The 57,181-nt window shown below is 70.4% G+C and carries 49 protein-coding genes and 1 pseudogene (1 of these 50 cut by a window edge); 29 read left to right on the forward strand and 21 right to left on the reverse strand.

What is annotated here, in order from left to right; genetic code table 11:
- Positions 1 to 138: 138 nt before the first annotated feature.
- On the forward strand, positions 139 to 486 hold the full coding sequence (locus ABZ801_RS37990) for a hypothetical protein (protein ID WP_360707841.1): 348 nt from the start codon (positions 139 to 141) through the stop codon (positions 484 to 486).
- 572 nt (positions 487 to 1,058) lie between these two features.
- Here the strand turns inward: ABZ801_RS37990 and ABZ801_RS37995 are convergent.
- From ABZ801_RS37995 to ABZ801_RS38005, 3 genes are all read right to left on the reverse strand, one after another.
- A complete protein-coding gene (locus ABZ801_RS37995) occupies positions 1,059 to 3,230 on the reverse strand; it encodes a hypothetical protein (protein ID WP_360707844.1) in 2,172 nt (723 codons plus the stop codon).
- 214 nt (positions 3,231 to 3,444) lie between these two features.
- Positions 3,445 to 4,500, reverse strand: coding sequence for a 2,3-butanediol dehydrogenase (locus ABZ801_RS38000; RefSeq protein ID WP_360707847.1), 1,056 nt, complete (start codon positions 4,498 to 4,500; stop codon positions 3,445 to 3,447).
- Positions 4,501 to 4,555: 55 nt separating this feature from the next.
- Positions 4,556 to 6,373: an NAD(P)/FAD-dependent oxidoreductase gene (locus ABZ801_RS38005; RefSeq protein ID WP_360707851.1), complete on the reverse strand. Its 1,818-nt coding sequence runs from the start codon at positions 6,371 to 6,373 to the stop codon at positions 4,556 to 4,558.
- Positions 6,374 to 6,616: 243 nt separating this feature from the next.
- Here ABZ801_RS38005 and ABZ801_RS38010 point away from each other — a divergent pair, with 243 nt between their 5' ends.
- The 4 genes from ABZ801_RS38010 to ABZ801_RS38025 all read left to right on the forward strand — a co-directional run bounded on the left by ABZ801_RS38010 (position 6,617) and on the right by ABZ801_RS38025 (position 11,275).
- Positions 6,617 to 7,924, forward strand: coding sequence for a GAF domain-containing protein (locus tag ABZ801_RS38010; RefSeq protein ID WP_360707855.1), 1,308 nt, complete (start codon positions 6,617 to 6,619; stop codon positions 7,922 to 7,924).
- 73 nt (positions 7,925 to 7,997) lie between these two features.
- The gene (locus ABZ801_RS38015) at positions 7,998 to 9,233 is read left to right on the forward strand and encodes a GAF domain-containing protein (RefSeq protein ID WP_360707858.1); all 1,236 of its coding nucleotides are present in this window, start codon (positions 7,998 to 8,000) and stop codon (positions 9,231 to 9,233) included.
- A 132-nt stretch (positions 9,234 to 9,365) separates the two neighbouring features.
- Positions 9,366 to 10,883, forward strand: a complete 1,518-nt coding sequence (gene adh, locus ABZ801_RS38020; protein ID WP_360707860.1) for an aldehyde dehydrogenase — start codon at positions 9,366 to 9,368, stop codon at positions 10,881 to 10,883.
- Positions 10,883 to 11,275 carry a DUF779 domain-containing protein gene (locus tag ABZ801_RS38025; RefSeq protein ID WP_360707863.1) on the forward strand — a complete coding sequence of 131 codons (393 nt, stop codon included), beginning with the start codon at positions 10,883 to 10,885 and terminating at the stop codon, positions 11,273 to 11,275. Before adh ends, ABZ801_RS38025 begins: the two co-directional genes overlap by 1 nt.
- A 114-nt stretch (positions 11,276 to 11,389) precedes the next feature.
- Here the strand turns inward: ABZ801_RS38025 and ABZ801_RS38030 are convergent, their stop codons facing one another.
- On the reverse strand, positions 11,390 to 12,232 hold the full coding sequence (locus ABZ801_RS38030; RefSeq protein WP_360707866.1) for a helix-turn-helix transcriptional regulator: 843 nt from the start codon (positions 12,230 to 12,232) through the stop codon (positions 11,390 to 11,392).
- A 124-nt stretch (positions 12,233 to 12,356) separates the two neighbouring features.
- Positions 12,357 to 13,604 (reverse strand): MFS transporter, encoded by a 1,248-nt coding sequence (locus ABZ801_RS38035; RefSeq protein ID WP_360707868.1) that lies wholly within the window; start codon positions 13,602 to 13,604, stop codon positions 12,357 to 12,359.
- A gap of 180 nt (positions 13,605 to 13,784) precedes the next feature.
- On the opposite strand from ABZ801_RS38035, the gene ABZ801_RS38040 reads away from it, so the two are divergent.
- Positions 13,785 to 16,850 (forward strand): BTAD domain-containing putative transcriptional regulator, encoded by a 3,066-nt coding sequence (locus tag ABZ801_RS38040; RefSeq protein ID WP_360707871.1) that lies wholly within the window; start codon positions 13,785 to 13,787, stop codon positions 16,848 to 16,850.
- Positions 16,851 to 17,050: 200 nt separating this feature from the next.
- On the opposite strand, the gene ABZ801_RS38045 is transcribed toward ABZ801_RS38040, so the two are convergent.
- The 4 genes from ABZ801_RS38045 to ABZ801_RS38060 form a co-directional block, all read right to left on the reverse strand.
- Positions 17,051 to 17,392, reverse strand: a complete 342-nt coding sequence (locus ABZ801_RS38045) for an MmcQ/YjbR family DNA-binding protein (protein ID WP_360707874.1) — start codon at positions 17,390 to 17,392, stop codon at positions 17,051 to 17,053.
- A gap of 81 nt (positions 17,393 to 17,473) precedes the next feature.
- Positions 17,474 to 18,259: an alpha/beta fold hydrolase gene (locus ABZ801_RS38050; protein ID WP_360707877.1), complete on the reverse strand. Its 786-nt coding sequence runs from the start codon at positions 18,257 to 18,259 to the stop codon at positions 17,474 to 17,476.
- 54 nt (positions 18,260 to 18,313) lie between these two features.
- On the reverse strand, positions 18,314 to 19,609 hold the full coding sequence (locus ABZ801_RS38055; RefSeq protein ID WP_360707880.1) for a serine hydrolase domain-containing protein: 1,296 nt from the start codon (positions 19,607 to 19,609) through the stop codon (positions 18,314 to 18,316).
- Positions 19,610 to 19,809: 200 nt separating this feature from the next.
- Positions 19,810 to 20,928: an RDD family protein gene (locus ABZ801_RS38060; RefSeq protein ID WP_360707883.1), complete on the reverse strand. Its 1,119-nt coding sequence runs from the start codon at positions 20,926 to 20,928 to the stop codon at positions 19,810 to 19,812.
- An 839-nt stretch (positions 20,929 to 21,767) separates the two neighbouring features.
- Here ABZ801_RS38060 and ABZ801_RS38065 point away from each other — a divergent pair.
- From ABZ801_RS38065 to ABZ801_RS38110, 10 genes are all read left to right on the forward strand, one after another.
- Complete coding sequence (locus ABZ801_RS38065) at positions 21,768 to 21,917, forward strand: hypothetical protein (protein WP_360707886.1); 150 nt, start codon at positions 21,768 to 21,770, stop codon at positions 21,915 to 21,917.
- A 205-nt stretch (positions 21,918 to 22,122) separates the two neighbouring features.
- Entirely contained in the window at positions 22,123 to 22,812 is a 690-nt protein-coding gene (locus tag ABZ801_RS38070; RefSeq protein WP_344955617.1) for a GntR family transcriptional regulator, read from the forward strand.
- Positions 22,809 to 23,621, forward strand: a complete 813-nt coding sequence (locus ABZ801_RS38075; protein ID WP_360707888.1) for a carbon-nitrogen family hydrolase — start codon at positions 22,809 to 22,811, stop codon at positions 23,619 to 23,621. The genes ABZ801_RS38070 and ABZ801_RS38075 overlap by 4 nt, the downstream gene beginning before the upstream one ends.
- On the forward strand, positions 23,618 to 24,301 hold the full coding sequence (locus tag ABZ801_RS38080; protein ID WP_360707891.1) for a DUF2848 family protein: 684 nt from the start codon (positions 23,618 to 23,620) through the stop codon (positions 24,299 to 24,301). Before ABZ801_RS38075 ends, ABZ801_RS38080 begins: the two co-directional genes overlap by 4 nt.
- Complete coding sequence (locus ABZ801_RS38085; RefSeq protein WP_360707894.1) at positions 24,301 to 25,755, forward strand: 4-hydroxyphenylacetate 3-hydroxylase N-terminal domain-containing protein; 1,455 nt, start codon at positions 24,301 to 24,303, stop codon at positions 25,753 to 25,755. Before ABZ801_RS38080 ends, ABZ801_RS38085 begins: the two co-directional genes overlap by 1 nt.
- A gap of 16 nt (positions 25,756 to 25,771) precedes the next feature.
- Positions 25,772 to 26,116, forward strand: coding sequence for a cupin domain-containing protein (locus ABZ801_RS38090; protein ID WP_344955610.1), 345 nt, complete (start codon positions 25,772 to 25,774; stop codon positions 26,114 to 26,116).
- Positions 26,117 to 26,132: 16 nt separating this feature from the next.
- Positions 26,133 to 26,666, forward strand: a complete 534-nt coding sequence (locus ABZ801_RS38095; protein ID WP_360707897.1) for a flavin reductase family protein — start codon at positions 26,133 to 26,135, stop codon at positions 26,664 to 26,666.
- A gap of 263 nt (positions 26,667 to 26,929) precedes the next feature.
- Complete coding sequence (locus tag ABZ801_RS38100) at positions 26,930 to 28,282, forward strand: MFS transporter (RefSeq protein ID WP_360707900.1); 1,353 nt, start codon at positions 26,930 to 26,932, stop codon at positions 28,280 to 28,282.
- Between the two features lie 113 nt (positions 28,283 to 28,395).
- Positions 28,396 to 30,126, forward strand: coding sequence for an amidohydrolase (locus ABZ801_RS38105; RefSeq protein WP_360707903.1), 1,731 nt, complete (start codon positions 28,396 to 28,398; stop codon positions 30,124 to 30,126).
- Between the two features lie 761 nt (positions 30,127 to 30,887).
- Positions 30,888 to 31,301: a hypothetical protein gene (locus ABZ801_RS38110; protein WP_360707906.1), complete on the forward strand. Its 414-nt coding sequence runs from the start codon at positions 30,888 to 30,890 to the stop codon at positions 31,299 to 31,301.
- 165 nt (positions 31,302 to 31,466) lie between these two features.
- On the opposite strand, the gene ABZ801_RS38115 is transcribed toward ABZ801_RS38110, so the two are convergent.
- Both ABZ801_RS38115 and ABZ801_RS38120 read right to left on the reverse strand, forming a co-directional pair.
- Positions 31,467 to 31,670 carry a DUF397 domain-containing protein gene (locus tag ABZ801_RS38115; protein WP_360707909.1) on the reverse strand — a complete coding sequence of 68 codons (204 nt, stop codon included), beginning with the start codon at positions 31,668 to 31,670 and terminating at the stop codon, positions 31,467 to 31,469.
- Positions 31,671 to 31,687: 17 nt separating this feature from the next.
- Positions 31,688 to 32,542, reverse strand: coding sequence for a helix-turn-helix transcriptional regulator (locus tag ABZ801_RS38120; protein ID WP_360707912.1), 855 nt, complete (start codon positions 32,540 to 32,542; stop codon positions 31,688 to 31,690).
- 918 nt (positions 32,543 to 33,460) lie between these two features.
- Here ABZ801_RS38120 and ABZ801_RS38125 point away from each other — a divergent pair.
- Both ABZ801_RS38125 and ABZ801_RS38130 read left to right on the forward strand, forming a co-directional pair.
- A complete protein-coding gene (locus tag ABZ801_RS38125) occupies positions 33,461 to 34,222 on the forward strand; it encodes an ATP-binding protein (protein WP_360707914.1) in 762 nt (253 codons plus the stop codon).
- Positions 34,223 to 34,385: 163 nt separating this feature from the next.
- Entirely contained in the window at positions 34,386 to 34,709 is a 324-nt protein-coding gene (locus ABZ801_RS38130; RefSeq protein WP_360707917.1) for a hypothetical protein, read from the forward strand.
- A gap of 43 nt (positions 34,710 to 34,752) precedes the next feature.
- Here ABZ801_RS38130 and ABZ801_RS38135 read toward each other — a convergent pair whose 3' ends face one another.
- The 3 genes from ABZ801_RS38135 to ABZ801_RS38145 form a co-directional block, all read right to left on the reverse strand.
- Positions 34,753 to 35,562 carry a hypothetical protein gene (locus ABZ801_RS38135; protein WP_360707920.1) on the reverse strand — a complete coding sequence of 270 codons (810 nt, stop codon included), beginning with the start codon at positions 35,560 to 35,562 and terminating at the stop codon, positions 34,753 to 34,755.
- Between the two features lie 386 nt (positions 35,563 to 35,948).
- Positions 35,949 to 36,938: a hypothetical protein gene (locus ABZ801_RS38140; protein WP_360707923.1), complete on the reverse strand. Its 990-nt coding sequence runs from the start codon at positions 36,936 to 36,938 to the stop codon at positions 35,949 to 35,951.
- A 128-nt stretch (positions 36,939 to 37,066) separates the two neighbouring features.
- Positions 37,067 to 38,245 (reverse strand): HNH endonuclease signature motif containing protein, encoded by a 1,179-nt coding sequence (locus ABZ801_RS38145; RefSeq protein WP_360707926.1) that lies wholly within the window; start codon positions 38,243 to 38,245, stop codon positions 37,067 to 37,069.
- A gap of 454 nt (positions 38,246 to 38,699) precedes the next feature.
- On the opposite strand from ABZ801_RS38145, the gene ABZ801_RS38150 reads away from it, so the two are divergent.
- From ABZ801_RS38150 to ABZ801_RS38160, 3 genes and pseudogenes are all read left to right on the forward strand, one after another.
- Positions 38,700 to 38,975: a carboxymuconolactone decarboxylase family protein gene (locus tag ABZ801_RS38150; RefSeq protein WP_360707929.1), complete on the forward strand. Its 276-nt coding sequence runs from the start codon at positions 38,700 to 38,702 to the stop codon at positions 38,973 to 38,975.
- A gap of 697 nt (positions 38,976 to 39,672) precedes the next feature.
- Positions 39,673 to 39,867: pseudogene (locus ABZ801_RS38155) on the forward strand (DUF1565 domain-containing protein); the annotation flags it as partial.
- A gap of 124 nt (positions 39,868 to 39,991) precedes the next feature.
- Positions 39,992 to 40,849: a right-handed parallel beta-helix repeat-containing protein gene (locus tag ABZ801_RS38160; protein WP_360707931.1), complete on the forward strand. Its 858-nt coding sequence runs from the start codon at positions 39,992 to 39,994 to the stop codon at positions 40,847 to 40,849.
- Positions 40,850 to 41,082: 233 nt separating this feature from the next.
- Here the strand turns inward: ABZ801_RS38160 and ABZ801_RS38165 are convergent, their stop codons facing one another.
- The 3 genes from ABZ801_RS38165 to ABZ801_RS38175 all read right to left on the reverse strand — a co-directional run bounded on the left by ABZ801_RS38165 (position 41,083) and on the right by ABZ801_RS38175 (position 44,789).
- Entirely contained in the window at positions 41,083 to 42,711 is a 1,629-nt protein-coding gene (locus ABZ801_RS38165) for a carboxylesterase family protein (RefSeq protein WP_360707934.1), read from the reverse strand.
- Positions 42,712 to 42,813: 102 nt separating this feature from the next.
- Complete coding sequence (locus ABZ801_RS38170) at positions 42,814 to 43,470, reverse strand: response regulator transcription factor (protein ID WP_360707936.1); 657 nt, start codon at positions 43,468 to 43,470, stop codon at positions 42,814 to 42,816.
- 8 nt (positions 43,471 to 43,478) lie between these two features.
- On the reverse strand, positions 43,479 to 44,789 hold the full coding sequence (locus tag ABZ801_RS38175; protein ID WP_360707939.1) for a histidine kinase: 1,311 nt from the start codon (positions 44,787 to 44,789) through the stop codon (positions 43,479 to 43,481).
- Between the two features lie 419 nt (positions 44,790 to 45,208).
- Between ABZ801_RS38175 and ABZ801_RS38180 the strand changes: the two genes are divergently transcribed.
- Both ABZ801_RS38180 and ABZ801_RS38185 read left to right on the forward strand, forming a co-directional pair.
- Positions 45,209 to 46,594 carry a hypothetical protein gene (locus ABZ801_RS38180; protein WP_360707942.1) on the forward strand — a complete coding sequence of 462 codons (1,386 nt, stop codon included), beginning with the start codon at positions 45,209 to 45,211 and terminating at the stop codon, positions 46,592 to 46,594.
- 126 nt (positions 46,595 to 46,720) lie between these two features.
- Positions 46,721 to 47,560, forward strand: coding sequence for an SAM-dependent methyltransferase (locus ABZ801_RS38185; RefSeq protein WP_360707945.1), 840 nt, complete (start codon positions 46,721 to 46,723; stop codon positions 47,558 to 47,560).
- A 94-nt stretch (positions 47,561 to 47,654) separates the two neighbouring features.
- Here ABZ801_RS38185 and ABZ801_RS38190 read toward each other — a convergent pair whose 3' ends face one another.
- Positions 47,655 to 48,233 carry a hypothetical protein gene (locus tag ABZ801_RS38190; protein WP_360707947.1) on the reverse strand — a complete coding sequence of 193 codons (579 nt, stop codon included), beginning with the start codon at positions 48,231 to 48,233 and terminating at the stop codon, positions 47,655 to 47,657.
- A 111-nt stretch (positions 48,234 to 48,344) separates the two neighbouring features.
- On the opposite strand from ABZ801_RS38190, the gene ABZ801_RS38195 reads away from it, so the two are divergent.
- Positions 48,345 to 49,238 (forward strand): hypothetical protein, encoded by an 894-nt coding sequence (locus tag ABZ801_RS38195; protein WP_360707949.1) that lies wholly within the window; start codon positions 48,345 to 48,347, stop codon positions 49,236 to 49,238.
- Positions 49,239 to 49,509: 271 nt separating this feature from the next.
- The gene (locus ABZ801_RS38200; protein ID WP_360707952.1) at positions 49,510 to 50,778 is read left to right on the forward strand and encodes a hypothetical protein; all 1,269 of its coding nucleotides are present in this window, start codon (positions 49,510 to 49,512) and stop codon (positions 50,776 to 50,778) included.
- Here ABZ801_RS38200 and ABZ801_RS38205 read toward each other — a convergent pair.
- Together ABZ801_RS38205 and ABZ801_RS38210 are read right to left on the reverse strand one after the other, a co-directional pair.
- Positions 50,775 to 52,058, reverse strand: coding sequence for a sialidase family protein (locus ABZ801_RS38205; protein ID WP_360707955.1), 1,284 nt, complete (start codon positions 52,056 to 52,058; stop codon positions 50,775 to 50,777). The two genes, ABZ801_RS38200 and ABZ801_RS38205, sit on opposite strands and share 4 nt — an antisense overlap.
- Positions 52,059 to 52,167: 109 nt before the next feature.
- Entirely contained in the window at positions 52,168 to 53,388 is a 1,221-nt protein-coding gene (locus ABZ801_RS38210; protein WP_360707958.1) for an NAD(P)/FAD-dependent oxidoreductase, read from the reverse strand.
- Positions 53,389 to 53,542: 154 nt separating this feature from the next.
- Here ABZ801_RS38210 and ABZ801_RS38215 point away from each other — a divergent pair, with 154 nt between their 5' ends.
- The 3 genes from ABZ801_RS38215 (at position 53,543) to ABZ801_RS38225 (ending at position 55,959) form a co-directional block, all read left to right on the forward strand.
- Positions 53,543 to 54,481, forward strand: a complete 939-nt coding sequence (locus ABZ801_RS38215; RefSeq protein ID WP_360707961.1) for a carbohydrate kinase — start codon at positions 53,543 to 53,545, stop codon at positions 54,479 to 54,481.
- 127 nt (positions 54,482 to 54,608) lie between these two features.
- Positions 54,609 to 55,130 (forward strand): MarR family transcriptional regulator, encoded by a 522-nt coding sequence (locus ABZ801_RS38220; RefSeq protein WP_360707964.1) that lies wholly within the window; start codon positions 54,609 to 54,611, stop codon positions 55,128 to 55,130.
- Positions 55,131 to 55,134: 4 nt separating this feature from the next.
- The gene (locus ABZ801_RS38225; RefSeq protein ID WP_360707967.1) at positions 55,135 to 55,959 is read left to right on the forward strand and encodes an EamA family transporter; all 825 of its coding nucleotides are present in this window, start codon (positions 55,135 to 55,137) and stop codon (positions 55,957 to 55,959) included.
- Here the strand turns inward: ABZ801_RS38225 and ABZ801_RS38230 are convergent.
- Positions 55,946 to 56,488, reverse strand: a complete 543-nt coding sequence (locus tag ABZ801_RS38230) for an HAD domain-containing protein (protein ID WP_360707970.1) — start codon at positions 56,486 to 56,488, stop codon at positions 55,946 to 55,948. The genes ABZ801_RS38225 and ABZ801_RS38230 overlap by 14 nt on opposite strands.
- Positions 56,489 to 56,589: 101 nt before the next feature.
- Between ABZ801_RS38230 and ABZ801_RS38235 the strand changes: the two genes are divergently transcribed.
- A protein-coding gene (locus ABZ801_RS38235; protein ID WP_360707972.1) for an alpha/beta fold hydrolase crosses the window boundary here: on the forward strand, positions 56,590 to 57,181 show its 5' portion. It continues 164 nt past the right edge of the window; 592 of the gene's 756 nt are visible here — the first part of the coding sequence; it begins with the start codon at positions 56,590 to 56,592; the stop codon falls past the right edge of the window.

Genomic DNA, 57,181 nt, shown 5'->3' on the forward strand with positions numbered 1-57,181 from the left:
CTGGAACAACTCCCATAGCTCGTCAGGAACCAGTCGCTCAGTGAAGCTCGCCACGCCTGATCAAACGAGTGATCGCCAATCAAGACACGGTCTAAGGACACACGTGAGGGCGAGCGCTTGAGCGGGCCGGGCTACCACGTGAGTGTCCTGCTGGCCAGCCAGGACTTCTGGGACGATCGCAGTGAGGAGACCGTCGAGGCGGCCGAGGAGGAGATCGACGCCGCTCTTCATGAGCTGGTGACCGCGTTGACGGCACGGTGGGGCAGGCCGGAATCGATTGATCTGGAACCTTATCTGTGGGGTGAGAGCCCGGCTCCGGAGCCGATGCAAACGCTCTGCGTTCTCAGCGGCGAGATGCTCGTCTGGCGGCGGCCGGATGCCGGCCGGTGGATTGCGCTCGCCGTTGGCCAGAACGATCCGGAGTTCCCCATTGAGTTGCTCGCGGCGGTCGGTGAGGCTCCGATTCCCTCCAGCAATGATCATTGACGCTCACAATTGATCCGCCGCGCGTGGTCCTCTGCAGTGGTGGCGACGTTTGATGTGCGTGCGGCGGTTTCGCGCCTTCGGGTGCCGTGGGTGCAGCAAGTAGGTGGCCGACAAGGGATCGGGGCGTCGTGCTCGGCCCTGGTGGTGCCGTGGCATGGGCTGACCGGCCTGGACTATGGCCGCCGCCCCGGTCTGCGACATTGCGCGCTGGAGAAGTAGCAGGTCGGCATCGGATGCGCGGCTCCAGCCGCTCGGCGGCGTATGGCGAGGGCCCGGCGGCCCTCCAAGTCACGTCGCTGCCCCCTGCCAGCGGAGATAGACGCACTGTGCGCTCCCTCGCATTGCCCGCGTATTGCGAGGCCTGGATCCGTGGGGCGACGCGGCCCCCAGCAATGACACCAAGCAGGATCATGCTGAGGAACAGGGAGGCGTGGCGGCGCCGGCCGGGGCGGCGGGGGCGACCGAGGGGTGCAGGTGGTTGATGCTGCGGTCGGGGGGCGGGGGCTCGGAGGCGCCCTGGGGGTCACCGGATTGCCGATGCCGAGACGTGGGCAGGGCGCCTCCGAGGTGGGTTAGATGGTGCGGGAGAGGTTTTCCCAGTGGACGGTCCAGTCCTTGGTGGGGAAGCCGGGGGCGTGGCGGTTAGGCGCGTTGTCCCAGCCTGCGCACATGAGGGCGACGGCGTAGAGGAGGCCGCCTGCGCCCGGGAAGTAGGGGGAGGGGACGCCTTCCTTGCCGCTCGCCGGTAGACCCTCGTCGGTGAAGCCGAACTTCGGGTGCAGGAGGAAGTCGACGGCGCGGGCGGGGTCGCCCAGGCGGGCGGCGTTCATCGCCAGGACGGGGAAGTCCCAGCTGTAGAGGTCGTCGACGGGCCAGCTCTCGTACACCTGGTGGGCTGTGGCTCGCATGGTGGGGACGTCGACGCCGTCGCCGGGGAGCATCGCGTAGGGGGCGATCGGGTCGGGGTGGTCGGTGGTGTGCTTGGTCCACATGTCCTGGACGCCCTCGTACAGCACGTACTTGCCGTCCTGTACCGGAAGGGGCGCCAGCCCGGCCAGGACCTCGTTCCAGCGGCGGTCGGGTGCCAGGCCGAGCCGCCGGCGCCATGCCGAGGCGGTTCGCAGGCCGAAGCGCCAGTACGACAGTTCCATCACCGGGTTCTTGGTGACGGCGGGGTCGCTCTGCTCGTTGGCGGGGATCACCGGGGGGCCGAGGACGTAGCGGCCGGTGGAGCGGTCGTGGAAGGCGTAGGAGGCGAGGAAGTCGGCGGTGGCGAACACGATGTCGCGCCACTTGTGCAGTGTGGCGCGGGTCGGGTGGGCGCGGTAGTCGAGTTCGGCGAAGAAGATCGGGTGCGGCATCTGCCAGAGCAGCAGCGCGTTCTGCAGGCCGGGCGAGTCGCGTCCCTCGGGAGCGGTCATCTTCGGCCAGCGGGCGCCGCGGAAGCCCTGTTGCTTGGCACGTTCCAGGGCGGACGGCAGGAAGCTCCGGTAGACGCCGAGGCTGCGGTCCAGCAGCGGCCAGCGGTTCCACAGCGCGTAGTGGGCGCCGTGCCACACCACCATCTCCATGTGGAACTTGCCGTACCAGCCGTTGTTGACCAGGCCGGACTCCTGCGGCGGGTACGCGCCGCTCTCGTTGACGGCCAGCGCGAACTGGCTGCGCACGATCCGGCGTTCCAGTTCCTCCCAGCGCGGGTCGCGGCTGCCGGACAGGTCGACGGCGCCGCCGGAACGCCAGAAGTCGGGCCACCGCGCGGCGGCGGCGCGGCTCACCGCGGCGGCGGGCGGGGCGCCGATGCGGGTGTCGTCCGGGGTGAACAGGCAGGACAGTTCCAGGCGTCGACCGCGTGCGCCGGTGAGGGTGTAGCGGTGCCGTCCGGGGGCGTCCCGCGTGAGCTTTCCGGCGGCGGCGTTCCAGGTCAGCGCCGCGTGGTAGGTGGTGTCGTCCATGCGGTGGGTGATGCGGGCCCGGGTCGCGCCCTGCGGCGTCAGCGTCGTCGTGTGGGCGTCCGGACGGTCCCAGAAGCCGACGAACGGCGCAGAGAACTTGCCCTGGCCCTTGGCGGTCGCATACGGGAAGTCGACGTAGACGGTGAGACGCCCCGTTTCGATGAGGGGTGAGTCGATCCGTACCGCAATGGCGTCCAGCGTGGGGTGGCAGGCGGTCTCGACGGTGACGGGTGCGCCGTCGAACGTGAACCGGCTGGTCAGGATGCCGGTCCACAGGTCGAGGCGCTGGTGGCGGTCGGTGAGGTCGTCTTCGGTGGCGTCGCGTCCGGTGGAGGTGCGCAGCGACAGGCCGATGCGTGCGAGGTTGATGCGGTGGGGGTTGCCCCGGAGCCAGTTGTAGAGGTCGGGGTGGCCGGCCTCGTCAGTCCAGTAGCGGACGGGACGGCCGTAGGTGTCCCAGGCCGTTCCCTTGTAGTCGTCCAGGTTCTGGCCTTCGGGCAGGGGATCCTCGTGCCAGCCCCATTGGGACATGGTGGCGAACGGCAGGAACGTCTGCAGTCCGGTGATGTCGGCGCCGAACGCGATGTCGCCGTTGCCGACCTGGAGGGGAAGCTCCGGGTCGCTGGCGGTGCGTTCGATGGCGTGCCGGTCGACGACGGCCTTGCGGTCGATGCGCCGGGAGGGCTGCCCGGACTTGGACGTCCGGTCGGCGTGCGCCGTGGCGGGGGCGGCGATCAGGGAGGCGGCGGTGCCGCCGACGGCTCCCCTCAGCACCGTTCTGCGCTGGATCAAGCGGAGCTCCTCGGGTGGCGGGGGCAGGGGCCGACGTCCGCGACCGTCAAGATCGACGGACGTTCTTGATCGCGAAAGTACCCGAGGTTTCGCCGCCGGTCAGCCCCCTGACCGGCGGCGAAACCCGCGCGAACCTAGCGACGCGCCCCGCGGCGAACCCGGCACCGGGGCATTGGCCGGGCCGACCGCGCCCGACACCCGAGGAGCCCGCGGCTCAGGGACGGACGAGAATCTTGACGTTCTCCTCCTTGTTGTCGATCAGCTCCCGGAAGCCCTTCTTGACGATGTCGTACAGGTCGATCCGTCCGGTGATGAACGGGTACGGATCGATCCGCCCGTTCGCGATCATCTCGATGGTGGCGGGGTGGTCGCCGGCGTAGGCGAGGCTGCCGATGACGGCGACCTCGCGGAACACCAGGTCGTTCATGGCGACCTGCGCCTCGTGCCCCCAGATGGCGACGTTCACGCAGGTGCCCCCGGCGCGGGTGGACAGCACGGCCGACCGCAGGACGGCGTCGGCCCCGGCGCACTCGAACGACACGTCGGCGCCGCGTCCCTTGGTCGACTCCAGCACCGCCTCCGTCGCGTTCACGCCGGACGGGTCGATCACCTCGTCGGCGCCGACCGCGGCGGCCTTGTTCTTGCGCGCGGCCGCGGGCTCGACGGCGATCACGTGCTCGACCCCGGCGGCGCGCAGCGCGGCGATGACGGCCAGGCCGATGGGGCCGGTTCCGAAGACGGCGGCGGTCTGCCCCGGGCGGGCGCCGGACAGCCGCACCGCGTGCCAGGCGACGGCCAGCGGCTCGACGAGCGCGCCCACGTCGGTGCCGAGGTCGCCGAGCGGATGAATCCATCGGCGTTCGGCCACCACGAAGCGGGAGAACCCGCCGCCGCGGCCGCACAGCCCGACGAATCCGAGGGATTGGCAGACGTTGTACCTGCCCTGCTCGCAGGGGTCGCAATGGCCGCAGACGATGTACGGTTCGACGGCCACGCGCTCGCCGGGATGCAGGTCGTCCACCCCGTCGCCCACTTCGCGGACCACTCCGGCGAACTCGTGCCCGAGTGTGACGGGCAGCGTCTCGCCGGTGAGCGGATGCGGCGCGCCGGCGGGCGGGACGAAGATCGGCCCTTCCAGGTATTCGTGCAGGTCGGTGCCGCAGATGCCGCACCACTCGACCTCCACGAGGACGGTCCCCGGCAGCGTCCGCGGCTCCGGAACGTCGTCGATGCGGATGTCGCCGGGCCCGTGGAAGCGGGCTGCCTTCATCGTTGATCCTCCTCGTTCGTGTTCGGCCTGGGGGTGAGATGAAGGGCCTGCGTGCTCAGGAGAGGTGGTGCACTTCCTGCAGGCCGTACACGGGGGTGGGGATCCCCTCGTACCTGGCCTTGAGCTGCAGCGCCAGGTAGAGGGAGTAGTGCCGGGACTGGTGCAGGTTGCCGCCGTGGAACCACAGCCCTTCCTGCTGGGTGGGCTTCCACATGTTGCGCTGCTCGCCCTCCCAGGGGCCCGGGTCCTTGGTGGTGCCCGAGCCCAGGCCCCAGCACTTGCCGACCTTGTCGGCCGTCTCCCGCCCGACGAGGTCGGCGACCCAGCCGTTCATCGAGCCGTATCCGGTGGCGTAGACGACCAGGTCGGCGGGCAGTTCGGTGCCGTCCTCCAGGACGACCGCGTCGCGCGTCAGGTGGGAGACCTGGCCGCGGGCGAGCTTGACGTCGCCGTTGATCACCAGGTCGGACGCGCCCACGTCGATGTAGTAGCCGGAGCCGCGGCGCAGGTACTTCATGAACAGGCCGGACCCGTCGTCGCCCCAGTCGTGGGCGAACCCGGCCTTCTCCAGGCGGTCGTAGAAGTCGGCGTCCCGCTCTCTGATCTTCTCGTACAGCGGGATCTGGAACCGGTGCATGATCCGGTACGGCAGGGACGCGAACACCATGTCGGCCTTGTCGGTGGTCATCCCGTTGCGGACGGCCTCCTCCGAGTACAGGGCGCCCAGGCCGATCTCCATCAGCGAGTCCGACCTGACGATGTGCGTGGACGAGCGCTGCACCATCGTCACGTCGGCGCCGTGCTCCCACAGGGCCGCGCAGATGTCGTGCGCCGAGTTGTTGGAGCCGATCACCACGGCCCGCTTGCCCGCGTAGGCGTCCGGGCCCGGATGCTGGGACGAGTGGTGCTGCTCCCCCTCGAACACGTCCATGCCGGGGAAGGACGGGACGTTCGGCTTGCCGGACATCCCTGTGGCGAACACCAGATGCCGTGGCGTGAGAACGATCGGCTCGCCGTTACGGTCGACGTGCACTCTCCACTGCTCGGTGTCGTCGTCCCAGGACGCGGAGGTGACGTTCGCCCTCGTCCAGTAGGGCACCTCCATCACCCGTACGTACATCTCCAGCCAGTCGGCGATCTTGTCCTTTGGGGCGAACACCGGCCAGTTGTCGGGGAACGGCAGGTAGGGCAGGTGGTCGTACCAGACGGGGTCGTGCAGGCACAGGCTCTTGTACCGCTTGCGCCAGGAGTCGCCGGGACGATCGTTGCGTTCCAGGACGAGCGCGGGCACGCCGAGCTGCCTCAACCGTGCGCCGAGCGCGATACCGCCCTGGCCGCCCCCGATGACCACGACGTACGGCTGCTCCTCGACGCCCAGCCGCGCCCTCTCCAGCGCGCGCTCCTGCCCCCACGACGTGCGGCCGCGGACCACACCGTGCCGGACACCCTTGGGACGACGCTCCCGCATCGGCTCCTCGTGCCCCTTGAGCTCGCGCAGGCTGGTGAGCAGCGTCCACGCCCCCTCGTCCGTCAGCCGCAGGTGGCCCATGCCGCGTCCGGTGGCGGTCTCGAACGCCAGCCACGCCTCGACGACGCCGTCCGCCTCCACCGGTTCCTCGGTGATCGTGAAGCCGGACGGGTCGGTGCCGTCCAGGCAGGCGGCCAGCATGCCGGCGACGCCGTCGCGCCCCTCCACGGTCTTGATGTTCCAGGTGAAGGCCACCAGGTCCCGCCAGTAGCTGTCGGGCGCGAACATCGCCGCGGCGCGGGCCACGTCGCGGGCGGCCAGGGCCGACTCGAAGCCGGCCAGCCAGGACCGCACCCGCGTCCGCGCGTCGATACCGGCGGTGGCGGCGGGCGTAGCGTTGCTCACCTGCGCCTTCCCTTCTCCGTGGTTTCTCCAGGGGGTCTCGGGATGTCTCCGGATGTCTCCGGGCACCGGGGATGGATGTCCGGACCCGTCCGGTCTCCGGTGGACGGTGTAACACCGATCACATTCCGCACGGAGCGCGGGCGACAAGGGTTGCAGCGGATTGCACGAATTGTGGCCAGGGTCACAATTTGCGTTTATGCTTCGGGAAATCTGGGGCAACGCACCGGCCTGGGAGGTGGGCCGGTGCCAGCCGTAACGCCCGACCTGGGAGGTGAGGTCGTGCGCGTGCACGGGGCCGTCCGTCCGGGGACCAGCCTGCCCGACTACGCCCGAGAGCTGGTCCGCACGCATCACGCCGTGATCGGCGGCGAGCGGGCCGCGCCGCCGGTGCGCCCGCGCGCCGTGGTGGCACGGTCGTGGTCGCGGGTCATGCGTCTGGGCCTGGACCCGGACGACAAGAACATCCGCGACCCGCTCAACGCCGACGAGCTGGCCCGGCGGCGGCACGGCTCGCCGCTCCGCGAGGTGATCGACGAGCTGGGCCAGCTGATCGGCTCGGTCGCCGACGCCTCGCACATGCTGCTGGTGGTGACCGACGCCGACGGGGTGATCCTGTGGCGGCACGGCTCCTCGGCCGTCCGCCGCCGCGCCGACGACCTGGGCTTCTGCGAGGGCACCACCTGGACCGAGGCCCGCGTCGGCACCAACGCGATCGGCACCGCGCTGGCCGAGGCGGCGCCGGTGGAGCTGTTCTCGGCCGAGCACTTCGAGCAGGCGCAGCATCCCTGGTACTGCTCCGCGTTCCCCGTCCACGACCCGCGCACCGCGGAGCTGCTGGGGATCATCGACGTCAGCGGTCCCGCGCTGACGTTGCATCCGGCCGTCGGCGCGCTGGTGAACACCGGCACCCGGCTGGCCGAGTCGCGGCTGTGGCAGCGTCACCAGCGGCGGCTGGAGCGGCTGCGCCAGTCGGCGGCGCCGCTGCTGGCCACGTCGTCCGAACCGCTCCTGCTGGTGGACGACCACGGCTGGGTCGCGCACAGCTCGGGCGTGGCCGCGACCGAACGCGTCGCGGTGCCGGCCGAGGGCCGCGCGCTCGCCGTCCCGGGGCTGGGGGTGTGCGTTCCCGAACGGCTTCCGGACGGCTGGCTCGTCCGCCCGTCCACCCGCGCCCGGCCCATGATGCTCGACCTCGACCTGGCGGACGCGCCCGTCCTGCAGGTGCGGTCCGGCGACGCGCGGTGGCGGTGCGCACTGACCACCCGGCACGCCGAGATCCTGCTCCTCCTGCACGCGGCCGGGCCGGACGGGCTGTCGGCGCAGGCGCTGAGCCGGGCGCTGTACGGGGACGCCGAACACGTCGTCACCGTGCGCGCGGAGGTGTCGCGCCTGCGCCGTTCGCTGGGCGCGTTCGTGGAATCCCAGCCGTACCGGCTGGCCAGGGGCGTCCGCATGGGCCTGCGGCAAGAGCTTTCGGCCTGCCGGTTCGTCCGGGAGTCCGCCACCCCCGGAATCCGGGCGCTCGCCGCCCGGCCCGGGGCCGAGCCGTGACGGTCATGGACCCGATGCACGACACGGTGTAACAATCGGGCCTGTCGGGCTTGTCCGGCCAGGAGGAATCCAGATGGCGGCACACGGTGCTCTGCGGGACCGGCGGACGCGGCTCGTCCGGGAATGGTCGCGGCTGGTGGCCGAGCGCGTTCCGCATGCCCGGACGCGCCACGACCCGGCGCTGCGCGAGGAGATCGCCGCGTCCTGGAACCGTTCGCGCGTCGTGGTCGACCCGCACCGCGACAGCGCACCGGCCGTGCCGGACGTGGCGGACCGCTGGCGGTCGTCACCGCTGGCGGGGCCGGTCGCCGAGATCGCCGGTGAGCTGCGCGCGATCGCCGACGAGGCCGGCTTCGTCGCCGCCGTCACCGACGCCGACGGCACCATCCTGTGGACCTACGGCGGCCGCGTCATGCGGCACCGCGCCGAACGGGTCAACTTCGCACCCGGCGGTCGCTGGGACGAGGCGGCGATGGGCACCAGCGCCCCCGCCCTCGCCCTTCGCGACCGCCGTCCCGCCACCGTCTTCTCCGCCGAGCACCTGGTCGAGGCGCTTCACGGCTGGGTGTGCTACGCGGCGCCGCTGCGCGCCCCCGGCGGACGGCTGCTGGGCGTCCTCGACCTGTCCAGCACCTGGGACCGCTCGCACCCCATGGTCATGCCGACCGTGCGCACGCTCGCCGCCAGCATCGAGGACCGGCTGGCCCGCCTGCCCGCCGCCGCGCTGCCGCCCGTCACCGCGCCGCGCGTCCGGTTGGACTGCCTGGGCGACGGTGTCCGGGCGCTGCGGGACGGCGCGCCCCTCCCCCTGCGCCCCCGCCAGCTGGAGATCCTCGCCCTCCTGGCGTTGGAGCCGGACGGCTTCAGCCCGGAACGCCTGCGCGAGGCCCTGTACGGCGACCGTCCGGTGACCATGACGTCGTTGAAGGCGCAGGTCTCGCACCTGAGGGCCGCGCTCGGCGGCGCGTTGGCCCAACGCCATTACGTCCTGACCGAGCCCATCGTCTGCGACGCGTCCGCCGTCCTGGACGCCCTCGCCTCCGGCGACACCACCACGGCGGTGCACCGCTACACCGGACCGCTCCTGCCCGACTCCGAGGCCCCCGGCATCGTGCGCTGGCGTGACTACCTGGAGGTCGCGGTACGCAAGGCGGTGCTGGCCTCGCCCGTCCCCGAGCACGCCCTCGCCTATGGCGAACGTCACCGCTACGACCTGGAGGTCCACCAGCACGCGCACAGGCTGCTGGCCCCGTCCGACGGCCGCCGCGGAATCACGGCCGCCCGCATCGAAGCCGCCCTACGCGACTGACGCCCAGCGGACGCGGCCGGCCGCCCCCGCACCCCGGCGGCACCCCGGCGCCCGCGGCAACCTTTCGGCAACCTTCCCGTCGCAGAGTGTCCTGCATCACATCGGTTCACACCGGGTGCGAGGAGGACATTCATGGTCTACGCCAAGCCGGGCGCCGAGGGCAGCGTCGTCGCGTTCGCCGACCACTACGACAACTTCATCGGCGGCGAGTGGGTGCCGCCCGTCGGGGGCGAGTACTTCGACAACCCGTCGCCCGTGGACGGTCAGGTGTTCACGCGGGTCGCGCGGTCCGGGGCCGCCGACATCGACAAGGCGCTGGACGCCGCGCACGCCGCCGCCGACAAGTGGGGCGCGACGTCCGTGGCCGAGCGGTCGCTGATCCTCAACCGGATCGCCGACCGCATCGAGGAGAACCTGGAGAAGCTGGCCGTCGCGGAGACCTGGGAGAACGGCAAGCCGGTCCGGGAGACCCTGGCCGCCGACCTGCCCCTGGCCGTGGACCACTTCCGCTACTTCGCCGGGGTGATCCGCGCCCAGGAGGGCGGCATCAGCCAGATCGACGAGGACACCGTCGCCTACCACTTCCACGAGCCGCTGGGCGTCGTCGGCCAGATCATCCCGTGGAACTTCCCGCTGCTGATGGCCACCTGGAAGCTGGCCCCCGCCCTGGCCGCCGGGAACTGCGTGGTGATCAAGCCGGCCGAGCAGACGCCCGCCAGCATCATGCTGCTCATCGAGCTGATCGCCGACCTGCTGCCGCCCGGTGTGGTGAACGTGGTGAACGGGTTCGGCGTGGAGGCGGGCAAGCCGCTGGCGTCCAGCCCCCGCATCGCCAAGATCGCCTTCACCGGGGAGACCACCACCGGCCGGCTGATCATGCAGTACGCGTCGCAGAACATCATCCCGGTGACGCTGGAGCTGGGCGGCAAGAGCCCCAACATCTTCCTGCCCGACGTGCTGGCCGCCGACGACGAGTTCCTCGACAAGGCCGTCGAGGGCTTCGTGATGTTCGCGCTCAACCAGGGCGAGGTGTGCACCTGCCCGTCCCGCGCCCTGATCGCCTCGTCCATCTACGACGAGTTCATGGCCCGCGCGCTGGCCCGCACCGAGGCGATCGTCGCCGGCAACCCGCTGGACCCGGCCACCATGATCGGAGCGCAGGCGTCCAACGACCAGTACGAGAAGATCCTGTCCTACATCGACATCGGCCGGAAGGAGGGCGCCCAGGTCCTGACCGGCGGCGGCCCCCGCACCGTGGACGGCCTGGAGGGCGGCTACTACATCGAGCCGACCGTCTTCAAGGGCACCAACGACATGCGGATCTTCCAGGAGGAGATCTTCGGGCCGGTGGTGTCGGTGACCACCTTCGACTCCGTCGACGAGGCCCTGAAGATCGCCAACGAGACCCTGTACGGCCTCGGCGCCGGCGTCTGGACCCGCGACGGCTCCACCGCCTACCGCATGGGCCGCGCCATCAAGGCCGGCCGCGTGTGGACCAACTGCTACCACGCCTACCCGGCGCACGCCGCGTTCGGCGGCTACAAGCAGTCCGGCATCGGCCGCGAGAACCACCGCGCCATGCTCGACCACTACCAGCAGACCAAGAACCTGCTGGTCAGCTACTCGGCGAAGCGCCTGGGCTTCTTCTGATGGTGGAACGCGTCCGGCTCACCGAATCCGCCGCGCGCGTGCTCGCCGGTCTCGTCGCCCGGCACGGGCCGGTGATGTTCCACCAGTCGGGCGGCTGCTGCGACGGCAGCTCCCCCATGTGCTATCCCCGGGACGAGTTCATGGTCGGCGCCTCCGACGTCCTCCTGGGGCACGTCGGTGACGACACGCCCTTCTGGATGAGCGCCGCCCAGTACGAGTACTGGAAGCACACCCACCTGACCGTGGACGTCGTCCCCGGCCGGGGCAGCGGGTTCTCCCTGGAGGCCCCCGAGGGAGTCCGCTTCCTCATCCGCTCCCGCCTCTTCACCGACGAGGAAGCGGAGGCCCTGGAGGCCGAACCTCCTCCCCCCACCGGGGCCACCATCGGGTAGGTCTCGTTCCCCCGGGCCTGGTCCCCCTGCCGGGCCAGGCCCGGGCCACCGGCGGATCGCCGTGCCCGCCGAGACGCGGTTCGTCGAACGCGCCCGCCGGGGGCGGCGAGTCGTTCAGTTCACGGTACGGGCAGCGAGGAGACCCTTGATGAACTCGCGGCTCTCCTCCGGGCAGAGGGCCGAGCCCTGCTCGATGTGGGTCCAGGTGTCGGTGAGATCGGCGTAGGCGAAGCCGATGCCGAGCATGCTGTGGCACAGGCTGATCCGGTCGCTGACACCGGGGAACTCCAGCACGTCGAACGAGTGGGCCCGGTCCTCGTAGAACGGTGCCGCGGAGGGGACGACCCGGACGCTGGCGTCCGGATCGGCGCCGAGAGCCAGCAGATGGCGAAGCTGCGGGACCATCACGTCGTCGGCGAGCCGCAGCGTCAGCGCCATCTCGTCCACGATCACGTCGAGGAAGCGGCGCCGCCCGCCCGGGCGGTAGGTCTGCCGGTTGCGCAGCATGTCCCAGTGGACGTCCGGGTCGGGCTCGCGGAACGACACGGACGCGATGAACCGGGCGTACGGCTCCGACTGCGCCAGTTCGGGGATCTGCTGGACGCCGTAGGTGCGGATGACCGACGCCTCCGACTCGGAGATGAGCGCGTCGCGCTCCTCCGCCTTCATCCCGTCCAGATGCGCCGCCAGCCATCCGGGTCCGCGCGGCCGCGACGCCAGGTCGATCATCAGGTCGGCGACCTCGGCCCCCCGGACCTCGTAGCGCTCCAGCAGCAGTTCGACCTCGCCGGGCGACGGTTCGAGGAACCCGGTCTCCACACGGACGAGCCAGTCGGAATGGCATCCGGCGCGGGCCGCGGCCTCGTCGTACGAGAGCTGGAGCAGTTCCCTCGTCCGCCGCAGGTACAGCCCGAGACGCCGGGCGTTGATGTTCGGGGCGCGATAGTCCGTGGGCATCCGAACCTCCCGCCGTCATCATCCCCGGAGGGACCGCGCGACGTGCCTCTTTCACGGAAGGCGACGCGAATCTAACGCTCTGGCATGTTCCCGCCGCACCATCAGGCGCCGCCTGCGCGCGGGGTCAGGAGGATGGACGGGGGTCGAAGCGGCTCGCCAATGGAACGATCACCAGGACGAGGACGGCCGCCACCAGGTAGCACGCCCAGTATCCGGACACCGGGGCCAGCGCGGCGACGAGCCCTGTGCCCGCCACGGCGCCCAGGTAGTTGAAGACGCCGACGCGCGCGACGGCGACGCCCTGTCCGACCGGGTCGTGACGGGCGGCGGCGGCGTACGCGCTGGGCGCGACCGAGCACAGCCCGAGGCCGGCGACCGCGAACCCGGCGATGGCGATCCACGGGTCCGGCGCGAGGACGACGGCGGCCAGGCCGAACGCGGCCAGCACGGCGCCCGCGCGGACGAGCCACGCCGCTCCCCGGCGGCGCACCACGAGGTCGGCGATCGCCCGTCCCGTGACCGTCGCGGTCGCGAAGGCCGTGATGGCCAACGGGGCGAGGGTGTCCGCGCCGCCCAGTTCGTCCCGCACGTACTTGACGGCGAATCCCGCGATCGCCCCCTCGGCGACGTACGCGCACCCCAGCGCCGCGCCGAGGACGAGCAGCGGCCGCCACGGCACCCCGACGACCGGGACGCCGCGACGCTCGCCCGCCGCGTCCCCGTCCGGCGCGAGCAGGCGCCGCACCGCCCGCGCCGCGCGTCGCTCCGCCGCCCGTGCGAGTGAGCGCTCCGCGTCCTTGCGCAGCGGCATCCGGACGGTCGCCACGGCGATCAGCAGGCCGATCGCCGCCGGTACCGCGAAGCCCGTCAGCAGCGACAGCTCGGCGCCGTTGGCGAAGGAGATCCACAGGGAGCCGACGATGCTCGCGCCGCTCCACACCGCGAAGAACCCGTTGACCAGTGACCGTCCGGCGTGCCGTTCGATCGCCACGGCCTGGGCGTTCATCGACGCCTCAACGACCCCCATCGCCACGCCGAACAGCGCGACGGACGCGACCAGCGCCCCCGTCCCGGGGACGGCGCCCAGCAGGACGACCGCCGCGAAGAAGATCGGCTGGGCGCACCGCAGGACGAGACCGGAGCCCGTCCGCCCGTTCAGCCCGGCCGCGAGCAGCCCGCCGGCGACCGCCAGCACCGGCACCAGCGCCACGAGCGCGTTGATCGCCTGGTCGCTCAGCCCGTGCGAGCGCTGGACGTGCGGGATGCGGGCCATCACGGCGGAGAACGCGAGCGCCTCGCCCGCGTAACACAGGTAGATCGCGCCCCGCACCCGCCGGATCGGCGGTGCGCCCACGAGCGCGCGTTCCGTCATCGTTCCGGGAGGGTCGTCCTCCGCCGAGGTTGAGCCGACCGCGCCGCGCATCGCGTCCGTCCCGCTCCTGACTCGTGGGTAAATCCGAGTCATGTTATACCTGGTAGCGGTGTAAGCGAGGAGTGCCGTGGTCGCTCACCGGCCGAACGGTCCGGGCCGGCTCAACGACGGAGGCGGCGGGTGAACACTGCCAGGCTGCGATTCGGCGTGCTCGGTCCGCTGCTCATCGAGGCGGACGGCGCCCCGGTGCGGCCGCCCCGCTCGCCCATCCTGCGGGGCCTGCTCGGCGTCCTGCTGGTCGCCGCCGGCCGTTCCGTGCCCGCCGACCGGCTCGTCGAACTGGTCTGGCGGGAGCGTCCCGACGAGGTGAACCCGGGGTCGGTCCAGGTGGCGATCTCCCGGCTGCGGCAGTGGCTGCGCAGGATCGATCCGACGCCCGACCCGTCCTGGAGCCTCGATCACGACGGCTCCGGCTACCGCCTCACGTTCGCGGACGAGCGATTCGGCCAGGCCGTCGACCTCGGCGGTTTCCGCGTTCTGGCGGCGCAGGCCCGGGCGGTCGGCGACGCCCGAGACCGTTCCGAGCTGCTGGAGGCGGCGCTCGCCCTGTGGCGCGGGCCGCTGCTGGCCGACCTACCGATTCTGGACGTGCAGGATCCGCTGTTGCGGTCGGTGACCGAGGAGGTCAACGCGGCGGCCGCGGACCTGGCGGCGGCGGCCGCCGCGGCGGGCCGCGCGGGCGCCGCGCTCGACCGTCTCGCCGCCCTCGCCGAGGCGCATCCGCTGGACGAACGGCTCGAAGCGGGCATGGTCGAACTGCTGGCGGCCGACGGACGCACCGCCGAGGCGCTCCGCCGCTACCAGACGTACCGGGAAAGCGTCGCCGAAGAGCTGGGCGTGGACCCGGGAGAACGCATGCAGGCCGCCTACCTGGCCGCGCTCGCCCAGGACGGCCGCACCCCCGAGGCCCTCGGCGTCTCCCGCGCGCCGCCGAGCGTGCCGGCGCAACTTCCGCCGCCCGTCCCCGACTTCACCGGCCGCGACGACCAGGTACGGGCACTGACCGGCCTGCTGACCGCCCGCGAGTACTCGCCGGTCACGGTGATCACCGGAATGGGCGGAGTCGGGAAGACCACGCTGGCCCTGCACGTCGCGCACCACCTGGCCGCGCGGTTCCCCGACGGACAGCTGTACGCCAGGCTGCGCCGCCCGGACGGCGCCTCGGTCGACCCGGCGGAGGTCCTCGGCGGTTTCCTGCGGGCGTTCGGCCTCGGCGGACAGGACGTCCCGCCGTCCCTGGACGACCGGTCCGCCCTGTTGCGGACGGTCCTCAACGGCCGCCGGGTGCTGATCCTGCTGGACGACGCGTCCGATGAGGGCGAGGTGCGTCCGCTGCTGCCCGGCACCCCCGGCTGCGCGGTCATGGTCACCAGCCGCGTCCCGCTCGCCGGCCTCGAAGGCGCAGGCCGGATCGACCTGGACGTCTTCGACCAGGAGCAGGCCGTCGCGCTGCTGGCCCGCATCATCGGACCCGAGCGCGTCGCCGCCGAACCGCGGGCCGCCGCCGACGTCGCCCGCCTGTGCGCGCACATGCCCCTCGCCGTCCGCATCGCCGGGACGCGCCTGGCCCGCAGGCGGCACCGCACGCTGGCCTGGCTGGCCGACCGCCTCGGCGACGCGCACCACCGCCTCGACGAGCTCACCGCGGGCGACCTGGCGGTCCGGGCGTCCTTTCGGCTCAGTTATCTGCGGCTGCCCGACGAGACACGCCGCCTGTTCCGCCTGCTCGGCCTCCTCGAAGCCCCCGACTTCGCCGAATGGGTCGCGGCGGCGCTGCTCGGCGGCTCCTACCGGGACGCCCAGACGCACCTGGAGGCCCTGGTCGACGCCCAGCTTCTCGTCGTGTCCGGAACCGACGCCAACGGCTGGACCCGGCACCGCTACCACGACCTCGTCCGCATCTACGCCCGCGAACGCGCCGTCGAAGAGGAAAGCGACGCCGCCCGGCTGGCAGCCGTGCAACGGGCGCTCGGCGCCTGGCTGGCGCTGGCCGAACGCGCCGCGGAAGGCGTCCCCGGCCCCTGCTACGCCCCCATCCACGGCAGCGCCCCCCGCCACGAACTCCCGGCCGACGTGGTCGACCAGCTGCTCGCCGACCCCATGGCCTGGTTCGACGCCGAACGGGCCGCGATGGCCGCGGCCGTCGAACACGCCTGCGCTCTGGGCTTGGACGAATACGCCTGGGACCTGGCCGCGTCGATGGAGAAGTACCTCGACGTCCGGAGCCTGGCGCAGGACTGGGTCCCCCTGCACGAGAAGGCCATGGCATTGTGCGCCGCCAAGGGCAACCGTCTCGGCGAGGCCGTCCTCCTCCGCGGCCTGAACGACATGACGACCTGGCTCTCCATGGAGCGCCCCGGCGACGCCATGGGCACCTCCTACGACGCGTCCACCCGCCTGTACCGCCTGTTCGCCGAGGTCGACGAACGACGCGGAATGGCCGACGCGCTGGTGGCCCAATGCTGGGGCCTGACGGCCCGCGGCGACTCCGAACTCGCCCTGGAAACGGCCCGCCGCGCCCTCCGCCTCGCCCAGGAGACCGACCACCTCGGCGGCGAGGCCCGCGCCCACCACATCATGGGCGTCGCCTACGGGGAAGGCCGTCCCGAACAGGCCGCCGAACATCTCGAACGCTGCCTGGAACTCGCCCGCCTCCACGGCAACCCCCGGTTCGAAGCCACGGCCATGCAGTTCCTCGGCGCCGCCTACTGCCTCACGGGCCGCATCGAGAACGGCCACGCCCTCCTCGTCGGCTCCCTGCGCATCTCGCACACGCTCAAAGACCACTACGCCGAGGCCTTCTCCCTGCTCTACCTCGCCAAGCTGTACGCCGCCCTCGGCGACGAACGCGCCCTCCCGACCGCAAACTCGGTCGTCTACCTCAGCCGCCGCCACAACCTGGAGCATCATCTCGCCGACGCCCTGACCGTCCTGGGCCAGTTGGACCTCACCGCCGGCCGGTACACCGCCGCCATCACCAACCTGGAGGAGTCCGTCCGCCTCTGGCGCGCCCGCGGCTGGCACTCCTTCCTGGCGTCCACGCTTCGCCTCCTAGGACAGGCCCACCGCGAGAACGGCGAGGAGGAGGCAGCCCGGAAGGCTTGGAGCGAGGCCCTGAACGTCTACGAACGCCTAGGGGACACGCCGGCGGCCACCGAAACGGCCGCCCTGCTCAACGAACGATGAACGCCGACCCCGCTTCGGCGTCCACCGTCCGCCCCCGCCCCGGGCCTGACCTGCATACTCGCAACGTTCCCTAGGCGACCGAGTACGTCCCCGTAGCACTCGACCACCGCCGACATCCCTCATCCTGCCAACCGGCCCTTACCAATCGCTTACCGAAACTCCCCCGCCTCCTTGCTGGAGGACCCGTCGCGTACGCGGCGTCACCCTCCCAGGTGCGCGGCGGCCACCCGCTTCGGCACGACCATCCGCCACGCCTCCGTGACGATCTCCGCGAGTTCTCCGGCATCCAGTTCGGCGAGCCGCGCCTGCACCCAGTTGAAACGCTCGTCAGAAGGCTCAGGCATCAGGAACTTCTCCGGGTCGGAGGCCACGAGCGCCGCCCGCTCCTCCCGGGGGAACGCGAACCCCATAACGGTCTCGTCCCGGGACAGCGCGACATAGACGATCCGCCCCACCCTGAACTTCACCCGATCCCGAATCAGGTGCTCAGTAGTCCGAGGCAGCTCCAAGGCCACTCGCCGCACATCCTCAACGGTCACCACGCCCACATTCCTTCCTCTACCGAAAACACCCGCCATCGGCGGGCTCGCCGACGTCCGCACGACCCCGTTGCCAACCTGCCGTCAGCAGGCGTTCTGGGCGAGCTCGGCGACGGCGGCGACGAGCTCTGGACCGTCCAGCAGCACCAGGTCGTTGTGGTCGGCGCCGGGCACCGCGACCACCCGTACCGGGCCCGCCGCCCGCCGGGCGACCTCGCGGCTCTGCTCAGGAGGGACGATCGAGTCGGCCGTCCCGTACACCACCACCGTGGGCGTCCGAATGGAGGCAACCTGTTCGGCCACCGGATAGCGGTCCTTCAGCAAGGCCCGTACCGGAAGGAATGGGTAGTGCGCCCGTCCGACGTCGGCCAGTTCCGTGAACGGCGACCGCAACAGCAGACCCGCCGGAGGATCGGTCACGGCCAGCCGGGTGACGACCGCCGCTCCCAGGCTTTCGCCGTAGTAAATCAGCCGCGTCCGCGGAACCTTCATATCCGCCGTGAGGTAACGATGCGCCGCGCGGATATCGCGGTACAGGCCCGTCTCGCTGGGGCTCCCCGGGTTACCTCCATAACCGCGGTAGTCGACCAGCAACACCGCCAGCCCACGAGCCGACAAAGCAGCCGCCAGCGAGGCACGCACCGCCCGGTTCCCCGCGTTCCCCGGCGCGACGAGCACGGTCGGAACGTCGGCGGCGTCCTCCGCGCCCTCCGCAGGGACGAACCAGGCGGCCAGCCGCAGACCGTCCTCCGTCCGGAAGGCGACCTCACGCGCACTCGGCAGCGTCACCCGCGGCAGCACCGGCGCCACGGGATCCGGGAAGTAGATCAGCCTCCGCTGAGCCGCCCACAGCAGGCCGCGAACCAGCACGCCCCCATTACACCGCGCGCTGCGCCCGGCAACCGGTGAGGGGCGCGTGCGGGCTCAGAAGTAGTTGCCGTACAGGTCGGTGGACGGCCAGGTCGTCACGGCGTTGGCCGCCTTGTGCAGAGCCAGGTCGATGTCGCCGTAGCTCTTCCCTGACGCGTCGTCGCGCTGGTTGAACAGCGCCGCCCAGGTCAGACCGTCGTAGCGGCGCACCAGAATCGTGTGGGTGCCCGGCAGGCTGCCGGTGTGCCAGGTGTTGCGCCCGCCGGTGACGTTCCGCACGCTCCAGCCGCAGCCGTACCACCACCCGTCGGGCTGCACTCCGATGCTGGGCTTGGCGAACGCCCGCCCGATGGACGTGCTGTTGAGCACCGAGTTCGCGGCGTCGAACAGGCCCGCGAAGCGGACCATGTCGACCGCGGTGCTCAGCCAGCCGCCGTGCGCGTCCATGTTCTCCAGGTTGAACCCGCCGTAGGGAGCCGGCACGGTCGCCCCGGTCGCGTTCATGACCGTGGAGACGTTGTACTGCGAGTAGTACGGGACCTCGCCCGCGGCCGCGTTGGCCTTGAGGCTGCGGCCGAGCTTCATCCGCTTGATGCCGCGCGGTCCGAGGATCTTGTTCTGGACGTACGTCTGGTAACCGGTCCCGCCGACCTTCTCGATGATCCGGCCGAGCAGCAGATAGCCGTAGTTGCTGTAGGCGTACTTGGTGCCCGGGTCGTGGTCCAGCCGCCGGCCGTTCATGTACTTCATGATGTTGGCCCGGCTCACCGGCAGCGGCACGCCCAGCGCGGACGAGATCGCGACGTCGCGCCGGTACATCGGGTCGAAGCTGACGTCCCGGTCCCAGCCGCCCAGGTGCTGCAGCAACCGCCAGACGGTGACGTTCTTGAGCCGGGGATCCAGCGTCTGGCCGCTCGGCGGCGTCAGCGCCAGCAGGTCCGTGACCCGGGCGCCGAGGTCGAGCTTGCCCTCCTGCGCCAGCCTGAGGATGGCCGCCGCGGTGACCGGCTTGCTCAGACTCGCGATACGGAACAACGACGTCGGCTGGGTCTTGAGCGTGGAACTGGTCGTCCACGTGTAGCCGCGCGCCAGCACCAGCTTGCCCTTGCGCACCACGGCCAGCTGCCCGCACGAGATGTTGCGGGCCTGCATGAAGCTCTTCATCGTCGAGTCGAAGCTGCCCAGCCCGGCGCCCCGCTGCCCGGTGACCTTCCACGTCTTGGCGGCCGCCGCCGACCTCGCCTGGACGGACTCCTCCGAGCACCCGCCCAGCAGCACCGCCCCGGACGCCCCCATGCCCGCCAGCCCGGCGGCCTTACCGAAGTCCCGCCGCGTCAGCCCCGCACCCATCCCAAACCCCCGCAAGATCGGTTATCGCGGAGCCAACCTACCGATCAACCCCACCACGGAGCACCAAAACCCCCACATCACCCCCACCCGACCAGCCGATCCACGGTCTCCCCCTCCACCTGCGCCCCCGACCGGTCGTACGTCCTCTTTGAGACACGCCTCGCCCAGGGCAGCCGCGCCTCCCGAAACACCGAAACGTCCTAGGAACCCCTGTACGGCTCGTCCGGCCCCGGCCGCTCCTCTTGTGGAGCAGGCGGAGCCGGCGGTGGGACGTACGGCGCCGGCGGCGCGTACTGCTGCCCGAAGGATCCCTGCGCCGGGTCGTAATACGGTTGCGGCGGCGGCAGGGCCGGGCTGGGGTCGGCAGCCTGGAGCGGCGGCGTCTCCCCACGCGCCCGCCCGGAACGGCGGTCGTGATAGGCCCCTTTGATCCGGCCGCCCAGCCGCTTGCCCATGCCCTGCACCTGCTGCGCACGCTCGGACTCCAGGACGCGCCGCACCTGCTCGGACTGTCCGAGGCGGGTGGTGTTCTCGCGGGCGACGTCCCGAGCGACCCGTCCGGCCGCCTGCGTGCCGTCCCATGCCCGTCCGGCGCCCTGCACCGCGGCGGCCACGGCACGCTGATACGTCCCGGCGCGGACGACGGCCGTCCCGGCCAGCCTGTCGGCCAGCGTCCGGCGGCGTCCGCCGAGCATCGCGGGCAGGCTGTTGGCGGCGAAGACCACGACGGCGAGCAGCCAGACGAGCAGCGCGACGAAGAACAGGCCCTCCAGAAGAACGATCCAGGCCAGGCAGTAGAGTCCCGTCCCGCCCGCGGTGGTCACCACGGCACGGCGGAACGCGCGCCCCTTGCCGGGTTTCCGCGCCTCCCCTGTGGCGGCCCGCACGCGGATGTCCATGACCGCCTTACCGAGCGTGCGCCCCGTCCAGGTCTGCGCCACGAACTGGTACAGCAACTCGACCAGGACGAGAAGGGCCAGAGCCTGATAGATGGCGCTGGTGAACGTCCCCCATACTCCGGCGCCGAAGTCAGTGGTGGCCTTCTGAACGTCCCCGCCCGAGAACAGCAGGCCACCGGTAGCCGCCAACGCCTTCTGCGGAAGATCCTCCGCCACGTAAGCGTGCAATCGCCCCCACGTCATCATGCCGAGCAGAACAGCGACGACGCACAGCAACGCGGTGTCAATCCCCCAGGCCACCAACCGCCGAAAACGCGGCGCGACACTACCCCCGCCCGGCTCGACTTCCGGCCCCGGCGGCCCGCTGAACGGCACGGGCAACGGCGGAGGCGGCGGGGGTGGCGGCGGATGACCATACACGAAGCGGGAGTGTAGAGACGCCCGCCCTCAACTGCTACGCCCTTCCTCCCGAAACCCCAATAGTCCGCGCCCCCCTCAAGCTCTGCCAGCGACGATCGGCCCACCGCGGCTACGGCTCAAGCATCACCGCCGGCACCCGGCTAACCGCCCCCTGCCAGGCACTCCACCCAAGCAACCGACGACTCTTGTCGAACCACAAACACGATCACAGCTCCCACACCAGCGCCCTCGTCCACGGCCGGGCTCGCGCAGAGAGTCGAAAAGAGGCCAGATGCGGCCATCCCACAACCCTCGATCAGAAAATGAGAGTCGCCACCGCATTCCCGGCGGGCGCCGCTGCGAAGCCATTCACCTGAAAGCGACACGGCTCAACCGCGTCCTCCAACTTCTGGATCACGCGTCGCGTACGAATTACCCGGACGCAGTCACAGCCAGCGCTTCAGCCACCTTGCGCCAACTGCCGATGCGGTCGGCCCATCCGGACGGCGGCTCACCACCGTTTCCGGGGTCACCGCCAAGGTCGTGCTCGAACGCGAGGTGCACAACCTGCGCGCCTTCGAACGCGAGTACCACAGCCGCCTGCCTGGAGGGACAGCTGCGCGACCTGGAGGCCGGCAGCACTGAGACCGGCGCGTTCCAGCCCGGCGCCCCCGCGCAGCCCGCCCCGGCCGCCACCGGCCCGCAGAGCACCCTCGCCCACGCCAGCCGCACCGGCGCCCCCGGCGCCTCCGCCCCCCACCGCCCCCTTCCCTCCGCCCGCCGACCATGGGCGCGTCCCTGCTCGGCAGCTCCACCCCACTGAAGATCGCCGCGGTGGAGTTGGTCCCCGCACGAAGGAGATGGAGACCTGGCGAGCCTGGCCGTTGGAGAGCGTGCACCCGCTGGGACCCCGAACGCGCGGTTCCGCCAGGGCCGCCCGGGCGCTCCCCTCCGAGCAGGCCGCGCTCAAGCTGCTCTACCTGGTCATCCGGCAGCCGCTGCGGGCGTGACTGGCACGGGCTGGAGGGCCGCGCTCAACGCGCTGGCGCCGCACCACGGTTACCGCATCGCTCTGAACTCCAAGCTGATCAGCGCCTCGCCCACCGACTCCCGGACAGTGCCCCGGAACTCAGTGTCCGAGCGCCGCACAGTGGTGGTGGGACGCGGTAAGTGACCTCTTGTCAGCCTTGTCGGCGTCATGTATACAAGCTTCCTATGAGCGGTCTACGAGATGACGGAGGGTCTGCTCAGGATGTGGCGTACCGGTGGCTCAAGCAGCACATCGCGCGTTCACCGCGGCATGTGGGCATGTTCCTGAGCGAGGCGGAGGTGGCACGGGAGACCGGCACGTCGCGGACTCCGGTGCGCGAGGCACTGCTGCGGCTGGAGGCCGAGGGCTTCCTGCAGATCGTGCCGAAGAAGGGCGTCTTTGTACCGCCGATCACGGACGACGAGGTTCGTGCGGTGATGCAGGCGCGCGAACTGGTCGAGGACTGGTGCGTCCGGCAGGTCACACCCGCGAGCACGGGCCTCATCAGCGAGTTGGAGTCGTTGCTGGCCGAACAGGAGCGGATGATCGGCGATCCGGTCACCTTCATTGAGCTGGACCGGGCGTTCCACCGGGCGATCGTGCGTCGGGCCGGCAATCCGGTGCTCGCCGAGTTCTACGAGTCGTTGCGGGAACGGCAGGTCCGGATGGGCCTGCACGCGGTGGCCAACGAGCACGACCGCGCCCGCGGCGTCCTCGATGAGCACGCCGCCATCGTCGCCGCGCTGCGGACCGGAGAGGCGACGGCCGCCGGTGCCGCGCTGACCGCGCATTTGTCCAGCACGATGGCGGCTCTGCACCTACCCGATGTCTCCGGTTGGAACGGTACAGAGCATTCCGTGGTGGGCCTGTCATGAGGGTCGCGCTGGTACAGGTGGCCAGTCCCCCGGAGGAGCCGCCGGCCGAGCGCCGGGAACGGGTGGCCGCGATGGTGGCCCAGGCTCGGGGCGCCGACCTGGTGGTGCTGCCGGAGCTGTGGGCGGCCGGATACTTCGCGTTCGACCGCTACACCGAGCGGTCCGAGACACTGGCCGGCCCGACGGTGACCGCTGCCCGCGAGTGGGCCAGAGAGCTGGACGCATACGTCCACGCGGGCAGCATCGTGGAACGGGATGACACCGGCCGGCTGTTCAACACCGCGGTGCTGATCGCGCCGGACGGCCAGATCGCGCACACCTATCGCAAGGTGCACGTGTTCGGGTACGCCTCGCGGGAAGCGGAGCTGCTGACACCCGGTGACACGCTGGACGTGTGCGCGACCCCGTTCGGGCCCGTGGGTGCCACCACGTGCTACGACCTGCGTTTTCCAGAGTTGTGGCGGGACCTGGTCGACCGGGGCGCGCAGACGGTGGTGGTGCCGGCCGCATGGCCGGAGGCACGGCGTGAGCACTGGCGCCTCTTCACCACCTGCCGTGCCGTCGAAGAGCAGGTGCTGCTGATCGCGTGCAACGCGGTCGGTGTCCAGCACGGTGGCGTCGTGCTCGGCGGGCACAGCCGCGTCGTCGACCCGTGGGGGACCGTCCTCGCCGAGGCGGGCACCGCGGAGGGCGTCACGTTCTGCGAGATCGACCCGGCCGTGGTCGGAAAGGTGCGCGCCGAGTTCCCGGTGCTGGCCGACCGCCGGTGGCCGCACGCCGGGCAGAGCCGAGAGGTGAGGAGATCATGACCGACCGTCCCGCGCCGGTGACCGTGCACGTCGCCGGTTCCGGCGAACGACTCACGGTCGTTCCGGACAAGCTGATCGTCGCGGGGTACACCGCGCGCGACGTGGCGGCCGTCGAGGCCCACATCACCGAGCTGGAGGCGATCGGGGTACCGCGTCCGCCGAGCGTGCCGGCCTTCTACGATCTCGACACCGCCCTGCTGACCACCGAGCCGGTGGTCGAGGTCGACGGCGCGTCGACCTCGGGGGAGGTGGAGCCGGTGATCATCCGCACGGGCGGGCGCTACTTCCTCGGTGTGGGGTCCGACCACACCGACCGTGAGCTGGAGCGCACGGGCGTCGCCGAGTCGAAGGCCGCCTGCCCGAAGCCGATCGGGAACACCGTCGTCGACCTCGGCCCCGACCTGGCCTCGCTGGACTGGGACGCGTTGGTCGCCGGCTGCACCGTGGACGAGGCGCCGTACCAGCACGGCAGCGTGTCCGTCCTGCGGCATCCCGCCGAGTTGCTGGAACAGATGAGCGACGTGGTCGGTGCCGTTCCGCCGAGCGTGGTCCTGTTCTGCGGCACGCTGCCGCTCCTCGGCGGGACCTTCGTCCATGGGACCCACTGGCAGATGCGCCTGGAACTGCCTGGAGGAGAAGCCCTGACCCACGTCTACGAGACCAAGCAGAGGAACTTGTGATGCGAACCGGATCCGATTACCTGACCTCCTTGAAGGACGCCCGCCGCGTCTATCTCGACGGTGAAGCCGTGCAGGATGTGGCCCACCATCCGGCGTTCGCGCCCATCGCGCGTACGATCGCCGAGCTGTTCGACATCGCCGCCGACCCGGCGTCCGGCCTGACCTGTACGGACCCCGACACCGGCGCGACCGTGAACCGCCTGTTCACGATCCCGCGCAGCCGAGCGGACCTGACCGCGTTCCGCGAGGCGGCCACCGCGTGGGCGCGCCACACGCACGGCTGGGTGGGGCGCAGCCCCGATCACGTCGGCGCGTTCCTGGCCGCGTTCGCGGCGCACCCGGAGGCCTTCGCCGGTGGCGATCACGACTTCGCCGCCAACGTCGCGGCGTACCAGCGGCGGATCGTCGAGGAGGACCTCTACGTGTCCTACGCGATCATCCCGCCGCAGGTCTCGCGGGCCACCACCGCGCACGCGTGGGACGGCGAACTGGTCCAGGCCGGTGTGGCCGAGGAGCGTCCGGACGGCATCGTCGTGCGCGGCGCGCAGATGCTGGCCACGGGCGGCGCGGTCGCCGACGAGATCTTCGTGTCGTGCATCAAGCCGTTGACGCCCGAGGACACCGACTTCGCGATCAGCTTCGCCGTGCCGGTCGCCGCCGAAGGGCTCAAGCTGTACTGCCGCCGCCCGTACGCGCCCGCGGCGACCAGCGGTTACGACTATCCGCTGACCACCCGATTCGACGAGACCGACGCCCTGCTGGTGTTCGACGACGTGTTCGTACCGTGGGAGCGGGTGTTCGTCTACCGGGACGTCGCCGGCCTGCGGCGGCAGTTCTTCGACACCGGCGCCCACGCGTTGGGCAACTGGCAGGCGCAGATCCGCTTCTCGGTCAAGCTGCAGTTCCTGGCCGGACTGGCCCGCAAGGTGGCCATGGTGAACGGCGTCGACAAGTTCCCCGGCGTGGTGGAGAAGCTCGGTGAGCTGGCCAGCCTGGTCTCCCTCGTCGAGTCCGCGGTGCTGGCCGCCGAATACACCGCCGCCCCCGACGAGCAGGGCCTGTGGCGCCCCGGCGCGCGAGCCCTCTACGGGGCGATGGGCCTGCAGTCCGAACTCTATCCCCGCGTCCTGGCGATCCTGCGGGACCTCGTCGGCGGCGGCGTCCTGCAGGTTCCGTCCAGCGTCGCCGACATGACGAACCCGGAGACCCGTGCCGACATCGACCGCTACATCTACAGCCCGAACGCCCCCGCCGAGGAACGCGTGAAGCTGTTCAAGCTCGCCTGGGACGCCATCGGCAGCGAGTTCGCCGGACGCCATCACCAGTACGAACTCTTCTACGCCGGCGCGCCGTTCGTCGTGAAGGGCTACGCCTTCCGCAACTACGGCTTCGACCAGCCCGTGGCCGCCGTCGAGTCCTTCCTCGCCGGCTACGACATCGCCGACCGCGCCTGACATCCGAGGGAGCACCATGAGCAAGCCCGAGCGGGAATTCTTCCCGGTCACCGACGTGGACTTCACCATCTGCCCGGGCGACGACCCGAAGATCCTCGAACGGATCCTCGCGGCGGACCCCGACACCGGCGTCGCCACCCGCATCCTGCGCTACGAGCCGGGAGCCGACTCCACCCCGATGGGCGTGCAGAAGCACGACTTCTGGGAGGAGGTCTACATCCTCGAAGGCTCCTTCACCGACCTCACCCTCGGCAAGACCTTCACCAAGGGCATGTACGCCTGCCGTCCGCCGGGCATGCCGCACGGCCCCTGGCGCACCGACGAAGGCGTGTTGACGTTCGAAGTGCGCTACCGCGCCTGATCACCCTGGAGGCCGCATGCCTTCCACCGACCTCGCCGCCGCGAACGCCGCCATCGACCCGCTGACCATGCGCCGCGCCATGGGGCGCTTCGCCACCGGCGTGGCCGTGGTCACCACCAGTGTCGACGGCACGCCGCACGGCATGACGGTCAACTCGCTGACCTCGGTCTCGCTCGACCCGCCTCTGTTGCTGGTGTGCCTGACCATCGGCGCGCGCAGCACCGACGCGGTCACCCGGGCCGGACGGTTCGCGGTCAGCATCCTCTCCGCCCGCCAGGAGCAACTCGCCCTGCGCTTCGCCCGGCGAGGGGAGGACCACTTCGCCGGGCTCGAAGTGACCTACGAGCGGCATGAGGTGCCGGTGATCCCGGACGCCTTCGCCCACCTGGAATGCGAGGTGGAACGGCACTTCGTCGCCGGCGACCACGTCGTCGTCATCGGACAGGTCCGCAGCATCTGCGAGCGCGAGGGCGAACCCCTCGGATTCCTCGCGGGCAGGTTCAGCGACATCGTCGACCGCGGACACGAACCCGTCCACTGGACCTTCTAGCCTCAGCACCCCCAGCCCCGTCCGTAGCCGACCAGGTCATGCCCCGCACCGCCGAGTGCCGTCCAGGCCACGAGCCGAGGCAGCCGAGGCGGCCACGCCCAAGGCCACCGGCCTAGGCCACCGACACGATCCGATCTCCCCCGGCCTCAGAGGCCCCGGCGGCTGCGCCCACAGCCGCCGGGGCCGACAGGTACCGATCCACGCTCTCCCACCCAGAGCCTCGTCTCCACCAACGCGCTCGGACTCGACCCCAGGAGGTCGACATGACCGACACCGCTGTCCAACCTAGCAAGCGCACGGCGCATACCAGCCTGCCGCTCATCGCCGGCTCCAGCCTCGCCGGCACCGCCGTGGAGTGGTACGACTTCTTCCTCTACGGCACCGCCTCCGCACTGGTGTTCAACCAGCTCTTCTTCCCCAAGGCCGATCCCCTGGTGGGCACGATGCTGGCGTTCGCGACCTACGCGGTCGGGTTCGTCGCCCGCCCCGTCGGCGCGGCCGTTCTCGGCCACTACGGCGACCGCAGGGGGCGGCGCGCCACCCTCATCGCCAGCCTGCTGCTGATGGGGGCCGCCACGTTCCTCATCGCGCTGCTCCCGCCGTACTCGGTACTCGGCGCGGCCGCCCCCGCCCTCCTGGTCCTGCTGCGGCTGGTCCAGGGATTCGCCCTGGGCGGCGAGTGGGGCGGCGCGGTCCTCCTGGTGTCCGAGCACGGTGACCGGACCCGCCGGGCGTTCTGGGCATCCTGGCCCAACGTCGGGCCGCCCCTGGGGAACCTCCTGGCGGCCGGCGTCCTGGCCCTGCTCGGCGCGGTCATGTCCGAGGACGCCTTCCTGGACTGGGGCTGGCGCATCGCCTTCGCGCTCTCCGCCCTGCTCGTGATCATCGGCCTGTGGCTGCGGCTGTACGTCGCCGAGACCCCGCTCTGGAAGCAGGCGGAGGCGGCCCAGTCCGGCGGGCCGCCGCGGCTGCCGGTCGGAGTGGTCGTCCGCCACCACTGGCGCCAGGTCGTGCTGGCCGCCGCCACCCGCTTCGGCGAGAACGCCGGCTTCTACATCTACTCCCTGCTGGTGATCACCTACGTCACCGAGATGCTCGACCTCGACAAGTCCATCGGGCTCACCGCGGTCATGATCGGCCAGGGCATCGCCGTGGTCACCATCCCGCTGTTCGCCGTCATGGCCGACCGCGTGGGACGCCGCCCCATCTACCTCGCCGCCTCCGTCGCCACCATCATCTGGGGCTTCGCCTTCTTCGCCCTGCTCGACACCAGGAACACCGGCGCCATCATCGCGGCCGTCGCCGGCGGACTGCTGATCTTCGCCGCCTTCAGCGCGGTCATCGGCGCCTTCTTCTCCGAACTCTTCCCCACCGAGATCCGCTACTCCGGCATCTCGCTGGCGTACAACCTCGCGTCCGTGCTCGCCGGCTCGCTGGCGCCCATCATCGCCGTCGCCCTCTACAGCCGGTTCGGCACCGGTTACGCCATCGGCGCCTACCTCGCCGCCATGGGCGCCATCTCCCTGGTCGCCACACTGATCGCCAAGGAGACGCGCACCATCGACCTGGCCAACGTCGACGTGCCGAACACGCCCGAGCCGTCGCGGCAGAGCTAGAAGGCCTCCTCGCCGAGGCGAACAGCTCCCGGCCCCCGCGCGCCCTCGTACATCAATCTCACGGCGCGCACTGCCGGCACACCACTCTCCCCCCGATGATCGAAAGGTGCGCCATGGTCAGAAAGTCCAGGTCACTCGTCCTGACGTCGGTACTCGCGAGCTCGTTGCTCGCCGGCGTCGGCGCCGCCACGGCAGGTGCCGCCGACGCTCCACCGTCCGCTTCGACCCGGGCGGCGGACATGGTCCTGCGGAACGGCCAGATCTATACGGTCGACAAGCGCAGGAGCTGGGCCCAGGCCGTCGCCGTCAAGAACGGCAAGATCGTGTACGTCGGCTCGAACCGAGGCGCCGCGGCGTTCACCGGCTCGAAGACCAAGGTGATCGACCTCCGCGGCAAGATGATGACGCCCGGCTTCGTCGACGGCCACAACCATGCCTACCTGATGGCCGAAAGCCTGTTCTGGCTGAGCCTGAACCCCCATGACACGGTGGCGAAGCGACAGGACGCGATCCGGAAGTGGCGCGCGCAGAACCCGGACGCCAAGCAGTTGCGGGGCGTCGGGTGGGACAGCGCCGCGAGCGACGCCAAGGCGGCCGGCGTGATGCCCAGGGAGCTTCTCGACGCGGTGGTGCCCGACATCCCCGTAGTGATCATCTCCAACGGGCACCACAGCCTGCTGGTCAACTCGAAGGCTCTCGAGCTCGCCGGCATCACCAAGGACACGAAGAACCCGCCCGGCGGCATCATCGAACGGGACGAAAAGACCGGTGAGCCCAACGGGATCGTCCACGAGTTCTCGGCACAGAACCTGATCATCAACGCCCTCCCGCAGCCGGACTTCACGGTGGACCAGTACCGGCAGACCATCGAGAAGTGGCAGCAGACCGCCGCCGCGGACGGCATCACCTCGACGTTCGTCCCGGTGCACTACCCGACGGTCAACCTCCTGAAGGCGTTCGAGGCGATGGACGACGCCGGCGAACTGACCGTCCGGTTCGATCTCGGACTCTGGGCCGACGAGAACCGGGGAACCGAGCAGGTCGACGACCTCGTCGCGCTGCGCGCCCAGTACCAGGGCGAGCGCTACAAGATCGACACCATCAAGATCTTCGCCGACGGGGTCGGCGCCGGTCAGCTGGTGTGGGACCAGCGGGTCCTGGAGCAGACCGTCGCCGCACTCGACAAGGAAGGATTCCGCGTCTACGTCCACGCCATCGGGAACCCGGAATTCTATCCGTCGAGCAATGCCCTGGACGCTTTCGAATACGCCGCCAAGAAGAACGGGAAGCGAGACTCCCGCCATGTCGTGACCCACGCCGACTGGGTGAAACAGGACGACGTGAAGAGGCTCCAACGACTCGGGGTGATTCCGGTTCCGCAGCCGCCGTGGTTCGGCAAGGACTGGTACGACGATGTGCCACGGAACAAGCTGAACAACCTCAACCGCTTCAAGAGCTACCTGACCGCCGGCATCCCGGTCGTCTCGTCGAGCGACTTCCCCTCGAGCGACACATTCGAACAGGACATGTACCCCCTCACCGGCATCGAGGTCGGCATGACCAGGCTGGACCCCACCACGACGCGCGAGGAGGACCTGGACCAAGCCGCCTGGCCGAAGGAGCGTGCGACCCTGCCCGAAATGATCACCAGCTACACCATCAACGGCGCGCACATGATCTTCGCGGAGAACGAACGAGGATCGATCGAGGTGGGCAAGAAGGCGGACCTCGTCGTGATCGAGCAGAACCTCTTCGCGACTCCGGTCACCCAGATAAGCGAAAAGAAGGTGGTGCTGACGCTGTTCGAGGGCAAGGAAACCTACCGCGGCCCGTCCTTCGGGTAGCAGGTACCAGCAACTGCGGTGGCGACTCCCTCAGCCGCCACCGCAGTTGCCACCAACGAACCCGAGCCGAATGAACAGGGCGGCGGAGGCACCCACGCGTCGCGTACCCCTCCGCCGCCCTACGGCCCCCACAGGCAGGGACGAACCTCAACCAAGGACAAGCAGCACCCAACCTGTCGCTTCCGCACCACCTCGCCAGCAGCCAGGCTGCAGCACACCGCTTGCCGCTACGCCCTCCCTCGCGAACCCTTCATAGCTCGCGCACTCCCCCGGCCGACTACCGCGCCGCCGCCCTGCAGCTCACGCATCCCCCGGCTGACCGCCCCCTGCCTAGACAGTCCACCCCGCGTCGAATCACAAACAAGCCTCACAGCAGCTCGTCCACAGCCGTGCTCGCGCAGAGGGCCGAAAGAGGCCAGATGCGGCCACCCGCACATCAGAGATCAAACTCGCCGCCGCACCCTCGGCAGACCAACCGCCAAGCCATTCGCGTGAAGGTCATAAGAACCGACGGGTCTTTCGAGTCGTGATCAGGCATCTCCCATCGGCGACCTCGACGCAGTCACTGCCGGTGTGACCATCTCGCCCTCGCGCCGTATGCCGACCACAACGTGAAACGTCGACGCTGGGATGGCGGCGCCTCTCCTTCAGACCGCTGCCGCGCTCGATTTGCGTCCCACAGCGACCGCAACCGGCCACCGGCGCCACCGCTACCGCGCGGGCGACTGAACAATCATGGGCGGCGACGAAAGGACCCGATCGTGGCCGATCCCCTCCGTCCTCCCCGTACCACCCTGCAGGTCCGGTACAACCCGCCCGTCGCATGGTTGTTCCTCGTCCTCGGCGTGGTCAACTTCGTGCTGGGGCTACTGGCCCCCGGACTTGTCAACCTGGTGCTCGGTGCGCTGTTCATCGTGCTCGGCGCACTCCTCCTGACCCGCACGTACTTCACCTACACCACGCACACCCGGACGTTGGAGGTGATCGCCCCGATCGGCACCCGCCGCTCCTTCCAGGGGACGAGCGACGACACCCTCATCGTGGATGGACGACGAATCGTCCTGGTCCAGGCAGACGGCAAGCGCAAGAAACTCCCAGTCAACCGCTGGATGTCCCGCCCCGACGAGTGGGACGCCGTCACCGAAGCAATCAGCCAGCCACCAAAGACGACCTGAGCCAGCCCGCATCAAGGAGATCACCACCCCCTGGCGCCACGCCCCCGACGAGACGGCCCACACCACGCAAACCGACTCCACATCGCGCCACCCCACGCCACCGCATCAACCACCTTGAGGGAGCGTGCGCCTTGCGACCGGCTACCGGTCACTCCACGCTCCCCTTCAGAGGTCAAGCGCCCCGCCGCGGGCCTGACGAACCAGCCCCTGCCAGGCACTCCGCGTCAGCACGAGATGAGGACCCTCCGGATCCTTCGAGTCCCGTACTGCGATCGCCTGGTGTGCGCCAGCTACCTCGACGCAGGCATTGGAACCCTCGCTGCGGCGGCTCTTGCGCCATCTGGCGCGGTAAAGGTCAGGTGCGGTCATCCGCGTCTCCTTCGCTGTCACAGCCGTTCAGCCGACTCGGTGATGAGCTCTACGGACTCGTCCGGGCCAAGCGCTATGGCACGTAGTTGGTTGAACGCCAGGTTATAGCGGTGAACGTCGCTTTCATCCTCTACATACAGACTGCCGGTCATGGTCTCCACGTAGACGACGTCCGCGTCGTACTTGCCAGGGAACTTCATGATCGAGAAGGTGCCCGAGAGAGCGGGATGGGCTTCGGGACGGGTGTGCAGTACCTGGATGGTGACGTTGGGTCGCTGCGCGACCTCGGCGACCTTCTCCAACTGGGCGCGCATGACTTCAGGACCGCCGATCATGCGGCTCAGCACGGATTCGTCAATGACCGTCCAGAGCGAGAAGGACTCGTCTCGGGTTAGGAGTTCCTGTCGGTTCATACGTACCTCGACACGGCGGGCGACCTCCTGCGGAGGTGCCAACGACATCAGTCCGCTGCGTATGACGCGTTCCGCGTACTCCGGCGTCTGCAGGAGCCCGTGGAAGACCATCGACTCGTAGCAGTCGAGGCCCGCAGCCTCAGCCTCCAGACTCAAGTAGTTGGTGAGTTCGGAAGACAGTGCGCCAGCGTACGTGTCCCACCACCCGGTCTCACGCGATGAACGAGCAAGGCTCAACAGACGTTCACGGCGCTCACCCTTGACGCCGTAGAGATCCAACAGCTCAGCGAGTTCCCCCGCCTTGATTCTTCGCTTGTGGGTCTCGATACGGCTGAGCATGCTGATCGACCAGCCCAGACGCTTGTTGACCTCGACGAGCGTCAATCCTGCGGCCTCCCTCGCCTTCTTGATCTCGGTGACGAGTCGGCGTTCGCGAATGTTCGGCGATCGCTCAGCCATCGATAGCTCCATCTGTCGGCCTGGATAGTCCACCCGCTACGGAGTGACATCAACCTAGCGCAGTACGTTGCCACACCTCTGAAAAATTTGCAGAGAAGACTTGCGTCGTCGTTGCACCCCTAGGACTATGAGTGAGCGTTGATGACGCACCGTACGCGCAAGGTCACAGATCCAGGACGACCGGAGCGCATTGAGGCCGACAGAAATCCGACAAATAGGCAGCCAGGGAGCAACGCGATGTATCCGCCCTCAGGGACAGCGGGACTTGGCCTAGAAGCGCTGACCTCTGACTAGGGCGGCCCCGGACGCGGTGCGGCATCACCGGCCGGGGCCTTGATCGAACTCTGGAGGTTCAATCCATGGGCAATCCTACGAAGAGCTGCGCCAGTCCGGCGGAGCCTGTCGCCACCCGCAGGATCTCGCGGCGCGCCGCGTCCTCGCGCGGAGGCGTCTCATGGGTGTCGTAGCGGCCGCGCCCCCATGGGGCGTGGCCGTCCTGGACCCTGACCAGGAAGTGGCCAAACTCCGGACTCGCTTCCCGGAAACCCCCATCTGGTACGGCGACTTCACGGGCGAATACTGGGCGCTGGCGCTTGACCGAAGCGGACGCCACCACCTCATCAGCGCGGAGCACCCAACCGAGCTGAGCCGCCAACTCGCCACCATGACTCGCGAAAGCGGCCGACCACCGTCCCTGCGACCGCAGCTCCCCACGCCTCGGCGCCAACCGCAATGGCGAAGCGCTCCGCCTCCGACTCACGCATACCGGCAGCAGACGGCACCGGCCTGCGGACGCCACGAGAAGCCACGCCGCCGTACGACGCTCCGGACGATGCTGCGCCGCCTACTTCCGCTGCCCAGCACCCACAACCTGCGGCCGGCGAGCGCCGTCGCGTTCTCCACGGGGAGACGCCCGCGATGACCGTCCCCCTCCACCACGCCCTGCAGGACGGGGGTGCCCGCGCCTGGCAGTTGCCCGTCGACGCCAGTTGCGCGGGGATGGCAAGGTCGCTGCTCACCTCCACGCTCGTCTCCGCCGGCCTGCCCGAAGACCTGATCGACGCGGCAGCCCTCGCCGTCAGCGAACTGGCGACCAACGCCCTCGTCCACGCCGCCTACGGAGGGTCGCCCCAGTCGCGAATGACCATGGAGTTGTGGACGTACGCGCGCATGTGCCCGAAGCCGCAACTGGTCGTATCAATCTTCGACGCCTGCCGACGATGGAAGAACGGCCGCAAGGACAGCGACGCGTTCGAGGAGCACGGCAACGGCCTCACGATCGTTTCCGCAGTGACGGAAGGCTGGGACGTCCACCTCACCCGCGCCCGCCTCGCCCCGTCACCGACACCGGGCAAGGCCGTCCACTGCGCGCTGGCCCTCCCGTCCAACTGGCTCAGGCCCTACGCGGCCGACGTCACCCCCGCTCAGGCGGCTCGCCGACTGGCCAACTTCCTCACAGCGCGCGGCATACCCCTCGATCTCAATGGCGGTCTCAACGGCGTCTACCTACTCCGCGTCCCACCGGACCTGAACGTGTGGATAGAGCCCCAAGCCTTCGCCTTCAAGCCAGGCGACGCCGACCGTATCCGCCGCCCGTTCTTCGACCTGGAGTCGGTCACCGAGTCCGTCCTGCACTACCACGAACAACACACGGCGGCCCGCGCACCAGGCCCGCGTTGAGCTCACCGGCCGTCCACGCCTCTCGCCGACAGCGCCGCACAACCAGCCCACTGCCGAGGGGTGCCCGGTCGCATTCTCATCCGACCGGGCACCCCTTCCGGCTCACCCCATAGAGACCCGCAACCGCGAATCCCCGACCACCACATCTCAGAACATGTTCGACATGCCCCGTACCGTCCACCACGTTGGCCTGCGCCTGGCCACCATCGATGCCGCCGAAGCATGGCGACGCGCCCGTAGCCACTTCAAGGAAAGCGGGGAGGAAGAGCCGTTGATCTCGATCCAACCCTTCCCCGAAGGCTTCCTGGCTCGCCACGTCCACACGGCTCTGCCCGCTCCCCCGGCCCTGCCCGAGCCGAGCACCGAACGCGTCCTGGTCGTCGATCGGATCACAGGCCAGCTGACGGTGTGGCCACTGATGCCCCTGACCACCACCAGCACGCAATACCGCCGGTTCAAGCGCGGCGAACCCATGACCTTCGAATGACACGGACGACGGCCACAAGGCCCTGCTCTTCCACCGCCTCAGATCACTTCACGGTGATGATCTCGTGCATGCCCTGGGCCGCGTGCATGCGACCCGTGCGGTAGTCGGTCATCCAGGTCACCAGCGCGTACGTGCCCGGACGCAGCGCAGCGGAGATGACGGTGGAACGGCCCGGCGACAGCGGCACCATCCCCACAGGACCGGCGACGAACGGGTACGGAGCCGCCGGCCCGCCCTCCATGGCGGCAAAGAAGGCGCCGACTTGCGCGCGGGTCGTCCCCTCGCGCACTGGCATGAAGATCGCCTCATTGAACTGACGGGAATGGTTGGTCACCCGCACCGCGGCGCCGGCCCGCAACTCTGCCGGGGCGCGGAAGCGGGGCCCGTCCACAGTCTGCACCTGCACGATCTCCGCCTCGGCGCGGGGCACGGCCGCACCACCGTGCCCGCCGACGACGCGCAGCTTGCGCACCTTGTCCGCCAAGCCGGGAGAGCCGACGTCCTTGAAGTCGATCAGGTAGTACGTGCCGGGCCGCAGCCTGGGAGTGAAGGTGACGGAAACATCGGGCAGCACCGCCGCGCCGCCGTACATCACCGCGTCACGCTCGACGGCCCGCGACCCGGCCATGGCCGCTTCGCGGTCGGTGTCGTCGTAGGCCTGTTCCAGATCCGCCAGGTAGCGCTGGAGCGACACCCCCTCCCGCAGCCCGATCAGCCCGATGTAGGCGCCGTCGGGATCGGTTGTGGTCACCCGGAACGACGTGGCGTCCTGCGGCACCACGGCCGGGGCCGTGAACCCACCGGGCGCGACAGTGATCGCGGAGAACCGAGCCTGCGGCACGGCGGCGTGCACAGTCCGAGCCTCCGCGACCGCGGTACCAGTGGCCAGCAGAGAGACAGTGAGAGCGGAAACAGTGAGGATTCGCATGAGCCGACCCTCTCCCGCCCATGATCACCCCGGCATCCGGCTCCGGCCGTAACCCTCCCCAGCACCCTTGCAACCCCAGATGTAGCCACAACACGACCACACGGGTACACCGTTGCGCCTCCAGCCCGCACATGCGACTTGCTCGGGCCCCCAACGCAGCAGTCGGCCGGGGTCCGCCCCTCAGAGCAGATGAGATTCAATGTGAGATCTCTGACCAGGCGATTACACGACCCCTGAGCTAGGGTATCCCCGCCGGATCGCCGCCGGCATTCCCCTCCAGAAGAATTCGTTTTGACGTTTTCGTCACGTGATCAATTGGAAGCATTGAGGCCGGGAACGCCGACGAAGGTCTTGCCGTCCCAGTAGGCGAGAGCAATTTCGAGCGACTCCAGCAGAGCACGCAAATCGTCATGGGGTTCCTCCGGCAAGAGCACCGCCAGCTGGGGTCCAGCGGGCTTGACGTGCCTGCTGTAGTCGAGCAGCTGACCGATCGCCATCCGCACCGCCTCCCGTGTGCTGGCGCCCTTTAGTTCATAGAGCACGTGCGCCTGCTCGTCGTACAGGTCGGTCAGCAGGGTGCTTGTCAGGCCCTTCACCTTGATCTGGAACCGCGCCAACTTGCGCCCTCTGGCGCCCATGAAGGCCTGGAACTTATCCGCCAGCTCAGCCTCACGCCGCTCCGCCACCGTTTTCGGGGCTGCTGACCGAGAGCTCTTGGTCTTCTTGTTTGTCTCAGGCTCCACGACCGCGCTGTTGGTCACCTCGGCCGCAACAGCGACCGCCTTCGTTTCCGGTGCCGGCGGGATCACGTCCTCGTTCCGCCGCTCAAACTCCTGCCCAACGGGCCGCAGGCGGAACACAATCACCCGCCGCATGATGCCCTTGTCGTTCAACGCCTCACGCATCACGTAGGGCTGGATGCTGTCTAGTTCGAACTGTCCGAGGTAGCGCTGACGCTTGGTGCCGCTGCCGGGAACCTTCCCCACCGCTTTAAACAGCCGCAGCGCCCGGCCATCGTCGACATGATGCAAGATCGCCCGGTTCCCTGTGCCGTGTCGCCCAACGAAGGTCTGATCACCCGGACCGTGCCCTGTGTACTCAAACACCGGTCCGTACTCGTCTTCCTCCGCCAACCACCCATCGTGGTACCCCAGGGCTTCCCCGACCTTTGGGTCCGTGAAGACCAGCACATTCGCCGTCGTAGCCGATGGACAAATCCCTCCCTGAGTACCTCCTCCGAACAGCACCTTGAGCTCTGCCCGAGTCTTGACCTGCCCGGGCACTATCTGCGCAGCCACCATGCCCGGCACTCTAAACCACAATGGACATAGGGTGCAGAAGCCTCATGCCGCCCAACCCAGTCAATCTGGCCAGCATGGAGTGCAGCCGAGGACCTGTCGCAGCACCCTGGCGGGCTAGAGGGTTCTGTTTAGCCGTTGGCAACGTGCGAAATCCAAGTGCTGTGGCGCGCTCGGGCCTCGATTCGGAGAAGTTCACGAAGCTGTCCGCTGGTCCGACCACGGGTCTTGATGGCGTGGCAGTTGGGGCAGAGGGCGATCATGTGTTCGGGGTGGTCGCGGCCCCAGTTGGCGCGGTCGTCGATGTGGTCGATCTCGAGGATGGGATCGCCGGAGTCGGTGACGTCGTCGGGTTGGCCGGTGCAGAGGGGGTTCTCGCAGCGGCCGTTGCTGCGGAGGAGGACTGCTCGCCGCGAGTCGTCGGATCTGACGGGCTGCGTGCGAGTGTTGCTTGTCGTGCGGTTGTGGTCGCCACGGGCTTCGGCGGCTTCGATCTTTCGGCAGAGGCGTAGGTACTCTTCGACGGGGCTTGGTGGCTGTGCTGGTGGACGGACGGGGCCTGTTGGCAGGAGACCGACGTCCTTGAGGAGTTGGTCGGGGCAGGGTCCGTCCCAGAAGCGATGGCCTAGCTCGTCGATGACGGCGGCGCGGGCTGTCTCGGAGGTGGCGACGAGTTCGTAGGCCCAGGTTGTGAGGCCGCCGTGGGGGTTGTGCGCTTCCATCCACTTGATCGGCTCGCCGCTTGCGGGAGGGATGTCGCCGGTGTGGCCGTGAAGCTCCCACAGCTCGGTGCGCGCCAAAGCCAGCCAGGGGAATTCCGGTCTTGGTCTTGAGCTCGCCCGACCGTATTCGCGGAGCAGGCCACGCAGTTCCGTGTGGCTGTTCTCCCAGGTCACCAAACGGGGGCGGCGGTGGGCGGCGCGGCCCAGGGCCCAGAGAAGGGTGAGGGGCTGGTGTCGGGCGGGGCCGTCCGGAGTGCCGGCGACGCGCAGCCCTTTCACGGCCGTGAGTAGTCGTTGATGCGGCGTGGAGGGTTGGTCCACGATCACCTCGAAGCCGAGCTTGGTGAGGAGGCGGCCGACGGTTTGCTGGCCGCCGGAGAAGTCGGCGGCCGCGAGGGGGTTGCCGGAGACGTGGCGGTACGCCACACCGACGATGGCCTTGGAGTCGTAGTACGTGCCGTTGTGGCGCAGCCAGTAGCTACGGGCGGGGTCGTAGCCGTACTGGTCGAGGAAGCGCTCCCGGCCCAGTCGGTCACATTCGGCGATGGCGTCCAGGACGGCCTCACGGGTGATCGCCGAGAGTCTCATGCGGGCGATGCTATGCCTGAGTTGGGACAATTTCTTCCGTTAGGTGGACTGTGTCGCTGGCGGCTTCGGCCCGGCCGGTCGCCCGGGCGGATGTCGCACGGCTCCCTAGAAGCGTTGATGCCGCCGACGTTCGGGGAGCTGCACTTGTGGACGCCTTGGATCGCTGTTGCCGTACATCGCAGACCTGGGCACCTGTCCTTTGCTTTCGCTGGGCACTGGGGCTTGGGCAGCGGGGCTGATGCCTGGCACGGGCGAGGTGGGAAGCGCGCGACGTTGGGTGCCGTACGGCGGCTTCCCGGTATCTGAGGTGCGTCATGGCTGTCTCTGCAGCAGCTCAGGAGGACATCTGGGTCTTTGGGTGGGGTCGTCACATCGAGTGGAGGTGATTCGTCAGGGAGAGGTGACAGTCGTTCGGTTGAGGCGGGCGGCTGCAGGAGACCTGAGGAGAGTGGCTGTGGTGACCCGGATGACGAATGCCGCCTACGTGCTGCCGGAGGCGATGAAGGGCGCCGGGAGTCTGTTGAAGGCGGTCGATCAGGGTGGGCTCTCGCAGGGGCTGCAGGAGATCGTGGGACTGCGGGCCAGCCAGATCAACGGGTGCAGTGCGTGCGTGCACGCACACGTGATCAACATGAGAAAGGCTGGCGAGAGCGAGGAGCGGATCGCGGCGGTGGTGGCGTGGCGGGAGGCGCCGTTCTTCAGCGACGCGGAGCGGGCGGCGCTGAAGTAGACGGAGGCCGCCACGCGGCTGGCGGACCGGTCGCATGAGTCCGTCCCGGACGAGCTGTGGGACGAGGTGGCCGACCACTTCGACGAGAAACAGTTGGCGGCGCTCATCCTGGTGATCGCGACGACGAACTTCTTCAACCGGATCAACACGACGATCAAGGAGCCCGCGGGCACGACCTGGGGCTGAGGTTCGGAGCGCTGCGACGCCGGGGCGCGCGTCCAGGGGTAGCACCGGCCTTGAGGGCTGTTTCTGGACGTGTCGCTCCGCTGCCAGGTCTTGGCATCTGTCGTCCAGCGGGGATGGGCGGGCTCGCCAAGGTCCACAGAAAGTGCGTCGTTGGGGTGTGGAGAACGTGTTCGGGCTCCACCGCTGGGCGGATCGACTGAAGAGGTCTGCGGCGGGTGGTTGCGCGGCGCTCGTACTTGCGAGTGAGGTTGCCGGTCCTTGGGCTGCGCAACATCTTCTGGAAAGCCGGCGCCTGTGGCGGGCCGCGGGTGGCTGCCGGGCCGCGGAGGGTCGGGGGCGGGGCGGCGGGCGGGTGGGGGTGGCTTGGGCTGCTTCCGGGGGCAGGTGGCGGGGGCGTGTGTGAATGGGTGTGAAAACGGGGCTTGTCTCTGGAAAGCGCTTTCCTTAGCCTGGGGCGCCCGTACCAAACGCGGAGAGGTGGAGCATGGCGTTTCTCCGGTGCGTCGGCGTGATGGGGTCGGTGCTCGCGGCGGCGGCGGTGGGGGTCGTCTCGGTGGGGGCGACGTCCGCGCAGGCGGCGAGTGAGTTGTATGTGGCGACCAATGGGAGTGACGGTAATCCGGGGACGCAGGCCCAGCCGTTGGCGACGATTCAGAAGGCGGTCGACCTGGCGCAGGCGGGGACGACCATCTACGTCCGGGGTGGGACGTACGCGCCCAGCGCCAACGTCCAGTTGAACAAGAACGGGTCGGCGAGTGCCCCGATCACGTTGACGGCCTACGGCAGTGAGCGGGTCGTCATCGACGGGGAGAACATGCCGTACACGCCTGGTGCGGTGGGGTCGAGCATTCCGCGGGGCGCAGCGGGGCGCGCTGCACATCGAGGGCCACTACTGGCGGGTCGTCGGGCTGGAGATCGTCCACGGGCCGTACGGGATCTTCGGGCTGGACGCCGGCAACAATGTGTTCGAGCGGCTCACGACCAGGGACAACTACGAGAGCGGGCTGCACCTGCAGGGCTCGTCCGGCAACAACCAGATCATCAACCTGGACAGTTACGGGAACCGGGATCCGCGCAAGAACGGGGAGAGCGCGGACGGCCTGGCCATCAAGGAGGGGTCGGGCACGGGGAACGTCGTGCGCGGCGCCAGGTTGTGGAACAACTCCGACGACGGGTTCGACGCGTGGGAGTTCCTGTCGCCGATCCGGATAGAAGGCAGTGTCGCGTACGGTAACGGGTTCAATCGGTGGAACCTGCCCGACTACACCGGTGACGGCAACGGGTTCAAGATGGGCGGCGGCGACCCGGATCCGGCGGCGAATCACATCGTCCGCAACAGCATGGCCTGGCAGAACGCCGTGGCCGGGTTCATCGACAACGGGAACCCGGGCTCTCTGACGATCGAGCGCAGCACGGCCTGGAAGAACCCCGGCAACGGCTTCGACTTCGCCGACTCGGACTCGACGCTGACGAGGAACCTGTCGGCGAGCAACGGCACGGCCGTTTCGCTGGGGTCGAACTCGGGCGGCAGCGGCAACTCGTGGAACCTGGGCGGCACCTGGAACGACGCGTCGTTGGTGAGCACGGACGCCTCGGTCATCACCGGGCCGCGGAATGCGGACGGGTCGATTCGGTCCTCGGAGTTCCTGCGTCCCAAGAACGGGGCGGACCTGGGGGCGCGGCTCTGAACTCGGCGGACGCCGTGGTCGGCCAAACGGTGCGGTGTTCGTTGATCGCCGGGCTGGGCCGCCGGGTGGGAGTAGCCGGCGGCCCGGCCCGGCACGCCAGGCGGAGGGCTGAGCGCGGCCGAGGTACGCCTACGACGTGGCGTGGGAGCACTGCCTCAGATGCCTGCTCAGGGCGCCACGCATCGTGCGGTCACGGCGGCGTGGGCGTCACCAGAGCGCGGCCTGGAGGGGTGTCAGGGCAGGTCGAACGGGGGGAAGGTGTAGCCGTTCCAGAGGGCTCGTTCGTTGCCGCGTGGGTCGTTCGCGATGGTCGACGAGGTGTTCCACATCATCGTCGCGCGTTGTGGTGCTCGGTACGCGGGCCAGTACGGGCGGGCGGACGCCTGGCTGCGGTGGGGGGCGTGTCCCTTGTTCGGGGTGCCGGTGCGAGCGAAGGTCGTCCAGGCGTCGAGCATCTGATCGGAGAGTGTGGTGAGGCGGGCGCGGTCGGCGGCGAAGCCTTCGGCGCCGCCGAGGATGCCGTTGAAGCGGAACGTGCCGAACATGAAGGGCAGTTCGATCGTGTGCACGGCTCCGAAGCCGGACGGGGGACGCCAGCCGAACTCGTAGACGTAGGTGGGGCGCCACCGGCTCTGGGCCTCGGCCAGGCGGAGGGCGGGGACGCGCATTCCCTGGTCGGTGAACATCGCGAGGGAGGCGTCGAGCGGGGAGCGTCCCCTGCGGTAGACGGACGTCATCTGTTCGCGGCGCGCGGCGAGTTCGCGGGGGAAGAAGACGTCTTGGTACTGGGCGGCGATCGCGCGCATGGCGTCGGGGCCCAGCTGGCCGAAGAAGTTCATTTCGTCCTGGGTGGTGCCGAGCAGGATGTCGACGCGGCGGGCGTTGCCGGCGGCGACGCGCTCGGTCACCGGGCCGCGGACGAGCGTGCCGTCGACGTACGGGCCGAAGTGCAGGGCGCCGAGGACGCCTGGTGAGGCGGTTTCGATCGTCTTCTCCTGCATCTCGAGGAGCCGGGCGACCGGCATGCGTCGCAGCTCCTCGATGGATTTGACGGGGAGGGTCGCGGCCATCCGGCGCTTGTACGCGGCGGACTGGACGAGCGCGCCGCTGCCGCTCTGGAGGACGACGCGGCGGAACAGCCGCTCGGGGTGGGCGGTGGCGAGCATGGCGCTGAGGGAGAACGCGCCCGCCGATTCGCCGACGGCGGTGATGTTCGCGGGGTCGCCGCCGAAGTCGGCCACGTGGTCGCGCACCCAGGTCAGGGCGGCGATCTGGTCGCGCAGGCCGTTGTTGCCGGAGCCGCGGTAGGAGGGGTCGAGGTCGCCCAGTTCCGTCCAGCCGAGCATGCCGAGCCGGTAGTTGAGGGAGACGACGACCGCGTCGCCGCGGGTGGCGAGCTGCGAGCCGTCGTAGCGGGGCTCGTTGGCGGTGCCGAAACGGGCGGCGCCGCCGTGGACGAACACGATGACGGGCCGTTTGCGCTGGTCGGGACGCGGCGTCCACACGTTGAGGTAGAGGCAGTCCTCGTCGGTGTAGACGGAGCGGTCGTCCGGATAGTCCTCGGAGAGGCCGTCGCGGTCCTGCGGGCAGACGGCCTTGTCGTTGGTGGCCTGGAGCGTCTTTCCGCGCCAGGAGGCGACCGGCTGGGGTGGGCGGAAGCGGCGGTCTCCGGTCGGCGGTGCCGCGTAGGGGATTCCGCGGAAGACGCAGAGGCCGTTGCGGGCGGCGCCGCTGATCTTGCCGAGGGTCGTCGTCGTCTCGCATGACGCGTGACTCGACGCGGCGACGGACGTTGCCGACGCCGAGCATGCGGACGTCAGCAGCAGGGCGGCGGCCGCTGCGAGTGCGGCGGTTTTTCGCATGAGCAGTCTCCTGTGTTCGAAGGCTGCTGCGAGGTTCGGGCTTCGGGGTGCTCGGCCGGATCGCCGGGAAGGGCGATGTGCGTCTCCCTCGCGTGAGGGAGATCAGGCGTCGCCGGGGACCACGAGGCCGGACTCGTAGGCGAAGACGACGGCTTGTGCGCGGTCGCGCAGGCCCAGCTTGGTCAGCACGTTGCTCACGTGGGTCTTGACGGTGTGCTCGCTGACCACCAGTTCCGCGGCGATCTCGGCGTTGGAGCGGCCCCTCGCCAGTTGCCGGAGGGTGTCGACTTCTCGTTCGGTCAGCTCGGCCAGGCGGCGGCTCAGCCCGGGGCGGGCGCGGCCCCGGCCGACCAGGTCGGCGATCAGCCGGCGGGTGATGCTCGGGGCCAGCAGCGACTCGCCCCCGGCCACCTGCCGGACGGCGCGCACCAGGTCGTCGCGCCGCACGTCCTTGAGGAGGAAGCCGCTGGCTCCCGCGCGCAGCGCCTCGTACACGTACTCGTCGACGTCGTACATGGTCAGCACCAGAACCTTGGCGGTGGTGCGGCGGCACACCTCGGCGGTGGCCTCGACGCCGTCCACGCCGGGCATGCGGATGTCCATGAGCACCAGGTCGGGTTCCAGTTCGACGGCCTTGGCGATCGCCTCGGCGCCGTCGGCGGCCTCGCCGACCACGGTGATGTCGTCGTGCGCGTTGAGGATCATGGCGAAGCCGCCGCGGAAGAGGTCCTGGTCGTCGGCGATGAGTACGCGGAGCATGTCGGCCTTCATCCGATCGGCAGTCTTGCGGTGACGACGAAACCCGGTCGTCCTCGGCGCACGTCCAGGGTGCCGCCGCAGGCCGCCACCCGTTCGCGCATTCCGATGATGCCGTGTCCCTCGCGGGGTTCCTCGTCGGCGCCTGGGCCGTCGTCGGTCACGGTGAGCTCCAGAACGGTGGGCGACCAGCTGAGCCGTACGCGCACGGATTGCGCGCCGGAGTGCCGGATGGTGTTGGTGAGCGCCTCTTGGACGATGCGGTACGCGGCGACGCCCACGTCGGACGGGACCTTCGAGGGCTCGCCGAGCGTTTCCAGTTCGGCGTCCAGGCCCGCCCGGCGGGCGTTGGTGATCAGGGACGGAATACCGTCCAGCCCGGGCATCACGGCGGCGCGCTGGGTTCTGGCGGAGGTCGCGTGCTGCGTGGTGGCCGGCGCCGTGCGCGGGGACGTAGCGGAGGACGTTCGTTGCGTGGTCGGGGCAGGCTGCTGCGCCAGTGCCGGTCCGGATGCGGCCCGGGCAGGTGGGACGGGCGGCTTGCCTTCGGGGTTGCCGCGCAGGGAGCCGAGGATGAGGCGGAGCTGGGCGATGGCGTCGCGTCCTGTCTCCGCGATGGCCTCGAACGCCGCCTCGGCCTGCGCCGGGCGGTCGCGGACGACCAGCGGCCCGGCTTCGGCCTGTACGACCATGAGCCCGACCGAGTGGGTGAGGATGTCGTGCATGTCGCGGGCGATGCGGGTGCGTTCGCGTTCCACGGCGGCGGCGCGTTCCTCGACGAGGCGGCGTTCCCGCTCACGTTCGGCGAGCCGTGCCGCGCGTTCGGCCGCCTCCGCCGAGCGTTTTGCGGCCTCGGCGGAGCGCCTGGCGCGTCGGCCCAGCCCGAGCGCGTACGCGGCGACGACCGCGGTGACCAGGTAGCGGGACGTCTCCAGGTTCTCGTGCGGGACGACGAGTGACACCACCACGCCGATGACGAGGGCGGCGGTGCTGACCGCGCGCGGCACCAGGGGCATCGTGCGGGCCGCGAACGTGAAGACGCAGACCAGGACCCCGTACGGCAGGAGCAGCAGAGGCGGGTCGGGCAGCACCTTGTAGGTGAGCGCGAGCGTCATCATCGCGCCCCCCACCACGGCGCCCACGGCGAACATCGCCCTGTTCCGCCACAGCACCGGCACGGACGTGAGGACCGCCAGCGTCACCACCCACCACGGCTGCACGTGCGGGACGAACGCGGGCGTGACCGTCAGCAGGATGACGACGGCCCCCACGGCGGCATCGGTCCGGGACACGCTTAGGCCCAGCGGCACACGCAAGCCCATCGTCTACCCACCTTTCTCGAGATTCGCACAGCCGCCGCCATGAGCCCCTCAGGGCGCATACACCACCGCACCTGTTCGCACGTCTCTGGGACGTCCCACGCCTGTGAGGACACTGGCCGGCGCGTACGCCCCTGCATGCGAAGCCAGAGGCTCTCCGGGGTTCGGGGAGTGGGGTGCGGGTATCGCCGCGGTGTACGGCGCCATCCTGCAGGAGGGCGCCGCATCCGGGAAGGGCTGGAGCGCACGGGCGCCTCCCCTGGTCGACGAAGCGTTGCCAGCGTAGGCGTCCGGTACGCGGGGGCACTTCGCTCGTGTGAGGGATCCGGGATCCCCCGGGCGGACGAGCAAGCGCCCCGGATTTCGATCTTCTTTATGTCGTCCCTTCTTGGATGGGCGTCGACGACGCCGAAGGGAGCGGAATGACATCCGAAGGGATCGGACGGCGTGACGCCCTGCGGGCCTCGCTGGCGGGCGCGGCCGGCGCCGCGGCGGGGGCCGCGGCGCTCGGGGGCCCGCGGAGCGCGGCGGCGGCCGAGAGGACGGCGCGGCCGCCGCGTGGAGCGTACGCGCACAACGTGGAGGCGGTCGGCTACAGCGATCTGGACCATCGGCCCGCGTTCAAGATGGCGATCCGGGAGGTGAAGGGGCGCTGGTACCTCTACACCGGGCATTTCTGGCACAGCGGGTGGAGTGTCGTGGACGTCACCGACCCGCGTCGCCCGGAGGTCGTGGCGTTCGTCCCGGGGCCGGCCGACACCTGGACGCTCCAGGTGGACCTGCACGGCGACACGATGGTGACCGCGCTGGAGAAGGTCTTCCCGAACTTCGGCGGCGACCCGTCGGCCGACTTCGAGGACGGGCTCTACATCTGGGACATCGAGGATCCCGTCCGGCCGCGCCGCCTCAGCCACTACCGCACCGGGGGGACGGGCACGCACCGCAACCTGTATCCGGGCGGACGCTACGTCCACCTGGCCGCCGGGCTGGAGGGCTTCACCGGCAACATCTACGTCATCCTCGACATCGCCGACCGGTCGCGTCCACGCGAGGTGGGGCGCTGGTGGGTGCCGGGGCAGAAGGACGGCGAGCCCAAGGAGAAGACGACCGAACGTCCGCACTCGCACGGGTTCTGTTGCGGCACTGCCGGTGACGTCTCCCTGCACGGCCCGGCGTACCCGGTGGGGAACCACGTCTACCTGCCCTATGGCGGGGCGGGGCTGGTGGTGCTGGACATCTCCGATGTGTCTCGTCCCCGGCGCGTAGGGGGGCTCAGTTTCAGTCCGCCGTTCCATTCGCGGTTCGGTGTGCACGGCGTCCTGCCGTTGCCGGGACGCGGGATCGCGTTCGCCAACTCCGAGGACGTGTCGTACGGGAAGGGGCCCGCGCCGCACGCGTCCATCATCGACATCTCCGACCCGGCCGAGCCCTGGCTGCTGTCGACGTTCCCCTCGCCGGTGCCGCCGGACGACGCCCCCTACGACGACTTCGCCACGCGGGGCGGCTGGAGCGGTCCGCACAACATCAACCACCACCAGCACCATCCCGACGTGCAGCGGCAGGGCGACCTGTTCTACATCGCGCACTTCAACGCGGGGCTGCGTGTGTACGACGTGTCGAACGTGCGGCTGCCGCGCGAGGTCGGCTACTTCGTCCCACCGGAGCCGACACGCCGGTACGGCCCCATGCCCGAGGGCGACCTGGTCCTGCAGACCGAGGACGTCGTCGTGGACCGCCGTGGCTACATCTACATCTCCGACAAGAACCAGGGGCTGTGGATCCTGCGCTACACCGGTCCGCGGGTCTGACCTCGGCAGGGCGTCCCGGGTGATGGCGCGGCCGATGGTGGACGATCTTCGGTTTGCCCTTCTCCGCCACTTCGGCCCCGAATTACGGTGACTGTCGAGGGTTGTCACGGAGTCCGAAAGGTCGTCATGACCGACAACAGCACGTCGTCGTCCAGGTCCGCCGCTCCCATCGACATCACGCGGCCCCACCAGGCCCGGCTGTGGAACCACTGGCTCGGCGGAAAGGACAACTACCCGGTCGACCGCGAGGTCGGCGACAAGATCATGGAGGTGTATCCGGAGATCGCCGACGTCGCCCGGCAGTCGCGTGCCTTCCTGGTCCGGGTGGTGCACTTCATGACCGGCCAGGGCATCCGGCAGTTCCTCGACATCGGCACCGGGCTTCCGGCGGTCGACAACACCCACGAGGTGGCCCAGCGGGACGCCCCCGAGAGCCGGGTCGTGTACGTCGACAACGACCCGCTCGTCGTGGCGCACGCCCGCGCGCTGCTGACCAGCGTCCCGGAGGGCGAGTGCGCCTACCTGGAGGCCGACATCCGCAGTCCCGAGACGATCATCGAGCAGGCGGGGGCCGTTCTCGACTTCACCAAGCCGATCGGGTTGCTGCTGCTCGGCATCGTCGGCAACGTGCCCGACGAGGACGACCCCCGGGGCGTCGTGCGGCGCCTGGTCGACGCGTTGCCGTCCGGCAGCTACGTGTCCGTCAACGACGGCACCAACGTGCTGGGCGTCGACGAGTGGACGCCCGCCGAGGCCACCGCCCGCGGCGAGGCGCTGCGGCTGTGCGCCGAGGCCGGGACGGTGCCGTACCACGCCCGGACGCCCGAGTTCATCGAGTCCCTGTTCGAGGGCCTGGAACTGGTGGAACCGGGCGTCGTCTCCACGCCACTGTGGCGTCCCGACTTCCCCCAGATCGAGAACCTCCAGCCGATCGACTCGTTCGGCGGCGTGGCCCGGAAGCCCTGACCGCCCGAGGGGGCGAACGACCCGTCCGCAGCACGTACACGGCCTCGGCCGGCCGGTCGGCCCGCACCCGGCCGCCGAGGCCCGTTCACGAGCGTCAGCGCCAGGCGGGGTTGTCGCTGACCCGGAAGGTGTTGCACAGCGATTCGTACTCATCACCCTCTGGGCCGAGCAGCACGAAGTCCGGTGCCGTGGCCGTCACAGCCGCGTGCAACGCCGCAAGCAGCGCCCCCACCGGGATTCGGCCGAGCCCCAAGGTCGCGCGCAGCCGGGCCTGCCGCTCCTCGATATCGGGGGTGTCCTCAACGAGTTCCGGTTCGCAGCGCAGGGCGGCCGAGCGCATCTCCTCCAACCGCCCGCCCGCCGAGAACTTCAGGCAGTCCCGCCAGAACGGCGCACCGACGATCAACTCCATGGCGGCCGTCAGGTCCGCCGCGATCAGGCCGGCCTGACCTTCGGACGTGGCGTACAGGACCGGACGGCGGCCGCCCTCTCCACACAGGAAGTAGGAGCCTCCCGCGCCGTCGCCGGCGATGACGTCGAGCTTCGCGCCCGAGGCCAACCGCACCGGCTCGACGGGAGCGGTGCGCGACACGTCGAACTCGAACACCCCCGCCAGGAGATCGACGGCCGCCGGATCGCTTCGCAGGCGTTTCAGCATCGATTCGTCGGACACGGCGCGCACCATACCGGCACGTCCGCCCGGCCCGGCTCACGAGCCCATCGCATGCAGACGGTGACCGTTTCCTACAAGATCTCGCGGCCTCGGCCAGAGCATGCTGTTGGCATGACCATCGATGTTTCCGCGGCCGGCGCGTTCATGGCCACGCATGCGCGTGTCCTGGACCGCCGCCGTTTCGACTTGCTGACGTCCGAGACCGGCGATCCCGCCCCCGTGCTCGCCGCCCTCGACGGGTACCGGAACGCGGACGGCGGCTACGGGTGGGGGCTGGAGCCGGACCTGCGTGCGCCCGAGAGCCAGCCCGGGGCGGCGCTGCACGCCTTCGAGGTGTTCGAGGACATCGCTCCAGCCACGGCTCCGCAGGCCGGCGCGTTGTGCGACTGGCTGGAGGCGGTCACGCTGCCGGACGGGGGCCTGCCGTTCGTTCTGCCGCTGTCCACCACCGCCGGTACGGCGCCCTGGTGGGCGGGCGCCGATCCCACGGTGTCCTCGTTGCAGATCACGTCGGTGACCGCTGCCGCCGCCCACCGCGTCGCCGTCCACGATCCGGCCGTGGCCGGGCACCCGTGGCTGGAGCGCGCCACCCGCTACTGCCTGGACACGATTTCGTCCCTTGACGAGACGCCCCACGCGTACGTGCTGGCGTTCGTCGTCCGTTTCCTGGACGCGGTGCACGACACGCACCCGCAGCAGGCCGCCGAACTCCTTGACCGCATGCGGCGGCACATTCCCGAGGACGGACGAATGCACGTCGAAGGCGGCACCGAGGAGGAGACCCTCCACCCGCTGGATTTCACGCCGCTGCCCGACCGTCCGGCACGCGCGCTGTTCGCCCCGGACGTCATCGCCGCCGACCTGGACCGTCTCGCCTCGCTCCAGCAGGAGGACGGCGGCTGGATCGTCGACTACGCCCAGATCTCGCCCGCGGGCGTCCTGGACTGGCGGGGCCACACCACCGTCCGCGCCCTCGACATCCTCCACCGCAACGGCCGCCTCTGACCTGCCCCGCGACGGACGCGCCCGACCGGCCGGAGCACACCTTCGCCGTAACGGCGACGACGGTCGTCGCTCCACCGGTGCGGCCGGGCGTGACGTGACCTATCGTCCTGCGGCATCGCTCTTCACAGCGGACAGCAGCCGGTGACGCCTCTCCGGGCGCGACGGTCGTGTGCGGCGGCGGTCGCCCGATCGGCCGCGACGGTCGGCTCTGGGCGGCCTGCGATGGCGGTTTCTGATCGGTGGCGGCGGGGCGGCGCCTAGGCTGGGCGGGATGGACGTGTTGCCGTGTGGACATGTCGCCTATGCCGGTGAGCGACGGCTCTGTCGGCACCTGGTGGGCGAGCGGGCCGACGACCACGACAAGGTCTGGGTGCTGCGCGGTGTCGGGGTGGAGTACGACCTGTGCTGCGCGGACTGCGGGCAGGCCGACGGGCGGCCGGAACTGATCGTCGCCTGCGAGGGCTGCGTCGACAGGGCCGACGACGACGCGGTGGTCGCGGTGGTCGGGGAGCCGGAGGTGCGCCGCCGTCCCGAGCCGGTCGACGGGTCGGTGGACGTGCGGCGGCTGCCGTTCGCTCCGCTGGACGTCGCGCCGGTCGCCGACCGCGCCGGGGAATGGCTGCTGCTCGACGGCTCACGGCTGGTGCGGTGGAACGCCGGCACCGGCGAGGTCATCGGCACCTGCGACGTCCGGCTGCCGGACATGGATTCCCGGCGGACCCCGCGCGACGCCCCCCGGTATCGGCTGCACGCCTCGCCCGACGGGGATTACGCGGCGGTCGTGGTGGACTTCGGGCGCTACGGCACGGTCGTCGAAACGTCCACGGGACGCACCCCCATGCGCTTGGACCGCGGCCACTACCACGTGGAGCAGACCCCGTTCCCGGCCGCGTTCACGCGCGTCGACGGCCAGATCCTCCTGGCGCACGGGTCGGCGTGGAACCGGGTGGACCTGTCCGACCCCGCCACCGGTGAGAACGTCACCCCGCGCGAGTTCGAGCCCCCCGGCAAGAAGCGCACACCGCACTACCTCGACTACTTCTACGGCACGCTGTGCCCGTCCCCAGACGGCAGGTGGATGGCGTCGGACGGCTGGGTCTGGGCTCCCGTGGGCCTGCCGCGCCTGTGGGACGCGCACGCATGGCGTCACGAGAACGTCTACGAGTCCGAGGACGGGGCGTCGGTCCGCGACCTGCGCCTGGTGCCGTACAACTGGAACGTCCCGATGTGCTGGCTGGACGAGTCGCGTTTCGCGATCAGCGGCATCGGCCGCGACGACCAGGCGATGATCCCCGGCGTGGAGATCTTCTCCGCCGAGTCCGGCACGCGCATCGCGCGGTTCGCCGGGCCGGAGGGGCTCCTGCACGCCGACGGCCGCCGCCTGTACTCGTCCGCCCCGGACGGCCTGCGGATCTGGGACCACAAGACCGGGGAGCTCACCGGTGAGGTCCCCGGTTTCGTCCCGACGCATCACCATCCGGCCGACAACCGCCTGGCCGAACTCGACGCCGACCTACTCCGCCTCTGGCGAGCGGGTTAGCCGCCGTTGAGGATCCAGGAGAGGTTGAACTTGCGGAAGATGATCGAGCGGTAGGACGTGCCGTTGCTGGAGGTGTCGAGGTTGCTCTCGACCAGTGCGGCGATGCGGTAGTCGGAGGTCTTGGCCATGCTGGAGTAGCCGCCCTCGGTGCCGGCCCCGGCGGGCAGCGGGCCGTCGCTGAGGGGGCGGCTGACGGGCCAGGTGCGGGCGTTGTCATAGCTGATGCGCACGCGCATCTTGTCCGCGCGCTGCACGGTGCTGGCCGGGTTGAGGAAGACGGTGCGGGCCGGGGCGTCGTTGTTGTACTGCAGCACCGACGCCTCGCACTTGGGGTCGAGCAGGGTGTCGTCGGGGGCGAAGGCGGAGAACGTGCCGGTGGCGCTGCCGCGTGACACCCAGCGGCGCTTGGCGGTCTCCCAGGTGGACGTGGTGGGACGGTCGTTGCGGTAGAGGGTGCCATCGGCGAGCTGGGCGATGGTGGCCTCGCCGGTCTGTTCGCCGAGTTTCTGCACCCGCCAGGTCTGGCCGTGGTCGGTGCTGACGATGTTGCGGTGCTGGGCGGGGACGACCAGGTGGCCCTCGCTGGTGTAGACGCCGTTGCCGGGCCCCATCGCGTCCCACGCCCATTCGGCGCCGTTGGCCTTCTTCTTCGGGGTGAGCGTCTCGGTCATGTCGGTGGGGGTGGACGTGCCGTCCAGGCCCTTGAACGACAGGCCGTCGTCGGTGCTGCGCATCAGGTAGGTGCGGCGGTCGCCCCACTTGGTGATCGGTGTGGTGGTGGTGCCGGTGTCGGGGTCGTAGCCGCCGGTCTGGCTGTAGCCCGCCGGGTTCCACGACATGAACATCCAGATCGTGCCGGTCTGCATGTCGACGACCGGGGTGGGGTTGCCCCAGGTTCCCTGCCCCGCGCCGACGACCTCCTTCAGGCCCGACCACGACGCGCCGTTGTCGGTGCTGCGCTTGTAGACGAGGTTGATGTTGCCCCAGTCCTTGTTGCTGGACGCGCGTCCCTCGGCGAACGCCAGCAGCGTGCCGGCCTTGGTGCGCACGATCGACGGGATGCGGAAGGAGTGGTAGCTGATCCCGTTCAGCGACTCCGTGCGGCCGCCCTTGAACAGCACCGTGGCGGAGTGGACGGGGGTGGCGGACTTCGCCGGGTCGTCCGCGGCCCGCGCCGGAACGGCCGTCACGCCGACGAAGGCCGTCGCGCCGGCGAGGGCCGTCCCCGCGAACAGGAGCGCCGCCGCGGGAAGGGCCGGGGCCCGGAACGCCGTCTTCATTTGTCCTCGCTTCCCGGGCCGGACACCGAACCGCCCATCCCCGTCGAAAGTCGATCAATCAGGACGATACGCGGCGAACGACCTCGGCACAGCGGGGCATGATCAGAATTCAGGCGGAGTTCACCAACGCCGAGGCGTCGGCGGGGGCGTCCCAGTCGATGCGGTAGCGCTGCTCGGGTCCGAGGGTCTTCTCGCCGCTGAGGAACGTGCGGGTCGCGATCGGCATGAACAGCCGCATGAACGCGGTGCCGACCGGGCCGAGCGCCTTGGTGCCGTTGGTCTTGGCGGCGCGGGCGGCGATCTTCTCCACCCGGGGACGGCGCAGCCGCTCGTAGGCGGCGAACGCCGACGGCACGTCCGGCAGGTCCCGCAGGCAGCGGGCGAGCTGGACGGCGCTCTCCACGGCCAGTGACGCGCCCTGCCCCGAGCTGGGGGACGGCGCGTGGACCGAGTCGCCCACCAGCACCATCCGGTCGCGGTACCAGCGCGACGCGCTCGGAATGATGCCCATGGTGCCGAGCACGATCAGGTCCTCCGGGTCGGTGTGGGCGAGCAGGTCGCGGCCGGGCGTCTCGTCGCCGACGACCTCGCGCAGCCGGCGCAGCCACTCGTCCGGGGGCGTGCGCCGGGCCTCGGCCGTCGTGGTCCGCGCCCGGTGCGGGAGGTTGACGAACCAGGCGGTGGTGCCGTCGAGCTGCGGCCAGTAGCCGAGGAACGCGCGCCTGCCGAACACGAAGTACATGTTCTCCGGGTCGCCGGGGACGGTCGTGCGGGCCGCGGCGCCGAAGTTCAGCAGCGGGACGTGCTCGGGCTCGGGGGCGTCCGGGTCGATGAGGGTGCGGACGGTCGAGCGGATGCCGTCCGCGCCGACCAGCACGTCGGCGGTCGCGGTCGTGCCGTCGCCGAACCGCGCGGTGATCCCGTCGGGCCTCTCCTCGACGCCGACCAGGCGCTTGCCGTGCTCGAACGTGATGCCCTGCGCGAGGGCGGTGTCGCGCAGCGCCCGGTGCAGGTCGGTCCGCCACAGCGCGACGCCCGGCGGCAGCCCCTGCGGAGCCAGGAACGCGCCCATCCGCCTGCCGCGACCGTCCGTCATGAGCATGTTGCGGGCGGGCTGGCCCACGGCGCGCACCGCCTCGTCGGCGCCGATGATGCGGAGCGCCTCGATGCCGTTCGGCGCGATGCCGAGCATGGCGCCGACGCCGTCGGCCGACGACTCCGCGTACGCCTCGTACACGACCGCCTCGATCCCGGCCCGCCGCAGCGCCATCGCCGCCGCCGGACCGGCGATCCCGCCCCCGATGACCAGCGCGGTCTTCACCGTCGTCATGTCTCGTCCCCTCCCGCTTCGGGCGAATAGTTGCTTACAACTATGTGCGACCGATTAGTCGATGTCAACTATCTCGGATCGCGAGAGGATGCGGAACGGTCTAGCCTGCCAACGGCGGCCGCAACCCGCCGGGACCCACGAACGGAGGACGACCATGCGCAGCCGCGTGACCGTCGTCGGCGAGGTGCTCGTCGACCTGCTCTGGAGGGCCGGCGCCGCGCAGGTGCTCCCGGTGCCCGGCGGCAGCCCGGCGAACGTCGCGGTCGGGCTGCACCGCCTCGAACGCCCCGTCACCCTCGTGACGACCTGGGGCGACGACCCGCCCGGCGCGCTGATCGGCGCCCACCTGGACACCATCGGCGTCGAGGTGCGGCGCGCGCCGAGCGTCACCGAGCGCAGCACGCTGGCCATCGCCTACCTGGGCGAGGACGGTTCGGCGTCGTACGAGTTCCTCGCCGCCTGGGATCCGCGGGCGCTGGACGTGCCCGCCGACACCGCCGTCCTGCACACCGGCTCGCTGGCGCTGGTGGTCGAGCCCGGCGCGTCCGACGTGCTGGACGCCTGCCGCCGGGTGCGCGAACGGCCGGGCACGGCGGTCGCCGTCGACCTCAACGTGCGGCCCGCCGTCCAGCGCGACCGCGCCGCCTACCGCGCCGCCTGCGACCGGTTCGCCGAGGTCGCCGACGTCGTCAAGGCCAGCGACGAGGACCTGGCCTGGCTCTACCCGGACATGACCGCCGAGCACGCCGCCCGCGACCTGCTGGCGCGCGGCGCCCGGCTGGTCGTCGTCACGCTCGGCGCGGACGGCGCGTTCGCCCTCACGGCCGACGCGCACGTGCGCGTCCCGGCACCGTCCGTCGAGGTCAAGGACACCGTCGGCGCCGGCGACGCCTTCCAGGCCGCCCTGCTGGACGCCCTGGCCTCCGGCGCCGCGACCGGCGACCGGCTCGTGCTGCCGTCGTCGGCCGAGGAGCTGACGGGCGTGCTCACCCGCTGCGTCACGGCCGCCGCCATCACCTGCACGCGCGTCGGCTCCGACCCGCCGACCGCCGCCGAACTCCAGGCCGCCGCGCCGTCCCCACACGACGGGTAGTCCCCGCGCTCCCGCGGACGAGGCCGACGCGGCCGGGTATGCCCGGCGACCCGAGCTGATCACGCGCTGGAGACAGGCGATCACGCTCCAGTTGCGCGCGGCGACGGACGGATGTTATGCATGAGTCATGCATGATAGGCAGCGGACGGCGAACCTGCTGGGGGCGACCGCTCTGGCCGTCACCGACCTGGCCCTGTCCGGGGCGACCCGGGCGGCCGGTGTCAGTGCCAGCGGTGCCGCCGCGCTGGTGGTCCTGTCGGCGGGCGGCGGGGTGAGCGTCACCGAGCTCGGCCGCCGCGTGGGGCTCAGCCAGTCCGCGGCCGCCCGCATGGTCGACGGCCTGGAGGCCGCCGAACTCGTCGAACGCCGGCCCGGCCTGGGACGCATGGTGACCGTCCAGCCCACCGCGGCCGGCCGCCGGGTCGCCGGCGAGCTGCTGCGGGCACGCGGCGCGCCCCTCGCCGACGTGCTGGACGCCCTCGACGACGACGAGCAGCAGACCCTCGCCGCCCTCCTCGCCAAGCTCCTGACCCGGCTGTACGACGTGGTCGGCGACGCTCAGCTGATGTGCCGTCTGTGCGACCGCCACTCCTGCGTCCAGCACGCCACCTGCCCCGTCGGCCAGGCCGAACGCGAGCGGGAGCGCTGACCGCATGGGCGTGCTGCTCGCCCTCGCCTCGGCGGTCTGCTACGGCATCGTCGACTTCACCGGCGGCCTGCTGTCGCGCCGCGCGAGCTTCGCCGTCGTCGCGGTGGCCGGGCAGGCGGGCGGGCTGGCGCTCACGATCCTGCTCGCCCCGGTGATCCCGGCGTCCTCGGTGACGTTCGCCGACCTGGCGTGGGGAGCCGCGTCCGGCGTGGGCACGGCCGTGGGCATGCTGTTCCTGTACCGGGGCCTGAGCCGGGGCGCCATGAGCGTGGTGGTGCCCGTCAGCGCGGTGAGCGGCGTCGCCCTGCCCGTCGTGATCGGGGTGGCGGTGCTGCACGACAGGCTGTCGGCCGCGTCGTGGCTGGGCGTCGCCGTCGCCGTCCCGGCCCTGTGGCTGGTGTCGCGGACCGCTGACGACGACCCGTCCGGCACCGCGGCCGCCTCCGACGGGCTGATCGCCGGGACGGGAGTCGCGCTGCAGTACGTCGCGCTCGCCCAGGCGGGCTCCGACGCGGGCATCTGGCCCGTCCTGGCCGGACGGGTCGCGGCAACCCTCGTCCTGCTGCCGCTGCTCGTCCGCGCCGAAAAACCCTCGCTCGTCGCGACCCTCCAGGCCGCCGCGATCGGCGCCACCGCCGCGCTCGCGCTGACCTTCTACCTGGCCGCCACCCGGCAGCAGCTCATGGTGGTCGCCGTGGTGCTGTCGTCCTTCTACCCGGCGATCCCCATTCTGCTGGGCGTGACGGCCCTGCGCGAACGCCTCACCCGGTGGCAGACCCTGGGCCTGACCGGCGCCGCGGCCGCCGTCGTCCTCCTCACGACCGGCTGACCCCCCACCGCAACAACCTGTCCACATGCCGCCACCGCAACCCGTCCCCCGGCCGCACCTTCACCAGCAACATGCCCCTGTGAAGGAACGCCTGCCTCCTGACCCTCATGGGCATGACGTCGTCGACCCAGGCGAACCTGCGTCCGTCCGCATGCCGCAGAATCGGCGCCCACTTCCGCATTTGAGGGATCAGCAGCGGCGGGCACTTGGGATCGTCCGGCCGGGCCCGGTAGCCGGAGAAGTCCACGTACGGCAGCTCGGGGAGCCCCAGCAACGGCGCGATGTACTCGTTGGCGTAACGTTCCCAGGTCGTCGCCCACACGAGGTCATAGGTCCCGCGGAGCCGGACGAGCCATTCCGCGTGCTCGTCCGACACCCTGACCGTCAGCCTTCCGACGGCATGCTCGGCGAATCGGCCGGGATCGCGCGGATTCTCGGGATTGAGCACACCGTCCACGTCCAGGTACAGCAGAGGGCGCGCCGAGACCCTGCTCCCGGGCCGGGGCGCACCGGCGATTCGCCGCGCCACCCCGCCAACGTACCGGGGGCGGAGGGTCATCTATGCTGGCGGGCCGGAACCATGCGAACCATGGGGTCGAACGTGGGGTCGATCCGACAAGGAAGCCGCGCATGACTGATCTTCCCGTCCGTCACTTCCAGGGCCGCGACGGCGTTGACCTGGTGTACCGCGAGGTGGGCGAGGGACGGCCGCTGGTGCTGATCCACGGCTACTTCTCCACCGCGACGGTCAACTGGATCCGCTACGGCCATGCCGCCGAGCTCGCGGCGCGCGGCCATCGCGTGATCATGCCGGACCTGCGCGCGCACGGCGACAGCGGCAAGCCGCACGACCCCGGCGCCTACCCGCCCGACGTGCTGGCCGACGACGGGTTCGCGCTGCTGGAGACCCTCGGGCTCACCGACTACGACCTCGGCGGCTACTCGCTGGGCGGGCGCACCGTCGTCCGCATGCTGGCGCGCGGCGCGACCCCCCGCCGCGCGATCGTCGCGGGCATGGGCCTGGACGGCATCGTCAACGCCGGCGGCCGCAGTGACCACTTCCGGCACGTCCTGACCAACCTCGGCACGTTCGAACGCGGCTCGGCCGCGTGGAAGGCCGAGGCGTTCCTCAAGACGGTCGGCGGCGACCCCGAGGCGCTGCTGCGCCTCCTGGACTCCTTCGTCGACACCTCCCCCGAGGAGCTGGCCCGCATCACCGTCC

This window comes from Actinomadura sp. NPDC047616, from assembly GCF_040642915.1.
Classification (GTDB): Bacteria; Actinomycetota; Actinomycetes; order Streptosporangiales; family Streptosporangiaceae; genus Spirillospora; species Spirillospora miaoliensis.

Excerpts from the sequence above, each read along its gene's own strand:
- ABZ801_RS38000 (WP_360707847.1), bottom strand. The coding sequence starts at position 4,500 with ATGAAGGCAGCCCGCTTCCACGGGCCCGGCGACATCCGCATCGACGAC.
- ABZ801_RS38015 (WP_360707858.1), top strand. The coding sequence starts at position 7,998 with ATGGCGGCACACGGTGCTCTGCGGGACCGGCGGACGCGGCTCGTCCGG.
- adh (WP_360707860.1), top strand. The coding sequence starts at position 9,366 with ATGGTCTACGCCAAGCCGGGCGCCGAGGGCAGCGTCGTCGCGTTCGCC.
- ABZ801_RS38025 (WP_360707863.1), top strand. The coding sequence starts at position 10,883 with ATGGTGGAACGCGTCCGGCTCACCGAATCCGCCGCGCGCGTGCTCGCC.
- ABZ801_RS38030 (WP_360707866.1), bottom strand. The coding sequence starts at position 12,232 with ATGCCCACGGACTATCGCGCCCCGAACATCAACGCCCGGCGTCTCGGG.
- ABZ801_RS38035 (WP_360707868.1), bottom strand. The coding sequence starts at position 13,604 with ATGACGGAACGCGCGCTCGTGGGCGCACCGCCGATCCGGCGGGTGCGG.
- ABZ801_RS38055 (WP_360707880.1), bottom strand. The coding sequence starts at position 19,609 with ATGGGTGCGGGGCTGACGCGGCGGGACTTCGGTAAGGCCGCCGGGCTG.
- ABZ801_RS38065 (WP_360707886.1), top strand. The coding sequence starts at position 21,768 with ATGGAGACCTGGCGAGCCTGGCCGTTGGAGAGCGTGCACCCGCTGGGA.
- ABZ801_RS38070 (WP_344955617.1), top strand. The coding sequence starts at position 22,123 with ATGAGCGGTCTACGAGATGACGGAGGGTCTGCTCAGGATGTGGCGTAC.
- ABZ801_RS38075 (WP_360707888.1), top strand. The coding sequence starts at position 22,809 with ATGAGGGTCGCGCTGGTACAGGTGGCCAGTCCCCCGGAGGAGCCGCCG.
- ABZ801_RS38080 (WP_360707891.1), top strand. The coding sequence starts at position 23,618 with ATGACCGACCGTCCCGCGCCGGTGACCGTGCACGTCGCCGGTTCCGGC.
- ABZ801_RS38085 (WP_360707894.1), top strand. The coding sequence starts at position 24,301 with ATGCGAACCGGATCCGATTACCTGACCTCCTTGAAGGACGCCCGCCGC.
- ABZ801_RS38090 (WP_344955610.1), top strand. The coding sequence starts at position 25,772 with ATGAGCAAGCCCGAGCGGGAATTCTTCCCGGTCACCGACGTGGACTTC.
- ABZ801_RS38095 (WP_360707897.1), top strand. The coding sequence starts at position 26,133 with ATGCCTTCCACCGACCTCGCCGCCGCGAACGCCGCCATCGACCCGCTG.
- ABZ801_RS38100 (WP_360707900.1), top strand. The coding sequence starts at position 26,930 with ATGACCGACACCGCTGTCCAACCTAGCAAGCGCACGGCGCATACCAGC.
- ABZ801_RS38105 (WP_360707903.1), top strand. The coding sequence starts at position 28,396 with ATGGTCAGAAAGTCCAGGTCACTCGTCCTGACGTCGGTACTCGCGAGC.
- ABZ801_RS38115 (WP_360707909.1), bottom strand. The coding sequence starts at position 31,670 with ATGACCGCACCTGACCTTTACCGCGCCAGATGGCGCAAGAGCCGCCGC.
- ABZ801_RS38120 (WP_360707912.1), bottom strand. The coding sequence starts at position 32,542 with ATGGCTGAGCGATCGCCGAACATTCGCGAACGCCGACTCGTCACCGAG.
- ABZ801_RS38125 (WP_360707914.1), top strand. The coding sequence starts at position 33,461 with ATGACCGTCCCCCTCCACCACGCCCTGCAGGACGGGGGTGCCCGCGCC.
- ABZ801_RS38130 (WP_360707917.1), top strand. The coding sequence starts at position 34,386 with ATGCCCCGTACCGTCCACCACGTTGGCCTGCGCCTGGCCACCATCGAT.
- ABZ801_RS38140 (WP_360707923.1), bottom strand. The coding sequence starts at position 36,938 with ATGGTGGCTGCGCAGATAGTGCCCGGGCAGGTCAAGACTCGGGCAGAG.
- ABZ801_RS38145 (WP_360707926.1), bottom strand. The coding sequence starts at position 38,245 with ATGAGACTCTCGGCGATCACCCGTGAGGCCGTCCTGGACGCCATCGCC.
- ABZ801_RS38165 (WP_360707934.1), bottom strand. The coding sequence starts at position 42,711 with ATGCGAAAAACCGCCGCACTCGCAGCGGCCGCCGCCCTGCTGCTGACG.
- ABZ801_RS38170 (WP_360707936.1), bottom strand. The coding sequence starts at position 43,470 with ATGCTCCGCGTACTCATCGCCGACGACCAGGACCTCTTCCGCGGCGGC.
- ABZ801_RS38175 (WP_360707939.1), bottom strand. The coding sequence starts at position 44,789 with ATGGGCTTGCGTGTGCCGCTGGGCCTAAGCGTGTCCCGGACCGATGCC.
- ABZ801_RS38180 (WP_360707942.1), top strand. The coding sequence starts at position 45,209 with ATGACATCCGAAGGGATCGGACGGCGTGACGCCCTGCGGGCCTCGCTG.
- ABZ801_RS38185 (WP_360707945.1), top strand. The coding sequence starts at position 46,721 with ATGACCGACAACAGCACGTCGTCGTCCAGGTCCGCCGCTCCCATCGAC.
- ABZ801_RS38195 (WP_360707949.1), top strand. The coding sequence starts at position 48,345 with ATGACCATCGATGTTTCCGCGGCCGGCGCGTTCATGGCCACGCATGCG.
- ABZ801_RS38200 (WP_360707952.1), top strand. The coding sequence starts at position 49,510 with ATGGACGTGTTGCCGTGTGGACATGTCGCCTATGCCGGTGAGCGACGG.
- ABZ801_RS38205 (WP_360707955.1), bottom strand. The coding sequence starts at position 52,058 with ATGAAGACGGCGTTCCGGGCCCCGGCCCTTCCCGCGGCGGCGCTCCTG.
- ABZ801_RS38210 (WP_360707958.1), bottom strand. The coding sequence starts at position 53,388 with ATGACGACGGTGAAGACCGCGCTGGTCATCGGGGGCGGGATCGCCGGT.
- ABZ801_RS38215 (WP_360707961.1), top strand. The coding sequence starts at position 53,543 with ATGCGCAGCCGCGTGACCGTCGTCGGCGAGGTGCTCGTCGACCTGCTC.
- ABZ801_RS38220 (WP_360707964.1), top strand. The coding sequence starts at position 54,609 with ATGCATGATAGGCAGCGGACGGCGAACCTGCTGGGGGCGACCGCTCTG.
- ABZ801_RS38225 (WP_360707967.1), top strand. The coding sequence starts at position 55,135 with ATGGGCGTGCTGCTCGCCCTCGCCTCGGCGGTCTGCTACGGCATCGTC.